We start from the raw sequence: 57671 nt of genomic DNA on the forward strand, positions 1-57671 counted from the left end.
GACCGAACCGGTGTCCACTGGAGAACTTTTCTGTTCTCACAGAGGACTTTGGGTCCCCCGTCCTCGTCCCTGGAATGCTCTGTCGGAAGTCCGGTACCCGCGGGACAAGGCTTGGCGCGGCGGGCCGGAGGTGGCCGAGTTTCCCGGCCGAAAACGACGGTAACGGCTCGAGTCTCTCGTGTCACCATTTGATAACGCGGCGTGGCGAAAGACGTACAACGCGTCACACAAAGCGCAGGAGACTCTTCCCAGGTAGGTGGGGGTGCCTGAGTGAATGTCCGGTTGTGTCCGTTCCGTTATCCATCCGTAATGTGAGCAAGGTCACACGTTATGTGGAAATAGGAATCCGGGCGATTGAGAGGTGTGTCGATCCAGGCCGGTGGTGTGGCCTGTGTCTCAACATCCGAATAGAAACTTAGGTTAGGTTTGCCTGACTTGTCCTGAATGGGCAGGGTTCGCAGAGTCTTCCAAAGAAGTAGGGCACCCCTCATGAAACTGCAATACCGTCGGCGCGCGGTCACCGCGTCACTCGCCGTCGCCGCTGCTGCTGTCGGCCTGGCCGTCACTGCTCCCGCTGCACACGCCTCACCCGAGGATCCGACACACGGCGTTGTCGGAAGCTATTCCGCAACCCAGCCCGGCGACATCGTCGTCGACTCGGCAACCCACCGCGGATACATCACGCAGTACGGCGGACCGACCAGTTCGTTGTCCGTCGTCGACACGAACACGGGCAAGTCCGTCGGCAGCATCGACGGTGTCGTCGGTTACCCGTCGGCACTTGCCGTGGACTCGGACCTCGGACGCGCATACGTGTCCTCCTCCTACGGCGGCGCGATCTCGATTGTCGACACCAAGACCGGCAAGGTCGAAAAGACGGTCACGCTGAGCGAGAAGAACCCCGACGGCTCGCGGCCGCAGATCAACGATGTCGTCGTCGACCCCACAACACACCGCGCGTACTTCTCGGACTACAAGTCCGGCAACATCCGAGTCGTCGACCCCAACGCCGCCGACGCCGTGTCGAGCATTCTGGTCGACAAGTCGGCAACGCCGACCAAGCTCGCCTTCGACAGTGTCCGCGGTTTCCTCTACATCGCGGACACCAACTTCTTCGACGAGAATTACGGCCGCACGCTGTGGCAGGCGGACGTACGCAAGGGCGGAGCACTCAAGTCGATCGTGCGTGCCGACAACCTCTACCCCGTCGACGTCGATGTCGACACGAACACCGGCAACATCTACATGACCGACACCCGGGCATCCAACCTGTGGGCGATCACCCCGGGCGGCGCGGTTCTGTCGAAGACCACGCTGTCTCCGACCGCGATTCCCAACGGCGTGATCGTCGACTCTGCGGCAGGCATTGCATATGTCGCGGACGTCATGAACGGACACTTGTGGTCGGTCGATATGACGACGCGCGCCACCACCGCTCTGGCCGATACCAAGGTTCCGGCACTGGAGAAGGTCAAAAACCTTGCGCTCGACACCTCGACCGGCGCCATCGCGTCGACGACCAACGGGGGCAAGGTGACCGTAGTTGCTGCGTACCCGCTGCCCGCGACCGTCGAATTGCCTGCCGCTCAGGTAGGTAAGGCGTATTCGCAGAAGCTCACTGCCGCCGATGCGCGCGCAACCTTTGCACTCACCAACGGCACTCTGCCCGGTGGACTGTCCCTCGCACCGGACGGCACCATCTCGGGAACCCCCACGGCTGTCGGCAGCGTCACCGTCGAGATCACTGCGAAGAGCGTGCTTTCGCGTGCTTCGAGCGTGACCGTCGTTGTCTCCGAGGGCCCGGTCGGCCCCGTTGATCCGGGCACGGGCACGGGTACCGGTTCGCTCGGTAACCTCCCCGGACTCGGTAGCCTCGGCCGCTGATCCGACCTGATAGAAGAACCCGACCACAGCACCTGCCGTGGTCGGGTTCTTCGGTTTGAGAGGCCGATTACGAGCAATTGACGCGATCGACGGCTATGCGTAATTGACGCGGTCCACGTCGACGATCTCCTTGCCCAGTGGCATCAGCGAGATCGGAATCATCTTCAAGTTCGCGACGGCGAGTGGAATTCCGATGATCGTGATTGCCATCGCGACGGCGGTGACGATGTGTCCGATCGCCAACCAGATGCCGGCGATGATCACCCAGATGACGTTGCCGATCATCGAACCGACACCGGCGGTCGGCTTGTCGACGACGGTCTTACCGAACGGCCACAGCGCGTAGATGCCGATGCGGAACGCTGCGATTCCGAAGGGAATCGTGATGATGAGGATGCAGCAGATGATGCCTGCGGCGAAGTAACCCAATGCCAGCCAGAAGCCGCCGAACACCAGCCAGATCACGTTCAGGAGGATTCTCATGGTCAGTGACCTTTCGGTTGGAGGCGGGAGAGATCAGCGCACGCGTCGACCGGATCTCAGCGTGTAGACGATGGCGAGAAGGAAGCCGATCGGGCACGCGAGTGCGACGAGATACAAGGCCAGGCCGGGCGGAGTGTCGCTGAAGATGTGGACCGCGAAGATGGCCACGATCGCCAGGAATCCGACGATGAACAGTGCCATCGCCGTACGGAACAGACCGTTTCCGGTGCCGGAAGTGCGCGGGTTCGGTTGAGGGTCCACACCTATGAGGATAGTGCCTGTAAACCTGGGTGCCGAGCCGGGTTCGTCACAGGTAGACTGTTAACAGACTGCGCGCCCCGCTGAAGCAAGTGTGGGGCGCGTTCTTTTGCATTCTTCCACCGGAAGCGATGCGAGCAAGGCCATGAGGCTCTTCCGAGAGCCTCCCGAGCACATTGGGGCAGATGCCCCAGTCGAGTGATGAGCAGGTGAACGCGGTGCCGACCGGCAAGGTGAAGTGGTACGACGTCGAAAAGGGTTTCGGCTTTCTGTCGCAGGAAGAGGGCGAGGACGTCTACGTCCGAGCTTCCGCTCTCCCCGAGGGCGTCGAGGGCTTGAAGGCCGGCCAGCGCGTCGAGTTCGGCATGGCCGCAGGTCGACGCGGTCCGCAGGCGCTGAGCCTGAAGGTGCTCGAGCCGGCACCGTCGTTGCGCGGCGCTACGGCGACGCGTCGTGAGCCCGTCGAGCGTAAGCACACCCCTGACCAGCTGCACGGCATGGTCGAGGACATGATCACGTTGCTCGAGGCGAAGGTCCAGCCGGATCTGCGCAACGGCAAGTACCCGGACCGCAAGACCGCTCAGCGGATCTCCGAGGTCGTCCGGGCCGTCGCTCGCGAGCTCGACACCTGATCGCTTCGATACGAGCTGCCATATACAGCTGCTGACAAAATGCCCTGCACACCAATCGGTGTGCAGGGCATTTTCATGGTCCGGGGATCAGGCGGTCTTGATCGACCAGATCAGCAGTCCCTGTTCGCTTCCCTCACCGACGGCGAGGTGGATTTCGACGCCGACCAGTTGCTTGACGGGATCGCTCGAAGATTCGACCGTCACGGCCAATGCCTCACCAGGCTCGAAGACTCGGGGCTCGCCGGTCTGGTTGCCGTCGGCATCCTCGTAGACGGCCAGCAGTGCCCACTGCGCATCCGAGACGTCAGTCGACAACGACAGCTGCAGCGGATAGCCCGCGGGAACGTCGAGGGCGTAGATGTCGCCCACCTGGGCGCACTGGGACAGATCGATGGTGCAGAACCCAGCAGGGTTGGTCTCGATCGTCTTGCCGTGTGCGTATGCAGTGATGACCGGCAGCTTCTCGGGGTCGTCGTTGATGTTCTTGATGATCACGAAAAGAACGGAGACGTAAGCAACCAGTGCCACCACCATCAGGACACTGATCGCTGCCACGATCTTCTTTGTTCTCGAGCGCATCATCACTGCGGAGTACTTCCTTGTCCTCGGTTGGATTTACCGGTGTAAATCACTTCGGTCACTTCTTGTTCGGCCAGATCGGGTCGCTTCCCACCGAGGCCGGGCAGGAGGCTGCTTCCTCGGTAGCTCAGGAAGGTCTGTAGGAGACCGATCGTCAGGAACACCGATACAACAGTGAACCCGATCCAGTATTCGGTCGGAAGCAGAACCCCCAATGCGCCGCCGAGTACCCAGCTCAACTGCAGAACCGTCTCCGATCTGCCGAATCCGGACGCGATCGATTCCTCGGGCAGGTCGTGCTGGAGTGACGCGTCGAGCGAGACCTTGGCGAGTGCGCTGGCGGCCGAGGCGATGAGCGTTGCCAGGGCGGCGGTCATCAGGTTGTCCGTCAGAGCGGCGATCACGGCGATGATCCATACCGAGGCCGTGCACCGAAGCACGATCAACGCGGGCCGGCCGAGCTTGAGGCGAGCGCCCGCGGCATTGCCGGCGAAGTTACCCAGACCGGCGGCTGCGCCGACCAAGCCGAGCATCATGGCTTGCTGGAGTGGCTCGTGATCGGTACGCGACTTGGCGACGAACGCGATGTAGAGCGTCAGAAAGCCGGTGAGCACTCGGATGGTTCCGTTGCCCCAGAGTCCGATGATCACGGCCCGTCCGAGAGGCTGACGGACCTTGGCCGGTTTCGCGTTCGGCTGTGGTGGGGCGCTGCCGGCGTGATGTGCCTCGTCCGGGTGGTAAGTGATGGTCGCGGGAACCTCACCTTCGGTGACCTCGACCCACGACGGGATTCGCATGCTCAGATATGCGCCGAAGACGGTGACGGCAACCGCGAACCACAATGCTCCGGTGGAACCGAAAGCGAGCGCGAGCGCACCTGCGACAGCGCCGGCCCCGATCGTTCCACCGATCAACCCGAAGACCGTCAGACGCGAATTGACGCGCACCAGGTCTATTTCCGGTGGTAGCACGCGTGGAGTCACCGCGCTCTTGAGTACCGAGAACGATTTACTGAGCACCATCATGCCGAGCGCGGCCGGATACAGAATCCAGCTGTCGAAGTTGAAGACCAGGATCACCGCGAGGAGCGTCCGGACTCCGAACGACGACGCGAGCGCGATTCGGCGGCCACGCTGCAAGCGGTCGAGCATCGGACCGATGAGGGGCGCGATCACGGCGAACGGCGCGATCGTGATCAGGAGATAGAGCGCGACCTTGGTCTTGTCCTCACCCGTTGCGGCCGAGAAGAACAGCGTGTTCGCGAGGGCGACGGAGATGGCCGCGTCGGTCGCGTTGTTCGTCATCACCGCGTAGGTCAGAGCGGTCAGGCCGGACTTGTCCGCGCCGTCGGCCTTCGCTGCGCGCTGGAAGGTCGCGATGCCCTTGTTCGTCAGTTCACGACTGCGCATCGCTGCGACGCGGGTGACGGTGAGCTTGCGAGGCATCGGGGGAGCCTTGGGAGCGTCCGCACCCGGTGCCTTCGAACCGGACGCGGAATCGGAGTCTCCCCGTGATTCCGGGATCGGATGCAGCGGCGGCAAAGGCGTGCGACGGGCAGCGGGACGGGCCGAAGGCGGGTAGTTGTCCGGGCGGGCCGCGGGTGGGTAATTGTCGTAACCGGGGTGCACCTGTTGCCCCTCCGGCTCGTCGTGGATTCGCCGAGTTTCGGGGTCGTAGGGTTCGCGCGGTCCGGTCACCACTCAATTCTGTCCTAGTGTCGGCGCGGCTACCACGCACACCCCTGCGAGTCCTGTGTCATGTCGGACTCAGTTAACAAAACGGACTTCGAACATCTGCGGCCAATACTTGCCGGTGAGCAGGAATCGATCGGTACCGGGAATCTGCGCGATGCCGTTGAGAACGTCGACGGTGCTGGTCGATCCGTCCGTGACGAGTTCTTCGCGGAGCGGCGACGCGTCGTACACGTTCGTGACACTGCCGCCCGACGGGTCGATTCTGACGACGGTGTCCGTGGTCCAGACATTGGCGTAGACGGAGCCGTCTTCGGCGCATTCCAGTTCGTTCAGTTTGCCCACGGACTCCGAAGACCTGGTGACGTCGATCGTGGAGATCGCCGCGAAGGTTTCGGGATCGCGGAAGGTCAACGTGGCCGAACCGTCGCTCGAGACCAGCCGATCCCCGAGCGAACAGATTCCCCATCCCTCGGTGTCGAGTGGGAACCGCCCTCGTTCGATCAAGGTGTCCTTGTCACGAGCGATGGCAACGCCGTCTTTCCAGGTGAGTTGCCACAGCGTGTCTCCGGCGATCGTGATGCCTTCACCGAACAACGGCGGGTCGAGATCGACACGTGCAACCTCCGGTCCCGAAGCGGGTGCCTGCTCGTCCGAGATCTCACTCGAGCGGACCCAGGACCGGCCGACGCGCCCGGTACTTTCGTAGAGACGATTTCCGTCGATCTCGAGGCCTTGCGTGAACGCGTCGGGGTCGTGCGCGGACACTCGAACGATCTCGACGGAGCCGGTTTCGGTCGTGAGGTTGTCGGGAGGGCTGGGGGAATCGGAGCACCCCGCCAGCGCCGACGCGATCACGGCGACCGCTGCGAAACTGCGCACGGAATTGGCGTGTGACCTACTCATCTGCCCAGCATGGCAGCCCAGTGCGTTGCGGACTTGCGGTGGTGCGGCAAACTGGAGGAGTGAGTGTTGCTACTTCTCCAGAGCGTGCAGTGCCGCGCCCAGTACTGGCCGATGCGGTCGAGCTTGCCCGAACGGCAGTCGTCGACCTGCATGAAGGCGGTGTGGGGGCATACCTCGGCGTGACGTCGGAGGACGAATTTGCCGCCACCCATCGATTTGCAGCAGACATTCCGGGATACCGCGGTTGGCAGTGGGCGGTTGTCGTCGCTGCCGGACCGGAGGACACCCACGCCACGGTCAGTGAGTTGGCGCTGTTGCCAGGTCCCGACGCGTTGGTTGCGCCGGAATGGCTGCCATGGGATCAGCGGATTCGCCCCGGCGATCTCTCCGTCGGTGACCTGTTGGCTCCGCCGGCCGAGGATCCTCGTCTCGTTCCCGGCTACGTCGCCACCGGTGACCCAGAAGTCGACGAGGTAGCTCTCGAAATCGGGCTCGGCCGCAAACAGGTCATGAGCCTCGAGGGCCGACTCGATGCCGCGCAGCGTTGGTTCGACGGTGACTTCGGCCCGGAGTCGGAAATGGCGAAGGCCGCGCCGTCGACGTGTGGGCTGTGTGGGTTCTTCCTGCCGCTCGCCGGTTCGCTGCATGCAGCGTTCGGCGTGTGCGGCAACGAACTCTCCGCAGACGGCCGAGTGGTCAGCGTGTCCTACGGTTGTGGCGCGCACTCGGACACCAGCTTGCCGCTCGGTGCGGGTTCGCCGCAGTTCGACGCATTCGACGACGGGGCAGTCGAGCTGATCGCGGTGCCTGCTCGCCCGTCGAGCGTTGTTGCAGTTGAGGATTCGGTATCCACCGAGTAGAAGATCCGTTCGGCACGGACGCACTCAGGGCGGCGACGCTGCGCGCGTGGTCGGAATCTCCGACGCGATTGCGTGAAGACGCGGCTGCTGAATCCGATCTCGCGAAGGCCGGGTACCGCGACCGTCTGCTCACCGAGTTGGCGCAGAACGCTGCCGATGCGGCTGCACGCGAGGGCATCGCAGGCTCTTTGTGGGTGGACCTGGACGATCAGACGCTGACCGTGGCGAACACGGGCCGTCCGCTGGACGAATCCGGCGTGCACGCGCTCACGGCGCTGCGAGCGTCGAACAAGGTCGACGCCGACGAAGGCGTCACAGGTCGGTTCGGCGTCGGATTCTCGGCAGTTCTCTCGGTCAGTGACGAGGTGGAACTGCGCTCGTCGACGGGATCGGTTCGGTTCTCTGCCTCGCAAACCCTGCGCGAGATCGAGTCTCACGAACTTCCGGTGCCGGAAACCGGAGTTCCCGTACTCCGTTTGGTGTGGCCCGCGGTCGAATTGCCCGGCGTCGGTGCCGATTCGGAAGTGGTGCTGACACTGCGGCCGGATGTCGATGCCGCTGCGTTGCTCGCGCAGATGACGCGCGAGGCCGTCGACTTGCTGCTCGAACTTCCGGCCCTCGGATCTATTCGTCTGGGCGAGAAGACTTTTCAGCGTTCGGAACGAGTGCTGGAATCCGGTCTCGTGGAGATAGCGATCGGAGATCGCACGTGGTGGCAGTACTCGGCGACGAACGCACGATGGTTGGTGCCGGTCCGCGACGGGGTCGTCGAGCCGGTGTCCGACGACGTCCTGCGGGCGCCGACGCGATCCGACGAGGAACTGTCGATCCCCGCGATCATCATTGCCGACATAGCGATGCAGCCCGATCGGCGACGCATCATGCCCGCTGCACCGATCGCTCCGCTCGCCGAGGGATACGCGAAGTTCCTTGCCGCACTGCCGCCCCGGCAGCGCACGGCGCTCGTTCCGATTCCCGCCTTCGCTCGAAGTGAAACGGATTCGCTTCTGCGCGAAGCGCTTCTGAAGGAGTTGCAGGAGAACGAGTGGCTTCCGGTGGTCGGTGAACCCGACCGGGCGCCGCAGCGAGCGTCCGTGGTTCCCGGGCTCACTGACGAACTCGCCGAGTTGCTCACCGACATCATCGGCGGACTGGTTGTCCCCGAACTCTCCGGCCCCAAGAACGAGCGAGCACTTGCGGCGGTGTCGACGCACCGCATCGGACTCGCGCGCATCGCGGAACTGCTCAGCGGCCTCGAACGTGAACCGAGTTGGTGGAATAGGCTCTATTCGGCTCTCGAGCCCTTGGTGATCGACACCCTTGCGGTGGAAGAGCTTGGAACGCTGCCCGTTCCGCTCTCCGACGGACGGATCGTGACCGGTCCGCGGACCGTCGTCGTCGGTGTCGAACTGGGCGAAGACGCACCGTCGGTGCAGTGGACGAGGTTGGTTCATCCCGTTGCGGCTCACCCGTTGCTGTCTCGATTGGGAGCGCAGACCGCGAGTGCCACCGACCTGCTGTCCGACCCGGCGCTACGAGCATTGATCGAAGATGCTGCGGATCAGGATGATTCGGTAGTGACGGACTTGGCGCAGGTGGTGCTCGGCTTGGCTGCCCACGTGGCGCCAGGGGCACTACCGTCGTGGATCGGTGAAGTGCTGCTTCCTGATTCGGAGGGCGAATTGCGTTCCGCCGACCAGCTTCTGCTTCCGGGGGCTCCCCTCGCGGGTGTCCTGGTCGAGGATTCTCCCTTCGGCATCGTCGACGCTGATTTCGTGCAGCAGGTGGGGGAGCAGGCACTTCGGGTAGTCGGTGTCGGGTGGGGCTTCACGGTGGTCCGTGAGGAATTGCCGTCCGGCCCGGACCACGATCTCGACGCCGAAGACGCATGGTGGGACACCCTCGACGAGGATCCCGAATACATCGAAGCCGTGCGCGACCTCGATCTCGTGGACGAAGACCGCTGGGCTCAAGCGTTGTCGTTGCTGGTCGAATCGCCGGCAACGCGGGCGCTGCTCGTCGATCGCCGCGGATACACGGCGTGGTGGTTGCGATCGAATGCCGAACTGGGCGGGGAGGTTCTGGGACTGCTGCGCGCTCCGGGCGATCGCACTTTCGAGGGATTGCTCGATGCTGCCGAACACCCCGACGCCGGATTCTTTTCCGGACTGCTGGCATCGGATACCGTCGACGATCCGGAACTGGCTCAGCTGCTGCTCGATCGGCTTGCCGACCCACTACGGATGCCGGCCTCCGCCGTCGTCGCGCGGGCGCACAGACTACTGGGTGAGGCAGCGCAGCGACGGGTTCTCGACCTCGAGGAACTGCGCCTGCCACCGTTCGTGCGCGGCCTTTCCGGCGATCTGGTCGATCCCGGCGACGCTCTTGTTCTCGACCGGCCGTGGCTCGGAGCAGCACTACCTGCGCAACGAGTGGTGCTCGGCAGCTTCGAGACGGCCGACGCACTGGCGGATCTCCTCGACATCGCGGCGGCTTCTGCATCCGTTCACGGACGAGTGAGCAGCACCGGCTTCGTCACGACTTGGGCGAACGAACCACAGGCAGTTCTCGGCTTCGCAGCCCTCGGCCGTGAGGTTCCCGTCGGCGAGGTAGTGATCCATCACGAACTGTCGGTGGAACTGACAGGAGCAGTGGAGGCGACAGTGACCGTGCCGTGGTGGGTGGACTCGGACGGCGTTCATCACGTGATGCGCACGTGGACTCTGCCGCAAGGAATGTGAGGCCAGATGTCTTTTGATCAGTGGGTGCTCGACAGCGCGGTGAGTCAGCGGACGGCGTGGCTCGTGGACGTGGTCGACGTCATCACCGACAGCGGCGGAACACTCGCGTCGTGGCTGATCGCGACGCTGCTGACGATCGTGCTTCTGGTCCGAGGACTGCGCACCGAAGCTCTGTTGATCGCCGGGTCGATGTTGACCGGCCTGCTCGTGATGAGCGGATTGAAGCGCATCTTCACCCGGACCCGCCCACCCGTTCCGGAGCGTTTGATCGAAATCGACTCGTATTCGTTCCCGTCGGGCCACGCGATGATGAGCGCGATCCTCGCGACTTCGGTTGCCGCCGTGATTCTTCGGCTTGCCTTGCCGAGGCTCGCGAAGTTGGCAATGCTCGCGAGCCTCGGCCTGTACACGATCGCCGTCGGATTCTCCCGCGTCTACCTGGCTGCCCACTGGATGACCGACGTTCTGGCAGGTTGGGCGTTCGGGATGATGTGGGCCGGAGTGTGGATCTGGGGAACTGCGCAGATCAAGGCGCGCCGGACGCCGGTTACTTCGTAAGCTCGGCGAGTAGTTCGCTTGTAGCCCAAGGCAAGCTCAGCGCTGAGCTTGCGGTCAGGGCAGCGCCGACCTGCGGGGCCTGATCGTCGTTGACGTAGACGACGCGGTTGTTCTTGACCACGTCGAGTTGTTGGAAGCCGAGATTGCTCCGGACCGCCTGGGCGGCATCGGGATTGCCGATGACCACGAGACGGTCCACATCGAGGAGATCGAGTCGTTCGGTGGAGATCGGAGCGTAGAACTCGCCGTTCATCAACGCCTCGACCGCGGGAGCAGGTTTGAATCCGAGGCTGCCGAGAACTCGTCCGCGGGCATCCTCGGAGGAGAAGGCGTAGAACTCCGGAGTCGTGTCGACGCTGATGATCACCGCGGTCTGATCCGCGAATTCGGGGTGAGCGCTTCTCGCGTCGGCGAACTGCTTGTCGATGTCGGCGACCAACTTCTCGCCGTCGGCTTCGCGGCCCACTGCCTTTGCCGCGGTCTTCGTCGTGATCTGCCACGGGGTTGCGTAGTCGCCGTAGGCCGGATCCTTCGCGACGGTGGGGGCGATCGCGGAAAGTGTGCTGTACAGGTCTTTGTCGATGCTCGAGTAGAGCCCGAGGATCAGGTCCGGCTCGAGCGCGGCGATCTTTTCGACGCTGATCGTGGTCTCGGGATTGCTGCCGACGACGGTCGGTTCGGTTCCGCCCCAAGGTCCGGTCACCCACGGCCACGTGCGGTTGACGTCCGGCTCACCCGGGTACTGATTGACCATGCCGACGGGCTTGATGCCCAAGGCCAACAGGGCTTGCTCGTCGTTGTAGCCGACGGTGACGATCCGCTGTGGTTCGGAATCGATCGTGGTGCTGCCGAAGGCGTGATCGATCGTGACGGGGAAGGCGCCGCCTCCGGAAGTCGACGAACTATTTGTCGTGTCGTCGTCGCCCGATCCGCAGGAGACGAGTGCTGTGCCGACCAGTGCGACCAGGGCAACGGACGTCAGTCTCGTCCGATGTCCTCGACTTTTCCTGAGGTCGCGGCTTTTCCAACGATTTCGGATGGAGATCTTCACGGTGACGTGTTTCCTTTCAGCGGCGGCAAGCCGGGATCCGCACTACAGTGCAGGGTAGGCTTACCATACTGAATGGTTAATTCGACCCGCTCAGTCGACCAGACCGGCGCCCTGTTGCGCGCCCTTGTCGCCGCGCACAGCTGCGCGCCGTTGAATCGAGAACAGAGCGAAGCCGAGGAAGCCGACTCCGATACCCGCGTAACAAATCGGGAGTGCATCCGACCAACGGTCGCCGCTCACCGCGACCACGATCGTGGCGATCACCCACAACGCGGTGCCGATGATCAGTGCCGGCGCGGGTGCGGACAATTTGCCGATCAGGCCAGTTGTGTTGCGAGTCTCCGTCACAAAATTAACGCTACCCGTACCCCGGTGGCCTACTCTCCCTAGTGCGACCGGCTTCATGTGCGCCGGCACACGGCGACCTACAGCGATGGGGAAAGAACAAACATGGCGGCACCCGGCAAGATCCTCGACACCTATTTCAAGATCAGCGAACGAGGGTCGACGATCTCGACCGAGATTCGCGGCGGTGTCGTCACCTTCGTGGCGATGGCCTACATCGTGGTCCTCAACCCCCTCATCCTCGGCAGTTTCTCGGCCGAAGACGCTGCGGCGAAGACCGACGTTCTCGGCAATATCCTTCCGGTCAACCAGGTGGCTGCAGTCACCGCTCTGGTGGCCGGCCTGATGAGCATCGTCTTCGGTGTCGTCGCCAACTATCCGTTTGCCATCGCCGCGGGTCTCGGCATCAACAGCCTCCTCGCAGTCACCATCGCACCTCAGGTCACCTGGCCCGAGGCGATGGGTCTGGTGGTCATCGACGGTGTGATCATCGTTCTGTTGGCGCTCACCGGCTTCCGAACGGCGGTGTTCAACGCGATCCCCGCAGCGCTGAAGTCCGCGATCGCAGCCGGTATCGGCATGTTCATCGCCTTCATCGGACTCGTCGACGCCGGATTCGTCCGCCGCATCCCCGACGCCGCCGGTACGACGGTCCCCGTCGGACTCGGAATCAACGGCTCCATCGCTTCGTGGCCGACCGTGGTGTTCATCTTCGGTGTGCTGCTCATGGGTGTTCTGGTCGTGCGCAAGGTTCGTGGTGGACTGCTGATCGGCATCGTCGTCACGACGATCCTCGCCGCCGTCATCGAAGCCGTTGCCGACGTCGGACCCTCACTCGGCACCAACCCCAAGGGCTGGAACCTCAGCATCCCCGCCATCCCGGACATGCTCGGCGGTATGCCCGACCTGAGCTTGGTCGGCGACGTCAGCATCTTCGGAGCGTTCACCCGTATCGGTGTTCTGGCCGCCAGCCTGCTGGTCTTCACCCTCGTGCTCGCGAATTTCTTCGACGCCATGGGCACGATGACAGGTCTCGGTAAGGAAGCCGGCCTGACCGACAAGGACGGAAACCTCCCCAACGTCGGTCGCGCGTTGGTCGTCGAAGGTGCGGGTGCGATCGTCGGCGGTGGCGCTTCGGCGTCGTCGAACACCGTGTTCGTGGAATCCGCGTCGGGTATCGCCGAAGGCGCCCGCACGGGCCTGGCAAACGTGGTCACTGGTCTGCTCTTCCTGGTCGCGATGTTCCTGACGCCGCTGTACTCCGTCGTGCCGATCGAGGCAGCTGCGCCTGCCCTCGTCGTCGTCGGTGCATTGATGATCGGACAGGTCCGAGACATCGATTTCACGAAGTTCTCGGTGGCACTCCCGGCGTTCCTGACCATGATCGTCATGCCGTTCACCTACTCGATCGCCAATGGCATCGGCGTCGGCTTCATTTCGTGGGTGGTCCTGCACGCTGCCAGCGGTGGTATCAAGAAAATCCACCCGTTGCTGTGGATCGTGGCGGCACTTTTTGTGGCCTACTTCACTGTCGGACCCATTACCGACGCCCTTACGTGAAATCGGGGTTGACCGGTATTCGATTACGTGAGCTACCGGCCAGCTCTTGACGTATTGTCTGACGCGTGACCACCGAAACTCGTGCGCTGGCCAGCGATCTTTCCCTGGCTGTAGTGCGTCTCACCAGGCATCTGCGCGGCCGCAGAGTCGACGCTCAGGTATCGCTGACGCAACTGTCCGCTTTGGCGAGCCTGGATCAGTACGGCCCGATGACTCCTGGCGTACTCGCAGCACGTGAGAAAGTGCAGCCGCCGTCGATGACGCGGGTTGTTGCTTCTCTCGCCGAGCTCGGTTTGGTCGAGCGTTCGCCGCATCCCACGGACGGTCGTCAGATCATCGTCAACCTCTCCGACGCCGGGCAGGCGTTGCTCGCGGACGAGACCCACGCGCGTGAAGCGTGGATGAACGAGCAGTTGGCGGGGTTGGGTGGCGAAGAACTCGCGACGCTGCGCGGGGCTGTCGAGATCATCACGGAGATGGTCAACAAGACGGAGTAGCTCCGCCATGCCATAGGTCGTTGCCCAAACGAATTACTCGAGGGGCAAGATGGTGTGGTGCCCCGAGACCCCGATTCCGGCATGTTTGCCGCGCTCCACAACCGTAACTACCGCCTTTGGGCTTCCGGACAGATCGTTTCTCTGGTCGGCACGTGGATGCAACGTATCGCCCAGGACTGGCTGGTACTGACGCTCTCGGACGGCAACGCGTTGGCGGTGGGCATCGTCATGGCCTTGCAGTTCGGCCCGACGCTGTTCCTCTCGGTATGGGGCGGTGTGCTGGCCGATCGGTACGACAAGCGTCGGATCCTGATCTTCACGCAGTGGGCGAGTGCGGCCTGTGCGCTGGTACTGGGTGTGTTGGACGTCGGCGGACTGGTCGCGTTATGGCACGTCTTCCTGATTGCCTTTGCGCTCGGTTGTGTCTCGGCGCTCGACGCACCGGTGCGTCAGTCGTTCACTATCGAAATGGTGGGCAAGGAGCACCTGTCCAACGCCATCGCGCTCAACTCCATGACGTTCAACACGGCCCGCATCGTCGGCCCGGCCATCTCGGGTGTTCTGATCAACCTGATCGGTACCGGGTGGGTGTTCCTGCTCAACGTCGCGACGTTCGGAGGGGTGCTCATCGCGCTCTACCTCATGAACAAGAAGGAGTTGATCCCGTCCGAACCCGCTCCGCGTACCAAGGGCCAGGTGCGCGACGGGTTCCGATATGTGTGGGGCCGCAAGGACCTTCGGGTGATCATGGTGTCCGTCTTCATGGTCTCGACGTTCGGTCTGAACTTCGCGATCAGCCTTGCGGTGATGGCGCGTAACACGTTCGGTCTCGAGGCCGACGGCTACGGACTCCTGTCCACGACGCTCGCCGTGGGAACCCTTGCGGGCGCTGCGTATGCCGCGAGACGGAAGGAAGCACCGCGACTGCGTACGTTCCTCGGTGCCGCCGTGGCTTTCGGTGTGTTCGAGGTCGCGGTCGGGTTGATGCCCACCTACGCGTTGGTGGCACTGATGCTGATTCCCACGGGCGCACTGACATTGACGTTCACGACGTCTGCAATGAACATCCTGCAGATGTCGGTACCCTCCGAGATGCGCGGGCGGGTAATGGGCATCTACATGCTCAGTTTCCTCGGTGGCACACCGCTGGGAAGCCCGTTGCTGGGCTGGCTCGCCGACTCCGTGGATCCTCGCGCGCCCCTGATCGTGGGCGGAGTGATCTCGCTGGTCTCGGGCACTGTGGCCGGGGTGTACCTGCTGCGTAGCGAAGGGCTGAAGCTTCGGCTCGCGAGGCCGGAAGACGGTGGCAGGCTGCCGGTTTTCGTCCTGCGTCCGGTGATCGTGTGCGATGCGACCGAACAGGCAGTCGAGGCTAGCCGCGCGCCATGACCTTCTCTCGCTTGGGAAATACCGTGTAGCTCAACGCGATTGCTCCCCAGATTCCCAGCACCACAGTGAGCTTGCTGATCCATCCGTCGAGGGCTCCCGTACGGGCGGGGTCGTCGACGAGGTAGATGGCGGCGGCGAGAAGCCCGCACGCGATGGCCCAGGCGATCGCGGCTTTGCCGAACTCGCGCCATTCGCGCAGGGCCCGCGCGCTCCCGTACTTGGGCGGTGCCACGGGCGCTGGGCCGCCGGCGAATCGGTAGGCGAACCTGGTGTCGGCCCAGGAGATGAGGCTGTGTCCGAACGCGACGGAAAAGCCGATGTAGGCCGCGGCAAGGCCGTGGGTGAAGTTCGCCTCGCCACCGCCGCGAAGATCGAGGGCCGTGGCGACGAGCAGGACCACGTCGACCAGGGGAGCGCAGATGAGCAGCGCGGCGCCCAGCGTCTCGCGGCGCAGGAGATAGCGGGCGGCGAGACCGGCGGCGATGAACACCCAGAACATGATTTCGCACGCGATGATCAGGTGGACGATCATGACATCAGCTCATTTCTAGTACGACTGTATTAGTGGAGGAAAACTAGCACAGTTGTGTTAGTTTTGTGAAGTGGTGAAACGAATCAGTCCCGACGAGCGACGAGAAGAGATCGCCGAGGCTGTCTGGCGTGTGATTCGACGCGACGGTGTCGCGAGCGCCAGCGTCCGAGCCGTCGCGGACGAGGCGAAGATGTCGACGGGCTCGCTGCGTCACTTCTTCACCACGCAGTCCGAACTCTTGCTGTTCGCGATGACGCTCGTGACCGTTCGGGTGGAGAAGAGGATTGCCGGCATCGACTTCGATCCCGACATCCGCCGCGCGATCCGCCAGTTCACCGATCAGTTCGTGCCCCTCGACGAAGATCGGCGTGAAGAAATGCAGGTTTGGGAGGCCTTTGCTGCTGCCGCCCAGACCGATCCGGCGTTGACGGCGGTGCGTGACGAGACAGACCGGACCTTGTTCGAGCACTTTCGTTCGTTCGTGGAAGCGGCGCATCGAGCGGGTTTTCTACGGCCGGGTGCCTCGGTCGACATCGAGGCGATGAGATTGCATGCGCTCGCCGACGGGCTCGCGTCGCACGGCGTCGACAATCCCGAGCGAACCAATCCGGAGGTGATCAGCCAGGTGCTCGACGCGCATTTTGTCACGCTGTTGCGCTAGGTCGGGAGTAGTGGTGGGGGCTCGCGGTGCGTACGGCACGATAGACCCGTGGTTCACGTCATCGACATCTCAGATCCCGCCGACTCTCGGCTGGATGACTTTCGCGATCTCAACTCCTCGGATCGACGCCCCGACCTGCCGGAGGGCAAGGGGTTGGTTATCGCCGAGGGAGTGTTCGTCACTCAGCGGCTGCTGACCTCGCGGTTCGAGCCGATCAGTCTCCTCGGCGTCGAACGACGGCTCGTGGAGTTGGCTGACGATCTCGACGGTGTGGACGTGCCGTTCTACCGTACGAGCGCCGAAGTGATGGCCGAGGTCGTCGGATTCCACCTGAACCGTGGCGTCCTCGCTGCAGCATCACGTCCGGCACCGCTCGCGGTCTCGGACGTGTTGAGGGATGCGAAGACGGTAGCGATCCTCGAAGGCGTCAACGATCACGAGAACCTCGGCTCGATGTTCCGTAACGCTGCGGGGCTCGGCGTCGACGCCGTTCTGTTCGGGAAGGGTTGTGCCGACCCGTTGTACCGGCGCTCGGTCCGCGTGTCGATGGGACACGTGCTGCGAGTGCCCTTCGCGCACGTGGCGAAATGGCCGTACGACCTCGAGGAGCTGCGTGGCAACGGTTTTCAGCTCATTTCCTTGACTCCGAATCCGGAAGCGGTCACTTTGGCCGAAGCGATGACCGGGGAGAAGGTGGCGCTACTGCTGGGCGCCGAGGGGCCAGGACTGACCGAACATGCGATGCGCGCCACCGACATTCGCGCCAAGATACCGATGGCACCAGGCACCGATTCGCTCAACGTCGCGACCGCAGCGGCGATGGCCTTCTACGAACGTGTCAGGACCGGCCGGTGACTCAGGACCGCACACCCTGGTTCACCGGAATCGCGGTGTCGGTATTCGCCGCGATGCTCTCGACCAGTGCCGTCGCGGCGTTCTGCGTCGCACTGGGCAACGTGAACGTGCTCCTGGCGATTGTCGTCAATCTCATTGCGGTAGGCGGACTTGCGCCGACCGTGTGGCGCTGGCGAGCGATTCCTGTCTGGCGATGGGTGGTCTTCGGCGCAGTTGTCGGCGTTCCGCTCGGGTGGATCGCAGCGATAGCCGCATGAACCTGTGAAGGCGTACCGCGCTACTTGAATCCGAAGTACCGGGCGAGGCGGCTGCGCGGCTTGGCTGCCGGCGCTTCGCGGATCGGCGGCATGTTCTCGTGCACGGGCACCTCGGTTGGCGCCGGCTCGTGTACCGGCACGGGAGCTGGTGGCGCAGGTTTAGGCGCCTCGCCGGGACGGTGAATCTTGAAGCCCCACAGGAGAATCTGCGTCGTATCGAGTTCGTGTTCTCGCGGAGCGCCGGTGTATCGGAATCCCAGCCACTCGAGATTGGCGGACTCCGCGAACTGTTGCGGGTGGAACGGCAATGACTGCGGATCGGGCAGGATCCCGGGCGGATAGCGCAGAGGATGATCGCCGGCCCAGAATTCCCGTTCCCAGGTCTGCGGGATCCCCACATTTTCGACGATGTCTATCGGGATGGCACTGAACGAGCGTCGTAGCTCGCCGTCCTCCCACAGTGCAAACGAGCCCTGCGCGGTTTCGGGGACGGAGCTGATCAGCAGCGTCGACCCACCCTCGGCCGAAAGGTGCCAGGACTCAGGCAGTTTCGAGGGGACGAAGGTGCTGAGTTCGGCGCTGCATACGACGCTCACCCGGTTGTACGCGCCGATGAAGACGTAGCCGGGGCTCACCGTCGCGGCCATCGACAGCGGCTGGGGCCCGAGGGATTCGAACTCCTTGTCCGGATACAACGACATGGCGATTTTCAGCGCCTCTGTCTGATCCGGCTGCGGGTACTTGCTCAATTCGGTGCGAGCGTCTGCGCCGCCCAGAAACCAGATTGTCGATACCCGTGCAGCCACCGGCAGCCCTCTCTCCTCAGCCTCGCTCGAAAGAAGAATACTTTCCTTCGGGTCAGCGACCGCTGCTGCGGACCCCGAGAAGAACGTCATCCCACGAGGGCAGAGCAGGCCTTCCGCGCTTGTCCTTTGTCTGCGTCTGTTGCGGCGCGGTTTTCGGCGTCACATCCGGCGCAGGTTCGGGAACCTCTTCGGCGACGACGGTTTCCGGTTCGGCAATCGGCTCGGGCGCCACGATCCGTTCGGGAACCACAGTCCGTTCGGCAACCACAGTCCGTTCGGGAACCACCGTCGGCTCGATTTCCGCCACCGGTTCGACGTCGAATCGGGACAGTTCGAGCTGTTCCGGCTCGTTCGAGGCCACCGGTACCAGCCCGCGGAGAGGGCGACCGAAGTCAGGATCGATCAAGTCGAATGCTGCGTCGTCGAGCGCAACGATCGTTCCGCCGTGTGCATCGGGCTGGTAACGCCAGTGCGCGGCGTTGGTGGTGCGGCCGGCCTGCCACTGCAACTGCGCAACCCACTGATTGTCCTCGTCGCGCCAGGCATCCCAGGTGGCCTCGTCGATGCTGTGGCCACGAGCACGGAATGCGTGAGTCACGATTTCGGAGAGTGTGGGAACCGTCGGACCGTTGTCGCGAACCGGGTGACCGCCCTGCGCCATTTCTGCGGCGCGAGAGCGCTCGAGCAGAACGGGATACGCAAAGCGCTCGACCTTGCTGATGGGAATCTTCGCTTCTTCGGCGACCTGTTCTACGGAAGCACCGGAACGGATGCGGGCCTGGATTTCGCGGGGACGGAGTTGGCTTTCCATTTCGATCTCAATCTGGCCGAGTCGAGCCACGTCTCCGCGGGAAGCTGCACGAAGTTTGTCATCGGCGGGAAGCCGGAATTTCTGGCCGGTTTCAGCATCTGCGCACACCACATGCGATCCATCGGGTTCAAGTCCGATCACTCGAAGCTCTCGCACATTGACCTCCTTATCGCGCCGGCTCGCGACTTTGCGCCGCGCTCAACTGTAATTCATTCGTGACCATGGGCTCGGCAGGACACGCAGGGCGAGATGGCCTCTGATTCACCTACCGGTGTGGTAGCTCACAGGGTCTTGCGCAAACGACGCTCGGCCCCCGACACGATGTCAAGGGCCGAGCGGTGAAGCAGTGTGAAAATCAGCCGAGCTGAGAAACGACCCAGTCGATGCTCTTGGTGAGAGCGGTGACGTCATCGGGGTCGATGGCCGGGAACATGCCGACACGCAACTGGTTGCGTCCGAGCTTGCGGTACGGCTCGGTGTCGACAATTCCGTTGGCGCGCAGGATCTTTGCAACTTCTGCTGCGTCGACGTCGTCGTTGAAGTCGATGGTGCCGACAACCTGCGAGCGGTGTGCCGGATCAGCGACGAACGGCGTTGCGAACTCGCTGGCCTCGGCCCAGTTGTACAGGCGCGAGGACGAATCCGCGGTGCGAGCGGTGGTCCAGTCGAGGCCGCCGTTGCTGTTCATCCACTCGATCTGGTTGGCGAAGAGCAACAGGGTGGCCAGGGCCGGGGTGTTGTACGTCTGATCCTTGGAGCTGTTGTCCACGGCGATGGGCAGCGAGAGGAAGTCGGGCGTCCAGCGTCCCGAATCCTTGATCTCCGCGACGCGCTCGAGGGCGGCCGGGCTCATCAGCGCGATCCACAGTCCGCCGTCTGCAGCGAAGCACTTCTGCGGAGCGAAGTAGTAGACGTCGGAATCGGCGACGTTGACCGGGAGTCCACCGGCGCCCGAGGTGGCGTCGATGGCGATCAGGGCGTTCTCCGAACCCGCGGGACGCGAGACGGGGATCGACACGCCGGTGGAGGTCTCGTTGTGCGCCCAGCCGATGAGATCGACGGACGGGTCCGAGACCGGCACCGGTGCGCTGCCCGGATCGGCGGAGACGACGATCGGGTCACCGATGAACGGGTTGGCCTTGGCGACCGAAGCGAACTTGGAGCTGAATTCGCCGTTGGTCAGGTGCAGCGACTTCTCGCGGATGAGGCCGAATGCAGCCGCATCCCAGAACGCAGTGGTTCCGCCGTTACCGAGGACGACCTCGTAGCCCTCGGGCAGTGAGAACAGATCGGCGAGGCCGGAACGAATGCTGGCGACAACGTTCTTGACCGGCTTCTGGCGATGGCTGGTGCCGAACACCGAAGCGCCCACCTCGACCAGGGACTGCAGCTGCTCGGGGCGAACCTTGGAAGGACCGCAGCCGAAGCGTCCGTCGGCGGGCTTGAGGTCGGCGGGGATGATCGGTGTGGAGGTCATCGCTTCTTTCTGTTCCTTCACTTGTGTTCTGTACTACCATGATTGGCGAATTCGAGCGGGTGTCACGCGTGGCTGATCTGGTCCCAGCCCTCGACGGACTCAGGCGTGCGGGGCTCCGGGCCGGTGTAGATGGCGGCCGGGCGTACCAGTTTACCGAGACGCTTCTGCTCGAGGATGTGTGCACACCAGCCGGCGGTGCGACCACAGGTGAACATGGCGGGCATCATGTGCGCGGGAACCTCGGCGAAGTCGAGGATGACTGCAGCCCAGAACTCGACGTTGGTCTCGATCGCGCGATCGGGACGACGCTCACGCAGTTCCGTCAGTGCTGCCTGCTCGAGAGCTGCGGCAGCCTCGTAGCGGGGAGCGTTGAGACGCTTCGCCGTAGCGCGGAGCACGCGTGCACGGGGATCTTCGGCGCGGTAGACGCGGTGTCCGAAGCCCATGAGCTTTTCCTTGCGGTCGAGGATTCCCTTGACCAGTGCGCGGGCGTCGCCGGTCTTCTCGGTCTCTTCGATCATCGGAAGAACGCGGGCCGGAGCGCCGCCGTGCAGCGGGCCGGACATCGCGCCGATGGCGCCGGAGAGCGAGGCCGCGACGTCGGCGCCGGTGGAGGCGATGACGCGGGCCGTGAAGGTGGAGGCGTTCATGCCGTGCTCGGCTGCCGAGACCCAGTACGCGTCGATTGCCTCGACGTGTGCCGGATCGGGCTCGCCCTTCCAGCGCACCATGAAGCGCTCGGTGACCGTCTTGGCCTCGTCGATGCGGCTCTGCGGGACTGCGGGCTGGTAGATGCCGCGAGCGGACTGCGCGACGTAGGACAGTGCCATGACGGACGCGCGGGCGAGCTGGTCGCGGGCGGTCTCGTCATCGATGTCGAGGAGCGGCTGGTAGCCCCAGATGGGAGCCAGCATCGCCAGTCCGGCCTGGACGTCGACACGGACGTCGCCGGTGTGAATGGGGAGGGGGAACGGCTCGGCCGGCGGGAGGCCGGGGCCGAAGCGGCCGTCGACGAGAAGGGCCCATACGTTGCCGAAGGTGACCCTCTGGCCGACCAGGTCTTCGATGTCGACTCCGCGGTAGCGCAGTGCGCCGCCGTCTTTGTCGGGTTCTGCGATATCGCTGGTGAAGGCGACGACGCCTTCGAGTCCGCTCACAAAATCGTCCGGTATTGCTGCGCTCGCTGCCATTCTCGTGGACTCTCCTCGTTCGAGTGCGCCAGGTCTACAGTCGCACTGCCTCAGCTTCAGTGACTGCGCCTCGGTGCTCGCAGGGATGAGCACGCACCGTGTTTAGTACTGCGCAATCTTCTCGTCCCGATTCGGTTGCTGTCGCTGGTGCGGCTCGCGGTCCGGGTCGGGTCTAGCCACGGCAAACTTTAGCGCGTGCCGCGTAGCCGTTGGCCAGTGAGTACCCGGGAGTAGCGTTCTCGGCTGTGTCGAATGAACGTCAGGACCCGCAGGCGGTGGACAACGAACTCGCGGCCATGCGCGTGGGCTATCCGCAAGCAGGCAGCGAATCGGAGTCCGTCGAGGACCGCATGAGTGCGGAATTGGATACCTCGGTCGTCGAGACCGGTTGGCTGCCCCTCATGCGTCAATGGCTCGTGGACGCCGTCGAAGCGGACGCGCCGGAACCGAATGCCATGACTCTGTCGACGGTCGACGACCGTGGACACCCGGCCTCGCGCACCGTGCTCTGCAAGGGCCTCAGTGAAGACGGCGTGCTCTTCTTCACCAACTACGGATCCGACAAGGCTCGTCAACTCGACGCCCATCCGTACGCGTCGGCCAACTTCACGTGGCTGACTCTTGCCCGGCAGGTGATCGTTCGCGGCGCCACCGAGCGGGTGAGTGATGAACTGACGCAGGAGTATTGGCGAACCAGGCCTCGTGGATCGCAGCTCGGTGCGTGGGCGTCGTCGCAGTCTCGTGCGATCGGCTCGCGTGCCGATCTCGACGAGCAACTGCGTGAGGTCGCGGCCCGATTCGGCGTGGACGGAGAGATTCCGGTGCCACCGAACTGGGGCGGGATTCTGATTCGGCCGGAGTCTGTCGAGTTCTGGCAAGGGCGCGCGAACCGCATGCACAATCGAGTTCGCACGAGCCTGGTCGACGGTCAGTGGTCCGCCGTCCGACTCCAGCCGTGAGCCGGTTACTTGCGGATACGACTCCGCTCGAGAATCGCGACTACCGACGACTGTGGACGGCCGGCATCGTCACCGTTATCGGCGCTCAGCTCAGTGTGGTCGCCGTACCGCAGCAGGTGTATCAGATCACCTTGAGCTCGGCCTATGTCGGTCTGACGGGAATCTTCGGCCTGGTACCGCTGATCGTTTTCGGTCTGTGGGGCGGCGCCCTCGCCGATGTCATGGATCGACGACGACTGTTGATGATCACCTCGATCGGACTCGGCGTCACGTCGGTTCTGTTCTGGATCCAAGCCGCGCTGAACGTGAACAACGTGTGGTTGGTGCTCGGCTTGTTCTCGGTTCAACAGGCGTTCTTTGCCGTCAACCAGCCGACTCGAGCGGCGATCATCCCTCGGCTGATTCCGGGCCGACAGTTGCCTGCCGCGAACTCGCTGAACATGACCGTCGTGCAGTTCGGTGCAATAGCCGGCCCGCTGCTGGCCGGCGTTCTCATTCCGAAGGCAGGTCTGCAGCTGCTCTACCTGGTCGACTCGATCTTTCTGCTCGCCACGTTGTGGGCAGTGTGGAAGCTCTCCCGGCGATTCCGCCGACCGGGACCTCTCGGCGGGCCGGATTGAGCGAGGTGCTTGGCGGCTTCACGTATCTGGCGACGCAGAAGGTTCTGCTCGCGTCGTTCGTGGTGGACATCATCGCGATGGTGTTCGGGATGTCGCGTGCACTGTTCCCGGAGATCGCACACGAATCCTTCGGTGACCCTGCCAGCGGTGGTTCTGCGCTCGGACTGCTGTTCGCGGCGATGTCGGTGGGAGCCGTTCTGGGCGGAGTCTTCTCGGGTTGGTTGCCGCGGGTGCAGTACCAGGGGCGCGCCGTGATGGTCTGCATCGTGCTGTGGGGGTTGTCCATGGTCGGCTTCGGCGTTGCCGTGTACTTCGCGAGTCCCGGTTCCAGCGTGATTCTGCTCTGGGTCGCGGTGGCGTTCCTGGCGTTCGGCGGCGCCGTCGACATGGTCTCGGCCGCATTCCGCAGCACGATGCTCCAGCAAGTGGCAACCGACGACATGCGCGGAAGATTGCAGGGCGTTTTCATCGTGGTCGTGGCAGGTGGTCCGCGTATCGGTGACGTACTGCACGGCGGCGCGGCCTTCCTGTTCGGAACCGGTGTTGCGGCAGCGGGAGGCGGCTTCCTGGTGATTGTCGGTGTTGTCCTTTCTGCCCTCGCATTCCCGGCGTTCGTTCGCTACAAGGTGGGACGCGCCGTCTGACGTCCTGGTTAACCGGTCGCTCGTGGTGGAAACTGGTACGTATGACTGCGCCGCACAGCACGGGTAGGGGAGGGTTCGAGATCCGTGGTGGCGGCTATCGGGCCGAGATCGCGGCGGCCGGTGCCGGACTGCGGCTTCTCGATCACGAGGGGCCCAACGGTCAGCGCGCGCTGACCGAAACCTGGGCCCTCGGATCGAAGCCGCCGCTCTCTGCCGGATTGGTTCTCGCGCCGTGGCCCAACCGGATTCGGGACGGGCACTTCATGTTCGACGGAATCGAGCATCAACTCGAGATCACCGAACCGGCGCTGGGGAACGCAAGCCACGGGTTTGTCAGGCGTCGGAATTGGAGCCTCGTCGACCACACCTACGAGCGCGTCGAACTGTCGGTCGACGTGGGACTGCACAAGGGTTGGCCGTATCCGTTGCAGCTGACGGTCGCCTACGAGGTCGGTGTTGACGGATTGACCGTCACTCACACGGCCACGAACAAGGGTGCGACCTCGTCGCCGTTCGGGCTCGGAATGCACACCTTCATCCGCGCCGGCGACTTTCCGCTCGACGAATGTGCTCTGCATCTGGCGGCAGGCACGCGACTGCCGATCGATCCGGCGAGGATGCTGCCGAACGCGTATTCGCAGGCAGTCGCCGGTACGGACTACGACTTCCGGACGCCGAGACTGCTCGCCGGGGTTCAGTTGGACACCCCGTACAGCGCGTTGGACGTCGTCGACGGCAGTGGTCGCACTCAGCACGAGCTGCTGGCTCCGGATGGAACGGGCACAGCGCTGTGGACCAACCGCGAGTTCCCGTGGATTCAGGCATTCATCGCAGATCCCGCCAACGACAAGGGATATCCCGACCGTGGACGAGCATTGGCTTTGGAGCCGATGACCTGCCCACCCGATGCATTCAACTCGGGCATCGATCTCCTGGTGCTTCGACCGGGTCAGACGTGGACTGGTAGCTGGGGCATCAAGGCTCTGTGATCCGGCTCTCATACCGTGGGATCGTGTAACGCAGTCTGGGTATCGGCCGATAACAATCGATTTTCGGTACTCCGTGTCAGTGGTTCAGAAGGTCGATCGTTCGTCCACGTCTCGTGCTGCTGTCGAGACTTGCAGATCAATGCGGGTAAGCGCGCGATTCCGTAGACAGGAGTACCGGTCACGCGGGTGGGAAAATCCCGCCTGGAACGTGTTTCAGTTTCGGTGGGTATGTCGGGTTCGTGAGTACCCGAAAAATAGCCGTGGGGCGACCCTCCTTCGGCACGATCTCTCCCGTGCGACTAGTTTCTAGTTGATCGCATGTAGTTACTCGTTGGTTCGAGCTTGAGAGGGATCCTTCGTGCCCGCTGACAATGACACAAAGCCCACGCTTACTTACCCCGGTGGTGAGTACACGATGTCCATTGCCAGGGCAACCGAGGGCAATGACGGCATCGAGCTGGGAAAGCTGCTGGCCACAACGGGGTACACCACCCTTGACCCCGGTTTTGTGAACACTGCATCCACCAGTTCTGCAATCACCTATATCGACGGCGAGAAGGGAATCCTGCGTTACCGCGGATATCCCATCGAGCAGTTGGCAGGTAAGTCGACGTTCATCGAGGTCAGCTACCTGCTGATCTACGGCGAACTGCCGACCGACGCCCAGCTCGAGTCCTTCACGGACCGCATTCGTCGACACACCCTGCTCCACGAGGACCTCAAGCGGTTCTTCGACGGTTTCCCGCGCAACGCTCACCCGATGCCGGTTCTCTCGTCCGCAGTGAACGCACTGTCGGCGTACTACCAGGATTCGCTCGATCCCGAGGATCCGGAGCAGGTGGAACTGTCCACCATCCGTCTTCTCGCGAAGCTGCCGACCATCGCTGCGTACGCGTACAAGAAGTCCGTCGGACAGCCGTTCCTCTACCCGGACAACTCGTTGAACCTGGTCGAGAACTTCATGCGCATGACGTTCGGCTTCCCGGCCGAGCCCTACCAGGGTGATCCCGAGGTCGCCAAGGCACTCGACATGCTGCTGATCCTGCACGCCGACCACGAGCAGAACTGCTCCACGTCGACCGTGCGTATGGTCGGCTCGTCGGACGCCAACCTGTTCACCTCCGTCTCGGCCGGCATCAACGCACTGTGGGGCCCGCTGCACGGTGGCGCGAACCAGGCAGTGCTCGAGATGCTCGACGAGATCAAGGCCAGCGGCAGCACCGCAGCCGAGTTCGTCCGCAAGGTCAAGAACAAGGAAGACGGCGTGAAGCTCATGGGCTTCGGGCACCGCGTCTACCGCAACTACGATCCGCGCGCTGCGCTGGTCCGCGAAACTGCGCACACCATCCTCGCCAAGCTCGGCGGCGACGACGAACTGCTCAACATCGCAATGCAACTCGAAGAAGCCGCCCTCACGGACGACTACTTCATCGAGCGCAAGCTTTACCCGAACGTCGACTTCTACACCGGCCTCATCTACCGCGCGATGGGCTTCCCGCCGCGTATGTTCACGGTGCTGTTCGCCATGGGCCGTCTGCCCGGTTGGATTGCGCACTGGCGTGAAATGCACGAGGATCCGGCTACGAAGATCGGCCGCCCGCGCCAGATCTACACCGGCTACACCGAGCGTGACTACAGAGACATCACGTCCCGCTGACGCGTGACCTAGCGATATCACCACCCGCTAGTCTTCTGTACCCAATATTTCGCCTCAACGAGGAGGACCCATGAGTAGCAAGCCCGTAATCGAGTTCCAGGAAGGCCCCGCGCCGACCGATCTGGTCATCAAGGACCTGGTTGTCGGAGAAGGCGCCGAAGCCGTTCCCGGTGGCACCGTCGACGTTCACTACGTCGGTGTCGAGTTCGAATCCGGCGAAGAGTTCGACTCTTCCTGGAGCCGTGGCGAGTCCATTCAGTTCCCGCTTCGTGGCCTGATCAAGGGCTGGCAGGACGGCATCCCGGGCATGAAGGTCGGCGGACGCCGTCAGCTCACCATTCCGCCGGAGCTGGCATACGGCCCCGCCGGTGCAGGGCACCAGCTTTCCGGCAAGACCTTGGTCTTCGTGATCGATCTGCTGGACGCCAAGTAATTTACTGTGCGCCTTTATTAACCCCCCGCGGTTAATAAAGGCGCACAGCACGAGGGCCCCGCACCGTCAGGTGCGGGGCTTTCCTGTGTGGTCAGCGTGTTGTCTTTCGCCGGTAGAGCCAGTTCGACCACACGAATCCCACGGCGGCGATGCCCAGGCACCAGGCGAGCGCGATGACGGCGCTGTTTCCGATCGGGGTGCCCATCAAGAGTCCACGCACCGTCTCGATGATGGGAGTCACCGGTTGGTGCCGGGCAAACCCCTGCAGCCAGGACGGCATGGTCTCAGCCGGTACGAAAGCAGTGCTGACGTAGGGCAGGAACATGATGGCGAAGGTGAAACCACTTGCCGCCTCGGGGTTCCGGGCCAGGAGCCCCAGTGCCGTCGACAGGTACGACATCGCGAACACGAAGGCGACGATCACCGCGGCGACGCCGAGCCACCGCAGCGGATCACTGGTCGGACGAAAACCCATGATCAGCGCGACGAGAACCACGATCGCCGTCGTCAGAACATTGCGGACGACGCTGGCGAGCACATGCCCGGTCAGGACCGATGACGGTGAGATCGCGAGCGTCCGGAAACGGTCGATGATCCCGTCCTTCATGTCGCTCGAGACGCTGACGGCGGTGGTGGAGGCGCCGAAACCGGCGCACAGAAGGATGATTCCGGGCACGACGTAGTCGATGTACTCGGCACCGGTGTTGATTGCGCCGCCGAAGACGTACACGAACAGCAGCATGAGCATGATCGGAAGCGCTATCGCGGTGATCATCGAATCAGGGCTACGCAGAACGTGTTTGAGATTCCGGCGAAGCATCACCGCGGAATCGACTGCAATGGTGGACGTCATCGAACTCTCGCAATCTCGGGTTGGCCGGATCCGGTGAGCGCGAAGAACACGTCGTCCAGATCCGGGGTGTGAACGGAGAACTTCTCGACGGTGATCGACGGGTCGTCGATAGAGTCGAGGATGGCTTTGATCGACGGAACGGCTCCGTCGGAAGGGATGTGCAGGGTCAATGTCTCGGTATTCGAGTGTGCCTGCGGCAGTGACGCCGCGGCGAGATCGAGTTGGGCCAGGTTCTCGAATTGCAGTGCGACGTGGCCGCCAGGAACAAGACGCTTGAGTTCGTCCGGTGTTCCCTCGGCGACCAGACGGCCGCCACTGAGCACGCCGACGGTATCGGCCAATTCGTCTGCCTCGTCGAGGTATTGGGTGGTGAGGAAGATCGTGACACCCGACGCTGTGAGGCCACGAACTATCGACCACATTTCGTGGCGGCTTCTCGGGTCCAAGCCGGTGGTGGGTTCGTCGAGGAAGACGACGTCCGGCTTCGCGATCAGGCTCATCGCGATGTCGAGTCGCCTGAGCATGCCGCCCGAGTAGTCGCCCGCTCGTTTGTCGCCGAAGTCCGTCAGGTCGAACTGGTCGAGCAGTTCGTCGGCACGTTTTCGAGAGTTCCTCCGGCCCCGGTGATTCAGCTCGCCCAGGAGAGTCAGGTTCTCGGAACCGGTCAACAGAGTGTCGACGGCAGCATATTGCCCGGTGACGCTGATGCGTCGGCGAACGTTCTGGGGATCGTCGGGGAGTGAGTGGCCCGCCACGGTGACTTCGCCGGCGTCGAAAGGAATGAGGGTGGTGAGAATTCTTACCGCTGTGGTCTTTCCGGCGCCGTTCGCTCCGAGGAGGGCGTACACCGATCCGGCGGGTACCGACAGATCGAGTCCGTCCAGAACCTGTTGATCGCCGTAGCGCTTGCGGAGTCCGCGGACCGAGATTGCGGGGATCGTTCCTGGCATCGAAACCTCCGAGGTAACTGTGTATGGCATAAACTCGTGTTTATAGCGTACACAGTTCTAGGATGATGGCAAGAGCGAAGAGTGGGAGCTGTATGGATGGCGGCGCGCTACCGAGGACGGTCGAACTGGCCTGGGGACTGGATCAGCCCGGAACGCGGGGTCCCAAGAAGGGGCTCAGTCTCGAGCACATCCTCGACACCGCGATCGAGTTGGCCGACGCCGAAGGTGTCACGGCACTGTCGATGGGCCGGGTGGCCAAAGCGCTCGGGTTCACGACGATGTCGCTCTATCGCTACGTGGCAAGCAAAGACGAACTGATCGAACTGATTTCGGATCGAGTGATCGGGCCGCCGCCGATAATTCCCGACGACGTGACCTGGCGCGTCAAGCTCGAGGCGTGGGCGAACCAGGAGTACGCCACGATGCTGAGTCGGCCCTGGTGGCTCAAGCTGCCCATCACCGCTCCGCCGACCGGACCGAACAACATGGCGTGGCTCGACGCGGGGCTGAGCGCACTCGACGGCGTCGCTCTGAGTGCCGCATCGAAGTTCCAGGTGGTGACCAACGTGTCGTTGTTCGTGATCGGCCGTGCCCGCTTCTCGGCTGACCTGGCTTCGCGGTCGGCGCAGTCGGCTGGCGACGACGTGGCTTACGGCGCCCTCATCGCGCGAGTCATCAACCGCGAGGACTTTCCCTACCTCAGTGCTGCAATCGAGGAGGGAGGCTTCGAGGACGGCAGTCCGGAGGGCGAGGCAGCCGGCGATGATGCTTTCGATTTCAGTTTCTCGCTTGGCCTTCTGCTCGACGGAATCGAGAAGTTGGTGCAGCGGTCAGGACACCAGCGCGGTGGCACTGACGTCGTCGATGATCAGGTCGGTGATCAACCCGCCCCGTAGTGCTCCCTCCAGGGCGGGCAGTTTTGCTGTTCCGGCGACGATGCACACGCGTCTGGCGACCTTCTCGAAAAGGTCGAGCCGCGGTCCACTCGCGCGCTCGTTGAGTTCTATGCCGCGATAGCTCCCGTCGGACCGGAAGAACACGGTTGCGATGTCCCCGACCACTCCGTCGCGTCGAAGTGCTTCTGCTTCATCGGGTTCGAGGTATCCGGCGGTGTAGACGTGACTGGGCACGTTGCCACCCGGGACGCCGATGCTGAAGACTGCCAGGTCCATTCGTTTCTGCATGTCCAGCACTCGCTTGATGCTGCGTTCGCGCCACAACTGTTCCCGGGTTTCCGGGTAGTCGAAGAATGCAGGTACCGGAAATCCTTGTGGCAGAGCACCGTAGGCGTCGGCGATGGTTCTGATGATGTCGCTGGCGTAGGAGATTCCCGTGGTGCGGGTATTGGCAGCACCGTTGAGTTGCACGACGTAAGAGTTGTACGTGCGCTTGGGGGCGAGGTGCTTGCTGACTTCGCTGAGAGTGGTTCCCCAGGCGATTCCCATCACCATGTCGCTGTCGAAGAACGAGGCCAACAGGCGTCCCGCGAAAGTGGCGACCTTCTCGAGTCGCTCGAGATCCCCCACCAGTTCCGGCACGGTCACTACGTGTGCGCGTACTCCGTACCGTTCCGAGAACTCGCGTTCGATGCGAGGCGCCTGGCCGTGCGGCGTGCTGATCTTGATCTCGACGAGTCCCGAAGTGCGTGCGTAGGTGATCAGCCTGGAGACGGTGGATCTGGAGACTCCCATGTCGCGCCCGATGGCAGCCATCGTCTGATCTTGGAAGTAGTAGAGGCGAGCGGCCTGAACAGCGTCGGCGATACGCGGGTCCGCCGGGTCGGAGGTTGGAGAGTCGGAAGTGGGAGTTTCCATGGTTTCGTCCTGTCTGCACGTACGTGCAAGAGCACTGAACCGAATCTTATCCGAGTCGGACCAGGCTGAAGCGTTCGATCACGCAAAGTCCCTGAAGTGTGTCTGTTACCCGCGTTACGGTGCGTAAATGGGCAACTTGCACATATGTGCCAGAGCTATGCGTGAATGTGCAAAGGGCCTTACGCTACGAGTGCAGCAGACCAAACTATGACATGCATCACAACGAAGTGAGGGTGGGGATGGAGAAAGCCAAGCGATTGGGGCTTCCAGGCGAGTTGGCAGCCGAGTTTGCAGGAACGATGATCTTGATCTTGTTCGGCGTCGGGGTGGTGGCGCAGGTGGTGTCCGGCGGGAGCGCAGGGGGTCTCGGTGGACACGACAGCATTGCGTGGGCCTGGGGACTCGGCGTGATGTTCGGAATCTATGTCGCAGGCCGGGCGACGGGTGCTCATCTGAACCCCGCGGTCACGTTCGCCTTCGCGATCTTCCGGGACTTCTCCTGGCGCAAGGTGCTGCCGTACACGCTGGCGCAGACTGCGGGAGCTTTTGTCGCGGCGTTGATCGTTCGATGGAATTACAACGACATGCTCAACGCCATCGATCCCGGACACACAACGGCCACGCAGACGATCTTCTCGACGATGCCTGGAAACGGAACGCTTCCGGTCAGTCTCGGCTCGGCGCTGATCGATCAGATCATCGGTACGGCCATCCTGCTGTTCCTCATCGTTGCCGTGACGGATTCCCGCGGCACTCCGCCGCTTGCGAATCTCGCGCCCTTCGTCGTCGGATTGATCGTGGTGGGAATCGGATTCGCCTGGGCTACCAACGCGGGTTACGCCATCAATCCGGCCCGTGACTTCGGCCCGCGTCTGGCGTCGTACCTCACCGGTTACGGCAGTGCCTGGCGGGATCAGTACGGAAGTTTGTACTTCTGGGTGCCCATCGTCGGACCGCTGATCGGCGCTCCGATCGGTGTGTTCCTCTACGACAAGTTGGTTGGACGATTCCTGCCTGACGAGTCGGTGGAGAAGGCGGCCGAGGAGCCGGCCACGATACCGGCCTGATGGCGAATCATCATCTCTGACAGTAAATCTTTCGCACTTTCTTCGACACCAAAGGGGTAGCACGATGGCGCAGTTCGTAGCCGCGATAGACCAGGGAACCACCTCCACTCGTTGCATGATCTTCGATCACAGTGGACACGTGGTTGCCGTCGAGCAGCATGAGCACTCGCAGATCTTCCCGCAGGCGGGTTGGGTCGAGCACGATCCGATCGAGATCTGGGACAACGTCCGCAACGTCACGGCGGGCGCCCTCGCCAATGCAGACTTGACCGCAGCCGACATCGCATCCGTCGGAATCACCAATCAGCGTGAGACGGCAGTGGTCTGGGAACGAGCAACCGGAAAGCCCGTCTACAACGCGATCGTCTGGCAGGACACACGCACTGATCGGATCTGCACGGCGCTCGCGGGCGAAGACGGCCCCAAGAAGTACACCGAGGTCACCGGACTGCCGTTGGCAACGTACTTCTCGGGCCCCAAGGTCAAGTGGATTCTCGACAACGTCGAGGGCGCTCGCGACAAGGCCGAAGCCGGCGAGTTGTGCTTCGGCACGATGGACACCTGGGTGTTGTGGAACATGACCGGCGGCGTCCAAGGCGGAGTGCACGCCACCGATCCGACCAACGCCTCGCGCACCCTGCTGATGGATCTCGACACTCTCGCTTGGGATTCGGCGATCTGTGCCGACATGGGAATTCCGGAGTCCATGCTTCCCGAGATCCGCAGCTCGTCCGAGGTCTTCGGATTCGTCCGTGAACGTGGCACCCTGTCCGGCGTGCCGATCGCCGGAATCCTCGGTGATCAGCAGGCTGCGACCTTCGGCCAGGCCTGCCTCTCGCCCGGAGAAGCGAAGAACACCTACGGAACCGGCAATTTCGTGCTCCTCAACACCGGCACCGAAAAGGTGATGAGCAAGAACGGATTGCTGACGACGGTCTGTTACAAGATCGGCGAGCAGCCCACTGTCTATGCGCTGGAAGGATCGATCGCCGTGACGGGTTCGCTGGTGCAGTGGCTTCGGGACAACCTCGGCATGATCGACAATGCGGCCGACATCGAGGTGAACGCTCGCTCTGTGGAGGACAACGGCGGCGCGTACTTCGTGCCCGCGTTCTCGGGTCTGTTTGCACCGCATTGGCGCGCGGATGCACGCGGCGCGATCGTCGGTCTGACCCGGTTCGTGAACAAGGGGCACCTTGCCCGGGCGGTGCTCGAAGCGACTGCGTACCAGAGCCGTGAGGTGATCGAGGCGATGAACCTCGACTCGGGTGTCGACTTGAAGGTGCTCAAGGTCGACGGCGGAATGGTCGCGAACGAACTCCTCATGCAATTCCAGGCCGATCTGCTCGACGTCGAGGTGATCCGCCCGGTCGTGGCAGAGACCACGGCTTTGGGCGCTGCATACGCCGCTGGTCTCGCGGTCGGGTACTGGGAGAGCGAGGACGACATTCGCAGCAACTGGGCGAAGGACAAGAGTTGGACGCCGTCGATGGATTCGGCGGAGCGGGACCGGCTGTACGCAGGCTGGCAGAAGGCCGTCACTCGGACACTCGACTGGGTCGACGCAGACTGATCGCGGCGCCCGCATTTCTACCTATTTTCAAGTGAAGGAACAGTTTTCATGAGCACAGCACAAGCATTGAGTTCGTCCTCGCGGGCGGAGTCGCTGAAGAAGTTGGAAGAAACCGAACTCGACGTCCTGGTCATCGGCGGTGGCGTGGTCGGTGCGGGTAGCGCGCTGGACGCCGCGACTCGTGGTCTGAAGGTGGGCTTGGTGGAGGCACGCGACTTCGCGTCCGGAACCTCGAGTCGGTCCAGCAAGTTGTTCCACGGCGGACTGCGTTACCTCGAGCAGTTCAATTTTGCGCTCGTGTTCGAGGCGCTGCGTGAGCGGTCGCTGGTTCTGAACTCGCTGTGCCCGCATCTCGCGAAGCCGGTGCCGTTCATCTACCCGCTCGAGAAGCTGATCGACCGGCCGTACGTCGGTCTGGGCATCGGCGTCTACGACGTGATGGGCGCAGGCCGCGGGGTTCCTTCACACCACAAGCATGTGGGCAAGAAGAAGACTCTCGAATCGTTCCCTTCCGGAAAGCGTTCTGCTATCCGGGGTTCGGTCAAGTTCTACGAGGGTCAGGTAGATGATGCCCGCCACACGATGATGCTGGCGCGCACGGCAGCCGAGTACGGCGCTCTGTGCGTCAACAGCACTCGCGTCGTCGGTTTTCTCCGTGAGGAGGACCGTGTGGTCGGTGTGAAGGCGGTGGATCTGGAAACGGGTCGCGCCTTCGAGATCCGTGCTCGCCAGGTCATCAACGCGGCCGGCGTGTGGACTGACGAGATTCAGGAAATGGTCGGTGGGCGAGGACAATTCCAGGTTCGTGCCTCCAAGGGCGTGCATCTGGTTGTCCCGCGCAACCGGATCAACTCCTCGACCGGGATCATCACGCGAACCGAGAAGAGCCTGCTGTTCGTGATCCCGTGGGGAAGCCACTGGATCATCGGTACGACGGACACCGATTGGAACCTCGACCTCGCGCATCCGGCAGCCAGCCGAAGCGATATCGACTACATCCTCGGACATGTCAACAAGCTCCTTCAGGACGAGTTGACGCACGAGGACGTCGTCGGTGTGTACGCGGGGTTGCGTCCGTTGCTGTTCGGCGAATCGGATTCGACCAGCACTCTCTCGCGTGAGCATGCAGTGTCGAGTCCGGTCCGAGGTTTGACGGTGGTCGCCGGTGGCAAGTACACCACTTACCGCGTGATGGCCAAGGACGCTGTCGATTCCGCGGTGCACGGATTGGAACAGAAGGTGCCGAAGTCCTGCACCGAGCGTATCCAACTGGTGGGTGCCGACGGCTACTTCGCCGCGCACAATAATCGGCATCTCACCGCTGAGCGCACGGGACTGCACGTTTCGACCATCGAGCACCTACTGGGTCGGTACGGCACTCTGGCCGACGAGTTGTTCGAACTCGTCGAGGCGCGACCGGAACTGGGGCAACCGTTGGACTCCGCTCCCGAGTACCTGAAGGCAGAGATCCATTACGCTGCGAGCCACGAGGGTGCGCAGCATCTCGACGACATCCTGACCCGTCGTACTCGCATCTCCATCGAGGTTACCGATCGCGGCGATGCGGCAGCTGCCGAAGTGGCGGAACTGGTTGCACCGGTGCTCGGTTGGACTCCCGAGCACATTGCCGAGGAGATCGAGCACTACCGGTTGCGCGTTGCAGCCGAGCGGGAATCTCAGGAGCAGCCCGATGACCTGACGGCTGATGCGGCGCGCCTCGGTGCACCGGACGTTCGCACCGGAGTTACTGTCGGACAGGTTTGAGCCTGAAGCACCAATGATCGGCCGGGGCACTGTGTCCCGGCCGATCGACCGAACTGCACCGGTGTCAATCGAACTCGTCCGACGAGCATTCGGGGAGGTCGACCGTCACCACCGCGCCCCCGTTCGGATGGTTCGCGAAGTCGATACGAGCGCCGATGACCGCCGCTTGCCCCACTACGATCGTCAAGCCGAGGCCCAGGCCCGAGTTCGGGCCGCGTTCGACGCAATCGGTCTGAAATCTCTTCGGCCCCTGGCGAAGCCACTCTTCAGTGAAACCGCTGCCTCGATCCCGCACGGTGATGCGGGAGTGGTCGACGTCGACAATGATCGGCGACTTTCCGTGATTGCGAGCATTCAAGATCAGGTTGGCGATGATCCGTTCGAGTCTGCGTGCGTCGGTGTACGACGCGGGGGCGCCGTGAGCACTCACTACACACTCGACCCCGGTGGTGGAAATCGCGTGACGCACCACCGGTGCCAGTTCCACCGATTGGATGTCTGCCTGCTCGGAGGTGGTGTCGAGGCGGGCCACTTCGATGACGTCCTCGGCGAGTCTCCTGAGTTTATGGACGCCGTCGCGCACCAATTCGGTTGGCCTGCCGGGCGGTAGAAGCTCTGCGGCGCCGACCAGTCCGGAGATGGGCGTCCGGAGATCGTGCGCGATGTTGGCTGTCACACGCTTTTCGGCGTCGAGCTGACCCCGTAGCGCATCGGACATCGCGTCGACTGCATCCGCCAGTTCGGTGATCTCGTCGTCGAAGAGTGACCAGGTGACCGAGCGGACGCGGATGTCCGCTCCGGTAGACACTTTGCGTGCCGCACGGGCGGCCGAGCGCAAACGATACGACATCGCGAGCCCAAGCAGCACACCCAGGACGGCACCCGCTGCGATCACAGCGACGGTGGCATTGCGCAGTGTCCGATCGACGCTGGCGATCGATTCCCGCTGCGCGGTGTACGGGACGCGAATCGCCACCACCTGAGTGTTCACGTCGGCAGCTGCCCAGACGAATGGTTGGTCGCCACTGTCGACGAGGTAGGTGGCGCGTTTGCCGCCGGCGACGGCCTCGCGTAACTCTTCCGGAACGTCCAGGCCATCCGTGGTGGCGCGGAACAATGCACGCATGCTGCCTGTTTCGTCCTGCAGCACCAGTTGGAGATTGCGGTCAGCTGCAGCCCGCGCTGCATCCTCCTGGTTGTGTGAAAAGGTTTGATGCATCACGGTACTGAGCGTGATCGAGGCGACGGCAATCACGAACGTGATGGCCGCCGCGATCTTCCACTGAAACGACAACCGCCTCCCGGTGGACGGGAGCTTGGCGGCGAGATCCCGCGATCTCACCGATGGTTGTCCATCGTGTAGCCGAACCCCCGGACGGTTCGGATCTGTTCGGAGCCGATCTTCGTGCGCAATCGCTGAACGTGAACGTCGACGATGCGCGTATCGCCGCCCCAGTCGTAATCCCAGACGTCCGAGAGCAGTTCGGAGCGAGACCAGACTTTCCGCGGCACACTCACCATGACCAGGAGCAGCTTCATTTCAGTGGGGGTGAGTGCCACTTCGGCGCCCGAACGCGTGACGGTCACCAACTCGCGATCGATCTCCAGATCGCCGAGATTCACGATGTCTTTCTCCGTACCGGAATGGGATTCGACCCGCCTGAGCACACTTCGGATACGGGCCACCAGGACACCGCTGTCGAAGGGCTTGGTGACGTAGTCGTCGGCACCGGCTTCCAATCCGAGAACTATGTCGACCGGGTCGTCGCGCGCGGACAGCATGATGACCGGCACCGACAGTTCCTCACGAATGCGTCGGCACAGGCTGATTCCGTTCAGGTCGGGAAGCATCACGTCGAGGACGGCGATATCCGGCTTGGCGTCGACCGCCAAATCCATTCCGGTCAACCCACCCGATGCGGTGATCACCCGAAACCCGTTGCGTTCGAGATTCAATTGCGTTGCTTCGCGGATGACAGCGTCGTCTTCGACCAGCAAAATCAACGGATCGGTCATCGGCCTTCGCTTTCATGGGAACGGAACACTCTCAAACCCTTCACCGGTCCACTTGTATGCAGTCGACGATTGACAGAACTCCGGAATGCCGGGGTCTTTGCACAGGTCGACCATGACCGACAATCCTCCGGTTGAGCCGACGACGTAGCGTCCTGGGTCTTGCACTCCGAAGACTTTGTGAGCGCCCGATTCGTCGATCTGGTAGACGAATCCGGCGACCATGAAGCTGACCGGTGGGGCCGGTCGTCCCCAGATGCCGACAGACTCGCAGGTGAAGACATTGACGACGGCATCTTGCCAAACGGCGTCCGTCACGTGGGAGTACCGGATTTCGAAGGGGAAGTTCGCATCACCGCACAACCGGAGACTGTCCTTGACCGCATCGGACACTTCCGGGTCTGCTCTGACGAGGGCAACAGGATCGATGCTCAAGCCCTGTGAGAGATCCGAGGGGTCGAGTGATGCTGCGATATTCGGAGTGGGTTCTGTTTCAGGCTCGGTGGAACAGGAGGCGAGAGCAAACGCGACCGGCAGGCAGAGCTCGGCGAGCAGCGCGCGACGACGGCGATCAATCACGGATGAACTCCGTTCCATCCCAGTGGAACTCGGTCCGAAGCGGTGGACGGGGGCAACATTCGAACTCCGGTGGCCGCGGATCCGTTTCCAGGACAGACAAACTCGCGGCGCGTTGACCGCTGACGATGAACTTTCCGCGCTCTTCGACGGAGAACAGGCGCTCACCTAGTTCGGGATTGTCTTCACTCGAACCGGCCTTGCCGCTGCGGTAGACGTAGCCGGCGAGGTTGACCGAAATCGATACTCCGGTCCCGGGTTGGTGGGCCGGTTGGCACGGATACACATTCATGACGATCAGTTCGGTCTCCGGCACGATACGAGGTGCGCCTGGATCGAGAAGGATGGATCCGACAGAGATCGGATACCAGTCCGGGCACGATCGGAGTTCTGTCTTCACACCCTCCGACACCCCGGGGTCGTCGAGAAGCGCACGGCCCAACCTCGAATTCTCGGCAACCCGTCTGGCCAGGTCGGCGGGCTGTGTGACGGACAATCCGGTGGAAGCGACATCGCCTTCGATCACAACACCCTGGGTGGACCCGCATCCGGTGATCACGGACGCTCCGAGGGCCGCTGTCGCGAGTGCCGTACCGAACAGCCTGCGAGTGCGGCCTGTTCGGCCCTCGCAGATCTCATTCCGATACAACACTTTCCCCTCCCCGGCCGGTGCGAACTGTCTCATCGGCATGCGCACTTTTCATAGGATCACACGTGATCTCGATATCGGCGTTTCACCACCTACCGTTACGTAATCGTATGAATGTCGGGACCGTCGAGAGTTGGTACGCGACCGCCGGAATTCTGTTACGAAACCGATGGAATCGGGCTTCTAGAGTGAGTCACGTCGGTGTTCACCGCTTGGGCGGAACGAGCTGATCCGCGTATCGAGGAGTGCGAGAGCAAATGCCTGAAGTATTGCTGACCAACAAGACTCGGCGTCCGCGAGTGCTGCTTGCCGTACTGACGATCGGAGTGGTGTGCGCGATGGCCGGGTGTTCGAGTGACGACACCAGCGCGCCAGGACCCGAATCGACGACTACGTCGGTGGTCGCGGCGTCGACGACCGCACCGCCGCCGACCCCAGCGACCACGTCGGAGACAGTCGAAAGCTCGAACTCGGTGGGCGGCGGTGCGGACACATCCACTCCCGGAGCCCCGGCGGGCGGAGCAGCGCCGGCCTGGACCCCGGTCTCGACCAGCGCGGTTGCCCCTGTGGCCCCTGGTCCGCCTACCGAGTCGACCAGGTGCACCGATCAGATCAACTATGCGGGTGACCCTCGTTCGAATGCGGAGATCAACAGCATCGGAGAGCGGATGGGTTCGTGTCCTGCGCCGCTCCCACCCGATGCCGTCGAGCCCTCAGAGAAGTGCACCGACCAGATCAACTACGGCGCCGACCCTCGTTCCAACGCCGAGATCAACATCATCGGGGAACAAACCGGGATCTGCCCCGAGCCGATACGCCCCTGACGAGTTCAAAACCTGAGCAGTAGTCGGGAATTCGACCAAGGGCCGAACCAGGGGGAGATCGCAATGACAAGCAGGGCAGGTGGACGTTCGATCGACAGTGTTGCCGACGATGCGTCCCGAGGGGATCGGGACGCGATTGCAGAACTCCTCAAACGCATCGTGCCTCTGGTGACGCGGCGCTGTCGTGCCGAACTGCGACCGCTCGACGCTGATCGTATTGCCGTCGGTATCTGCCGATCCGTCCTGTCCGACATCCGGCGACGAAGACGCGCCGGAGAAGCGTTCCTCGCGCATCTGTACGACGCGATCAGTCGCGAAATCGATTCGCTACCAGCATCGAGTCGACTCACTCTGCCTTTCGGCGATCTGTCGGCCGTCGAACGCAACGTTTTGGTAGCTCGCATCGTTGTCGGTTTCGACGTGCGCGAGACGGCGCTGTCACTGAGAACAACAACGAGCGCCGTCGAACTCGTCCAACACCGCGCGCTGTCCAAGATCAGACGCGGCAGCCTGAGCGGCGCCTAATCAACGCTCGAAAGTCAACAGCTGCAACCCTTCGCAACTCCCGGCAACCGTGCGCAACTCTTTCTCTTCGCCCGTGACCTACACGACACTGCATGGCGACGAGTGATCGAGAACGAGGAGTGTGACGGTGGTTCAACGGACGGCGCCGAAGCCGACAACGCCAGGATCGAAAAAGACCGGGGCCAAGCCTCATTCAGGGCTGGGCCGGGAAGCATTGCTGAAGGCGTACGAGAAGATGTCACGTATCCGTGCCTTCGAGGATCGCTTGCACGAAGAGAATGCAACCGGTGACATCCCCGGCTTCATTCACCTCTACTCGGGCCAGGAAGCCATCGCCGTCGGAGTGTGCGAGAACCTGAGCGACGCCGACTACATCGGATCCACTCACCGCGGTCACGGGCACTGCATTGCCAAGGGCTGTGACCTCAACGGCATGATGGCCGAGATCTTCGGTAAGGACGACGGCCTGTGTCGCGGCAAGGGTGGTTCGATGCACATCGCCGACCTGTCCGTGGGAATGCTCGGCGCCAACGCGATTGTCGGCGGCGCACCGTCGTTGGCGATCGGTGCGGCACTGAGTGGTAAGACGCTCGGAAACGGTGTCATCGCAGCCTCGTTCACGGGTGACGGTGGATCCAACCAGGGAACCGTCTTCGAGGCGATGAACATGGCTGTGGTGCTGGATCTTCCGATCGTCTTCGTGATCGAGAACAACGGATTCGGGGAGGCCACCGGAACCGACTACGCCGTCGGTGCACCCGACATCGCCGCGCGCGCCGCATCCTTCGGCATGCCTGCCGTCAAGGTGGACGGCACCGACTTCTTCGCGGTCTACGACGCAATGGCGGAAGCATCCGAGCGTGCCCGGACCGGCGGTGGCCCCACCACGATCGAGGCGGCGGCATTCCGTTGGCACGGCCACTTCGAGGGCGACGCGCAGCTGTACCGCACGGCGGAACAGGTTGCGCAACTGCGGGAAACCAAAGATCCGCTCAAGAACTTCCGTAGCAGTGTCGACGCGAAGAAGGTCAGCTTCGCTGATCTGGACGCCGTGGACGAGCAGTCGCGAGTGTTGGTGGACGAGGCGGTAGCGAAGGCGCGCGCCGCGGCGTATCCACCCGTCGAGAATCTGCTGACCGATGTCTACGTGTCGTACTGAGGAGCCCGAGATGACAAGCGTGGAAACCAAGAACGTGTCGAAGAAGACTTACCGCGAGGCCGTCAAAGAGGCCATCGCCCAAGAGATGCAACGAGATCCGAGCGTAGTCCTCATCGGTGAGGACGTACGCGGCGGGCATGCCGGTACCAATCCCGATCTGGAGACGAAGAAGATCGAGGCGTTCGGCGGTGTCCTCGGGGTCACCAAGGGCCTGTGGACGGAGTTCGGATCGGAGCGTGTCATCGACACCCCGATCACCGAATCCGCGATCATCGGAATGGCTGCCGGAGCCGCACTGACCGGACTTCGGCCGGTCGCCGAGTCGATGTTCATGGACTTCTTCGGAGTTTCCTACGACGCGCTCTACAACCAGGCTGCCAAGTTCCGCTACATGTTCGGTGGCAAGGCCAGAACTCCGCTGGTGGTGCGAGGCATGATCGGCGCAGGATTCTCCGCCGCTGCCCAGCATTCTCAGTCCCCGTACAACGTGTTCGCGGCGGTGCCTGGTCTGAAGGTGGTCGCTCCGTCCAATGCCTACGACGCAAAAGGCCTTCTCATCCAAGCTATCCGGGACGACGATCCCGTCGTCTTCTGTGAGCACAAGGTTCTCTACGACCTCAAGGACGAAGTGCCGGACGAGCCCTACGCGATTCCGTTCGGCGTCGCCAACTACACCAGGCAGGGCGACGACGTCACGATCATCGCTTTGTCCGCGATGGTGAACCGCGCCAACGACGTAGCGGACAAGCTGGCAGCAGAGGGTATTTCGGTGGAGGTCGTCGATCCTCGTACCGTCTCCCCATTGGACGAGGATGGCATTCTCGAATCCGTCGCGTCGACCGGAAGGGTTGTGATCGTCGACGAATCCGCCGCCCGCTGCGGCTTCGGGCACGACGTGGCCGCATTGATCGCCACCAAGGGTTTCAACTACCTGAAAGCGCCGATCGGACTGATCACGCCGCCGCACACGCCGGTTCCGTTCTCACCGACCCTCGAAACTGCCTGGCTGCCTGACGCGGCGCGCATCGAAGAGTCGGTTCGCAAGCTGGTGAGAGCCTGATCATGGCGGATATCAAAGCTATCGACATCCCCAAGTGGGGGCTCTCCATGGAGGAGGGGTTGGTCAACGCCTGGCTCATCGGGGAAGGCGAGTCGTTCACCAAGGGCCAATTGATCTGTGAGATCGAGACCAGCAAGATCACCAACGAGCTGGAGGCGCCGTTCGACGGTGTTCTCCGCAAGATCGTCGGCACACCTGGGCAGACTCTGCCCGTCGGTGCCGTGATCGGTGTGTCCGCCGACGCGTCCACGACGGATGAGGAGATCGAGCAGTTCCTCGCCGCCCGCGGCGCAACCGCGCCGCCGGAAGAGTCGGCACCGTCACCAGCTGCCGCGCCGGCGGCTCCCGCGACACCCCTGCCGACGCCGGCTGCGAAGGTGGTTGTTGCGCCGAAACCTGCACCAACCGGCTCCACCGTCGTACCGAGCGTTCTGCAGGGCACGACTCAGAGTGACGTGTTTGCCAGTCCTCGCGCACTCCGACGTGCCGAAGCACTCGGAATCGATCTCGCCGCCGTGGTGGGTACGGGCCCACTCGGACGGATCAGTGTCCGAGACATCGACGACGCGATTCGTGACGCCGGTGGCACTGTTGCGCCGGTAGTGCCGGCCACGAGATCCGGACTTCCGCTGCGATCGACTGTCGATGACAGCGCCGTACCGGCCACCCCGGTCGCACGCAGAACTGCGCAATCGCTGGGCGTCAATTTGCACGACTGTCGTCCGACGGGCTCGAGGGGGCGCGTCTGCGTCGCCGACGTGCACGACGCCGCCCGTTCCGCGCAGCTCCTACCTGATGCGGCAGCCGAGACGGGAACCGTTGCCGTCGAACCCGATTACGACACAGTTCCTTTCACACCCATGCGATCGGCAATCGCCGGTAGGTTGCAGGCGTCCAAGCAGCAGGCTCCCCATTTCCGGCTCTCGGCGGATCTCGAGCTCGATGCGCTCCTCGCTCTGCGCAAGGAGATCAATTCGACCGTCCCGGCGGTCAAGTTGTCGGTCAACGACTTCATCGTGAAAGCCTGCGCCGCCGCGCTGATGAAGGTGCCGGACGTGAACGTCCAGTTCGATGCCGCGAACGAATCGGTTCTTCGATTCGCGTCGGCGGATGTCTCGGTGGCAGTTGCACTTCCGACCGGTTTGATCACGCCCATCGTGCGCAGTGCGAACACCAAGTCGTTGGCGGACATCTCCGGTGAGGTGCTCGCGTTGGCCACCAAGGCGAAGACCGGCAAACTCCGTCCCGAAGAATTCCAGGGTGGAACCTTCACGGTGTCCAACCTCGGTATGTTCGGGATCAAGTCCTTCGACGCGATCATCAATCCGCCCCAGGGTGCGATTCTCGCCGTTGGTGCGGGGGAGAAGCGGGCCGTGGTGGTCGGCGACACCGTCTCGATTCGGACGCTGATGACCGTGACCCTCTCGTGCGATCACAGGGTGATCGACGGAGCGTTGGGTGCGATCTTCCTTCGCGAACTCCAGCGCTTTGTTGCTTCTCCCGCGCTGATGTTGGTGTAAGGGGCTGTGGTGGAAAGCAATACGTCTCAGAAGTACGACGTTCTTGTCATCGGCGGCGGCCCGGGTGGGTACGTTGCGGCGATCCGGGCTGCCCAGTTGGGGTTGAGCGTTGCGCTGGTCGAACGTGATCGCCTCGGTGGTATCTGCCTCAACTGGGGCTGTATCCCCACCAAGGCAATGCTTCACGGCGCTGACGTCGCGCATACCTTGAGCGAACTCGACACATACGGATTCAGTTCGGCGTCTGTTGAATTCGACATCTCGAAGTTGGTGGCGTTCAGCCGTGGCGTTTCGGAGCGGTTGTCCGGCGGTGTTGCCTATCTGATGAAGAAGAACGCCGTCGACGTCATCTCCGGAACTGCGAAGTTGGTGGACAAGGGCGTCGTATCCGTGGAAGGTCGGACGTATCGAGCCGACCACGTCATCATTGCAACCGGCGCCCGGCCGCGCTCGATACCCGGTGTCGCTCCGGACGGCGACCGGGTGTGGACCTACTTCGACGCACTCGTCCCGAATGAACTGCCGAAGTCGCTGCTCGTGATCGGGTCCGGCGCGATCGGAGTCGAATTCGCCAGCCTGTACCGCGATCTCGGAACCGAGGTGACCATCGTGGAGATGGCACCGCACATCATGCCGGTCGAGGACGAGGAGATCTCCGGCTTCGTTCGCAAGCAGTTCGAGAAGCGGGGCATCACGATTCACACCGGAGCCTCGGTGTCGGCGGTAACCGTCGGCGCCGACGCCGTCGAGGTGAATGTGCAGACGAGCAACGGTGTCCACGCGTTGACCGTGGACCGGGTTTTGGTGGCGGCCGGAATTACCGGCAACGTCGAGGATCTCGGGTTGGAAGCCGTGGGTGTCGAGATCGAGCGCGGTGCGATCGTCACCGACGAGTGGTGCCGCACCAGTGCTTTCGGGATCTACGCCATCGGCGACGTCGCGGGCGCTCCGTGTCTGGCGCACAAGGCAAGTCACGAAGCCGTCCTGTGCGTCGAAAAGCTTGCCGGCGTGCCCGATGTTCACCCGCTCGATCGTGACTACGTTCCTGGTTGCACGTATGCCCGCCCTCAGGTAGCGAGTCTCGGTCTGACGGAGAAGCAATGCGCCGACTCTGGTCGCACGTTGCGCGTCGGGCACTTCGACCTGCAGGCGAACGGCAAGGCATTGGCGATCGGTGAGGCCGAAGGCTTCGTCAAGACGATCTTCGACGCCGATACCGGGGAACTGCTCGGCGCGCACATGGTCGGTCCGGACGTGACCGAGCAGATTCAGGGGTTCGGAATCGCCAGATCCCTCGAAGCCACCGGCGAGGATCTCGCCGAGGTCGTGTTTGCTCATCCGACGCTCTCGGAGGCAATGCACGAGTCGGTGCTCTCGGCGCTGGGGAGACCCCTCAACGCGGACAACTCTGCAACCGGGTGCAACGCTCGCTTTCGGTGACCCCGTCGCATAGGACTGGAGTGTGATCGGCGCAACGAATCGACTCGAACCGGCCTTGGGTAGTGGTGAAGACCCGGCGCAGTACGCACGTGTTCTCGAATCCGTGTACGAAGCAACGATGTCGGGGCGCAAGCCGCCTGCGCGTCCGCGCTCCGTCATCGCGAATTCGTGGTCGCGTCTGCGTGCGCTCGGAGTTGATCCGGAGCGGTGCTCGATCACCAAGACGGGCCGCGAATCCGAGATCGAAGAGGGCCGACGCGCCGCCGGCATGACGGAGATCTTCGACGAGGCGGTGCACGGTCTGGCGCCACTCGTCGGCCCAGGCGACGCGAATCTGATCGTGGTGGCCGACCGCCACGGACGCATCCTCTGGCGACACGGGCCCAGTCGAATGCTGGATCGGGCCGAACGGCTCGGGATGATCGAGGGTGCGTCGTGGACCGAGGAAGCTGTCGGTACCAACGGGATCGGCACGTCCTTGGCATCAGGTTCGGCAGTGCAGGTGTTCTCGGCCGAGCACTACTCACGCTCGCAGCATCCGTGGACCTGCTCCGGAGCGACGGTTCGGGATCCGCGTAGTCGCCGGGCCATCGCCGTCGTCAACGTCGCCGGCGCAGCAGACACGGTCCACCCTTCGACCCTCGCACTGGTTGACAGTGTGGCCAGGCTGGCGGAATCCGCACTGCGGGAGAAGTATCGAATCGGATTGGATCAGCTCCGGATGATCTCGGCGTCGACACTGGCTCGCGCGAGTCAGCCGACAGTGGTCGTGGACCGTGGTGGCTGGGTCGCGGCCGTGGATTCGATGGCGCCGATCTACCGCATTGCTCTGCCGAAAGTGATGAGCAGCGGCGAGCATTGGCTCCCGTCGCTCGGATTATGTATGTGCGAGCCGCTTCCGGGTGGTTGGCTCATCCGTCCTCAGGTGAACCCGGCGTCCGGAACTGTCTGTGCCGAAGTCGAATTGGACCTACGAGATCCCAATGCGATGGAACTGCGGTACTCCTCGGCCATGGGGAGCTGGAGTATCGACCTCAGCCCGCGCCATTCGCAGATCCTCGTGGCTCTGACCCAGGCGCCCGAGGGTCTCACGGCCTCGCAGCTCGCCTCACAGCTGTTCGGTGATCCGCGCAAGACGGTGACCGTCCGGGCCGAGATATCGAGGTTGCGTAAACGATTGGCCGGAATCCTCTTGGCGCAGCCTTATCGCTACGACCCGGCAGTGCGGGTAAAAACCCTCCCTGCTGTGCGCCTTTATTAACCGCGGGGGGTTAATAAAGGCGCACAGCAGAGCGGCGCGAACGCCTCACCTGCGCGTACTCGTAGCCGTTCTGCCAGGTCACGGTGGCCACCAGCACCCAGATGATCCACGTAGCGCTCATATGCGTGCCGACGATGCCCATGATGATGGGGATTGCAGTGCAGGGGAGTGCCCAGCCGAGCAACCACCGTCGATCCGTTCGCGCAAACAATCCGGCCACGGTGCTGATACCGAAATAGACTGCGATGCTTCCGCACAACAACCACCGCAGGTTCGCGGGCGTGTGTTCCGCGCCGTGTTCGGTGGCCGCCCCGAGGCCCGCGACCAGAACTGCGATCGCCCCAGTGGTGAAACAGTGCAGGGCCATGTCGATGCGGGCGGGAAACTTCTCGGCCTGCAGGTGCGGAACACCGGCGTGGCCGTAGAGAAGCGAGAGCGCCCACATGCCCGAGAGCAGGACAAACGATCCGACGGCGAGGCTGACCACCGTCGAGTCCCAGGTGAGCTTCGAGGCCGCAGAAATCACGAGAATCACGCCCTCGCCGAGCACGATGATGACGTACAGGCCCAAGCGCTCGGCAAGGTGGGCCCGATCGGAGTGCAGGGCTTCGAGTTCCGGCATTCGGTGGTCCTTGAACCCGCGGACCTTGATGATGCGGTCGAGCTTTTCCTGAGCGTCTTCCATGATCGCGCTGCCGGAGACGACGAACATGATCAGTAGGTCGATGGTGACACCGGCAGTCCAGAGCCAGAAGCGGGTGTCTCCCTCGAACCAGAACGAGACGATCCACGGAATCACACCAAGTGACATCTGGGCGATCGGCCAGTCGACGACGATCTGACCGTTGTGCCACACGCGACTAGCCAGCAGACGTACGGCTACGTAGGCGACAGCGAAGGCCAGCGCATGGTTGTCGTGGATGCCGGCCACTGCCGCCATCATGACGGCCAGCCCGAACATGGCGATCAGCATGCTCGGAATTCGCACCCGGTCGCCGGCAACGTTGCCGTACATCGTGAACGTCGCCCACGCGGTCCAGAACGCGAGGTAGAGCAAGGCGTAGAGCCCGACATCCGACCAGGACGGTGAACCGTGGAGCAGGTGAGCGAGCTGACCGATGCCGGCAACCACGACGAGGTCGAAGAACAATTCGATCCATGAGGCGTGCCGCTCCAGAACTGCCTTCTGCTTCTCGTCTGGTTCTTTTCCGAGTTCCGACATAGGGGTCAGTATCCGGTATCGACGTCAACAGTGCAGGTAGGGGCGGAACTTGTCCGTTTCGCGAGCGCAGTGCCTATGCTGTTCGGTGAGTGATCTGGATCATAGTTCCGGTGAGGTGGTAGACGTGCGTGGTGGCGGCGACGTGGCTTTGTCTGCGACGGACTACGACCGTGTTTTCGCGATCCTCGATTACTGCTCGGCGGCGAGAACGCTCGATCAGCTCAAGAACCTCCTCATGGTGGCCTTGCATGATCACTACGGCTGCCCAAACACCACATTCCTCGCCGGTCCTACCTTCACGACAGCGTTCGCCGATCCGAATCCGGTGACGACCGGGCGGATCACGCCGATCCTCGACGAGTACCAAGCGCATTGGTACCTCGACGACGTCTTTGCGACGGCGCAATCACGGGCGACGCTGTTGTCCTCCCCGGCGATCACGCACACCCAGTTGGCCGACGTCCCTTCGCAGTCGGCGACCTACCTGCGGGATTTTCTCTATCGCAAACGACTGCACAGCGCGTCGGTGATGCATCTCCAGCTGGCCCACGGTGGTCACGGTCTGGTGGGGATCTTCGATTCCGAAGGCAAGGATCTTTCAGGGCGCGACATCGCAGGATTGGGCATTGTGGGCAGGCAATTGTCGCTGCTGTGTCAAACACTTCCCGGTCAGCGCGAGCCGGGATGGCGAGAGAAGCTGACGCCCAGGCAGATCGATCTCGCGGAGCTGTTGGCGGACGGTCATACCAACGACGAAATTGCGGTGATCTTGTCGCTCAGTCCGGACACGGTGAAGAAGTACGTCAGTCGCATCCTTGCCGTTTTGCACGTACGTAACCGTGCCGAGTTCGTGAAGTTGGTCTACGAGCAGAAACTCGCCGATCAGCGGGTCTGAGATTGTCCACTTTCGTGCACTGTGACCACGGTCACGTCGCAGATAGCGTTTCCGGTGCACGGCCAGGAGTTGGCCCACAGCACTAGGAGAACTCATGAGCAGGCTTCGTTTCGGGTATTTCATGGCACCGTTCCACGTCCCCGGACGCAATCCCACCGCCGCACTGCAGCGCGATCTCGAACTGGTCGAGCACCTCGACCGGTTGGGCTACGACGAGGCGTGGTTCGGTGAGCATCACTCTGCCGGAAGCGAGATCATCGCGTCGCCGGAAATCATGATCGCTGCAGCCTCGCAGCGCGCACCGCGGATTCGTTTCGGCACGGGTGTCACGTCGCTGTCGTATCACAACCCGCTGTGGGCAGCGGATCGAATCATGCAGTTGGACCACCTGACTCAGGGGCGCACCATCTTCGGAGTCGGTCCCGGTTCGTTGCCCACCGATTCGGCGATGATCGGTTTGAACCCGACGGACACCCGAGAGTTGTTGCAGGAGAACCTCGACATCGTCGTACGCCTTCTTCGTGGCGAGACGGTTTCCGCGAAGACCCGAACTCACGAGTTGTACGACGCCAAGCTGCAACTCGCTCCGTACTCGGAGAACGGCATCGAAATCACCGTGGCCGCAGTGGCTTCCCCGACCGGTCCTCGCCTGGCGGGTACGCACGGTCTGGGGCTGCTCTCCATCGGAGCAACGTTGTCCGCCGACGGTTTCGACGCCTTGGCTCACCACTGGAATGTCATGGAGGAGCGCGCGGAGGTCAACGGGACGACGGTGGATCGTCGTCAGTGGTCTCTTGCCGGGCCTTTCCACATCGCCGAAACCGAGGCGGAAGCACGCAAGCAGGTCGAATACGGCATCGAGGAGTGGTTCGACTATTTCCAGCACGTCGCGGCCTTCCCGCAGATGGCGGTCTCCGGTGCGCGGCTGAGCGAGATGATCGACTTCATCAACGAAGCCGGGATCGGTGTCATCGGCACACCGGAGCAGGCCAGGCGGCAGGTGCAACGGCTGTGGGACCAGTCCGGTGGTTTCGGCTGCATGCTGCAGATGGGTCACGATTGGGCGAACCCGCAGGACACCCGACGTTCGGCAGAGTTGTTCGCGCAGGAGGTCTTTCCGCATTTCCAAGGGCAGGCGCAGGCGACGCTCGATGCGGCAGCTCACGCGCGGGCCGTCCGGGAGGGGCATGCCAAGGCGCAACTCGACGCCGTCGACCACATGACGAAGAAGTACGCACAAGAGTTGGCAGACAAGGGCTGACGTCGTGAACGATCCACAGGGCAACCGGGCGTTGCGTTTTCGAGAAGCAATGGCGCACGTATGCTCACCGGTCGCCGTCATCACGGCAATGGACGGCGACCGGCCGCACGGCACGACGGTCAGTGCATTCATGTCGTTGTCGATGGACCCGCCGATGACCGCGGTGGCTCTGGATCGACAGTCGGAAGTTCTCGGCCTCATCGAAGGAACGCGGAGGTTCGCGATCAATGTCCTCGGGACCGCGCAAAGCTCACTGGCGGTTGCCTTTGCGAGGAAGGGCCGTGCGAAGTTCGACGGTGTCGAGTGGGCGGAGCATCTCGGTGTTCCGAGACTGCCGGACGTATCCATCTGGATCGCGTGCACCGTTGATGCCGTCGTGGACGGTGGTGATCACAAGATCGTGACAGGATCGGTGGACGAGGTCGAGCACCGCGAGTCGAATCCACTGACCTACCACCGGCGTGTATTCGGTACGCACGCACCGACGTCAGTGCTCTAGGAAGGAGAGCCATGTATGTATTGGTGGACGACGGCCGCGTCAGCATCCATGACGGCGAGAATCTGAATGACTTCCACGTCGAGGTGACTACCGACATCTCCGATTCCGAACTGGACGAGCTGTTGCGCGTTCGAGATTACGGATACGTCAGCGGTGGTAGTGCTTTCGTCTCGGTGGCCCGTGTACGCGAGAGCACCACGGACGTCGAAGGTGTTGCCGCGATGGTCGATTACGCGCAGAGCAAAGGCTGGGTCGACGAGGACGGAGAAGCGCTGCAGGCGCACGTCGTTCGTCGGCAGTAAAACCGGCAGTAAAAGGGGAACGGCTCAGACCATGTCGTTCTTCTGCAGCCATCGCAGCGTCGGCCAACCGCAGAACACCGGGAGCCAGCAGGTCAGTACTCGGTAGAGCAGGACCGACGGAACCGCGATGCTTGCCGGCAGTCCGAATGCGGACAGACCGCCGATGAGGGCGGCCTCGACGGCTCCGACGCCACCCGGTGTCGGAGCTGCCGAGGCCAGCGTGCCGCCGATCATCGTCACGATGGTGACGGTGATGAACGTCGTTCCGCCGCCGAATGCTTCGACGCTCGCCCACAGCGCCAGAGCGGCACCCAGAGTGGTTGCGGCGCTGCCGCCGACGATGATGAGGAAACGCGTGGGGTTTCGCGCGAGCTGGCTCAGTTCACCCAACACTTCGGTGATCTGAGGACGCAGATCGTCGCGCAGCCACCCACGGAGCTTCGGGATGAACATGAATGCGCCGAGAACTCCGAGCGCGACTCCGCCCGCCAGATACAGAACCGTGGATCCCGGGATGAAGTGCGAGAGATTCGTATCGCGTCCGGCGACGACCGAGAAGAAGATCAGCAGGCCGACGTGGGTGACCACCTGAACCGTCTGTTGAAGCGCGACAGCGGCCGTAGCGCGGACGGTACCGAGCCCGCCCTTCTGCAGGAACCGCACACTCAGGGCAAGCCCGCCGACGCCGGCGGGAGTTGTCGTCGCCGCAAAGGTGTTGGCCACCTGCATGATCAGGAGGTTGCGGTAGCTGACCATCGACGACGCGCACGCCCACAGGGCCGCTGCTGCGCCGACGTACGTCAGTGCGGAGACGCCGAGGCCGAGCAGCGCCCACCACCAGTTGGCTGTCTTCAGTTCGGTGATGAATGCCGGTACCTGGCTGATGAACGGATAGGCGACGTAGACCAGACCGATGAGCAGCACGAGCTGGATGAGTTGATTGCGACTGAACCGGGTGACCTGTGCGGGAGCGACCTTTTCGATCCCGTTCTTGGCACCGACCTCGTCTCGGATCTCGGTCATCAGTTTCGCGGAATCCGCCACGGTCCGCCGAATGCGGTTAGGCAACGCCGCAGTGGTCAATCGGCCCGACGCCGCGAGGATCGTGTCTGCGCCTTGCGCGCGAATCGCGGCGTCCACTGCTGCGTCGACGCCGAACAGTGATGCGGTGGCGAAAAGAAGCTGGGCGTTGTCGGACTGCATCTGCACTTCGGTCGCGCCGAATTCGGAGTACGCGTATCCACCGAAGAGGATGGTTCCGCCTTCGACGCGAATCTCGGAAGCGCGTAGGTCACCGTGCGCCATCTGGTGCACATGAGCGGTATGCAGTGTTTGCCACAGCGCGTCGATCAGTTTGGTGGATTCTTCCTCGCCCGCCTGGTTCTCGACGGCGACGGCCAGGGGGATACCGCGCGGACTCGGGCGCGCGTACATTTCCCATCCGCGATCGAGGACGGAGATGGCGACGGCTTTGGAGCTGGCCAGTCCGATGTCGGCGAACGCGATACCCATGAGCGCCCGGTGTTCGACGGCACGACGAAGCGATCCGTAGGGCGGCGGAGTTTCCCGGTTCCGGAACGAGATCCAGCGGAAGGTCTGTCGAATTGCTCCGCTACTTCGCTGGTTCTGTCCGTACAACTCGACGATCAATTCGTCGAAGGGTTCGTCGTCCGGTGCTTTGTCGATGGCGGCGGACATGACGAGAGGCCCGATTCCGGACGGGCTTACGACGCGGAAAGTGGTGACCCGGTAACCACGCCGCGCGAGTACGCGCACTGCCGAATCCAGCGGCACTTCGAGGGCTGGTGTGCCGACGACGAGAACGATCACAGCGCCGATCAAATAGCCGACCGCGAGACCCAGCATCGAGCGGGCGGGAACGATCGAGCTGACGATCAGGTGAATGGGAGCAAAAAGCAGAAGCAGCGTCCACCAGGCTCGTCGCCACTTTTTCGGAAGCCACGGGCCCGAGACGGTGAGCACCGCCGCGAGCATCGCGATCCATCGTGGATCGTCGAGGAATTGAGACAGGAACGTGGCGTCGAGTCTGTCCGGGACGTCGAGGTGCCACTTGGGCGCGGCGAGGCCCGTTCCGGTGAAGGAGAGCGCGACACCGGCGCACAGGCCGGCGGCGGCGTATCCGGCCAGCAACTTCCATCGGCGACCGACGATCAGTCCGATCAGAATGGCGAACGGTAGCGCCAGAATCGCGATGCCGTAGAGCAGATACACAGTGTCTGACAGGCTCGGCGACAGAACGCCGACGATGTTGGACACCGACGTTTCGAGGGCGTCCCACTGACTTCGAGTGATCAGAGATCCCGCGATGACGCCGCCGAGCAGCACGGCAGCGATAGCGACCCGCATGATGTCGCTTGTACGGCGGTGCAGTGGTGGCAGGAGACTTCCCGTTACCGGGATCTCCCGTCCGTCTACTCGCATCTCGCCAGAACTCTCTTCTCTCGGGGTTACCGACCGTCTCAGTTACCTCGATCAAGGTACCGCGTGGGGGTTCGGCGACTGGGAAGCCGGACCTGTCGTTACCTCCTCGATGCCAAGCAACATTCGCTTCGGCCCCGCGGCGGCGGGCTTCGGCGCGTAAAATTCACTTTCCGGACGTTCGTTCATTTCGACGACAGGGAGTGCGTATTCATGAGCCCCGACGCCAGCGGTGTGGACGGTCGGGTTCCTGACCTGCCGACCCCGTCGACCAGAATTTCCGTCACCGAGGACTACGCGGCCGAGATCGACGAGATCTCGAGTCTCAAGCACAAGCTCGGCGTGCTGGAGCCTTCGGAGTTCGCGGATGCTTGGAAGCAGGGTTACCCGTACGAGAAGAAGATGTCTCGCCGCGAGTACGAGCGGAAGAAGCGGCGCCTGCAGATCGAGCTGCTCAAACTGCAGCTGTGGGTCAAGGAAACCGGTCAGAAGGTGCTCATCATCTTCGAAGGTCGTGATGCTGCCGGTAAGGGCGGCTCGATCAAGAGGTTCACCGAGCATCTCAATCCCCGTGGTGCCCGCGTCGTCGCGCTCGAGAAGCCCACGGACATCGAGCGAACGCAGTGGTATTTCCAACGCTATGTCGCGCACCTGCCGAGCGGCGGCGAGATCGTGATGATGGACCGGTCCTGGTACAACCGCGCCGGCGTCGAACGAGTGATGGGTTACTGCACGCCGACGCAGTATCTCGAGTTCATGAGAGAGACCCCGGACTTCGAGCGGATGCTCGTCAACTCCGGGATTCATCTGCACAAGCTGTGGTTCTCGGTCAGCCGCGAAGAGCAGTTGGCGCGGTTCGCGGCCCGTCGAACGGACCCGGTGCGTCAGTGGAAGCTCTCACCGACCGACCTGGCTTCGCTCGACAAATGGGACGACTACACGCAGGCCAAGGAAGCGATGTTCTTCTACACCGATACCGGGGATGCGCCCTGGACGGTGATCAAGAGCAACGACAAGAAGCGCGCCCGCCTCGAAGCGATGCGTCACGTGCTCGCCAGCTTCGACTATCCCAACAAGGATCACCGGGCAGTCGGTACTCCGGATCCCTTGATCGTCGGGCCGGCCTCGGCGGTATTCGAAGAGGGCGAGCACGTGAACGTGGAGTTGCCTGCGCTCTAGCTGAAGTTCTCACTCAGATCGAGCTGGCCTCTGCCCACAGATTGATGCCGCTGTCCTTGGCGTGCTGATCGATGGAGGCCAGTTCGGCTGCACTGAATTCGAGATTGTCGAGCGCGCCGACGTTGGCTTCGAGCTGCGCGACGCTGGACGCACCGATCAGTACCGAGGTGACCCGCGAATCGCGAAGTGCCCAGCTCAGTGCAAGCTGGGCCAGCGACTGGCCGCGGGCTGCGGCGATATCGTTGAGTGCGCGAATGTGGGTGAGCGCGTCGTCGGTCAGCCACGACGGATCGAGTGACTTACCTTGGGCGGCACGAGAATCCTCGGGAACACCGTTGAGGTAGCGGTCGGTGAGCATGCCTTGTGCGAGCGGTGAGAACGCGATGACGCCCACTCCGAGATCGTCGACAGCCGAAAGCAGTTCTTGTTCGATCCACCGATTCAGCATCGAATAGCTCGGCTGGTGGATCAACAACGGAACCCCGGCAGCGGCGAGCAGTGCGGCGATTTCACGGGTGCGCTCCGGTGAATACGAACTGATACCGGCGTACAGGGCCTTGCCCTGCTGGACGGCACTGATCAGGGCGCCCGCGGTCTCGTCGATCGGAGTCTCGGCGTCGGGGCGATGGCTGTAGAAGATGTCGACATAGTCGACCCCGAGTCGGCCGAGCGACTGATCGAGAGACGAGAGCACGTACTTGCGGGAACCGCCGAATCCGTAGGGACCGGGCCACATGTCCCAGCCCGCCTTGGACGAGATGACCAATTCCTCGCGGTACGAAGAGAAATCCTCACGCAGAATCCTGCCGAAGTTCGTCTCGGCGCTTCCGTACGGAGGTCCGTAGTTGTTGGCAAGATCGAAGTGGGTGATTCCGAGATCGAACGCCCGTCGCAGAACTGCGCGCTGGTTGTCGATCGGTACGTCGTCGCCGAAGTTGTGCCAGAGGCCGAGCGAGATCGCCGGGAGTTTGAGACCGCTCCGGCCGGTCCGGCGGTAGGGCATGGCTTCGTAGCGGTCCTGCGCGGCGACGTACTGATCGGACATGGTGCCTGCCTTCACATCGTTGTGGTTGCGGTTGAGCGTCTACCCATTATCGCCGATGCCGCTCAGGTGTGCTGGTCGCTGGGAGGTGTCTCAGTCAAAATGCTTGCGGGTTAAAGTAATTCGATCGATCTTCTGGACCGGCGTTCAGGTTCGAGTCACAGTGTCAGGCGGCGGTGACGTCGACCACGTCTGGGTTCGCATCTAAGGGAACGGTAAGGAATCGCGGTTACCATGGTCACAGTCGATCGGCGATACCGATCGCCGATTCGCTTCGAACATGTTGCCCAGCAGCCGGATCCGGGGTCCGGCGAGGAGATCTATGTCGACGCAGTCCGTAGTGCACACACAATCACCGGCAGACGAGAGCGTCGTCGGGGATTCGTCTCCGCCGGGTGGTGGAAGCCGGCGTTATCTCGAGCAACTGATCAGATACGACGTGCCGGCGTCGCTGGTCGTCTTCCTGGTGGCGCTTCCCTTGTCCCTGGGAATTGCGATCGCGTCCGGGGCGCCGATCATGGCAGGTCTGATCGCCGCCATCGTCGGCGGAGTGGTGGCCGGAGCGGTAGGAGGTTCACCGCTGCAGGTAAGTGGTCCCGCGGCAGGCCTGACCGTGGTGGTCGCCGAACTGATCGGCAAGTTCGGGTGGAAAGTCACCTGCTTGATCACCGTCGGTGCCGGTCTTATGCAGATCGTGTTCGGGCTCAGTAGAATTGCCCGTGCGGCACTCGCTATTGCACCGGTGGTGGTGCACGCGATGCTCGCCGGTATCGGCATCACCATTGCGCTACAACAGGTTCACGTGTTGTTGGGCGGAAGCTCTGCCAGTTCGGCGCTGGACAACCTACGGCAGTTGCCCGCGCAGATCGGTGCCTTGCACGTCGAGGACTTGATGATCGGGCTCGTCGTCGTCGCCACTCTTCTCGGGTGGCGTTATCTCCCCGCGGGCGTCCGAAAGGTGCCGGCCGCGTTGGTCGGCATCGTATTGGCAACTCTCGCTTCACTCGTGCTGCCGATCGACGTCGAGCGTATTGCTCTCGACGGGTCCCTGCTGGACTCGATCGGACTTCCTGCCCTGCCGGACGGCCAGTGGCTCGGCGTCGCAACCGGCATCTTGACCATCGCCCTGATTGCCAGCGTCGAGAGTCTGCTCTCGGCTGTGGCCGTGGACAAGATGCACTCGGGCCCGCGTTCGAATTTCGACCGCGAGATGCTCGGTCAAGGTACTGCGAACATGGTGTCAGGGGCGATCGGCGGGCTGCCCGTCACGGGAGTGATCGTGCGCAGTGCCACCAACGTCGAAGCCGGTGCGAAGTCCCGTGCGTCGTCGATCATGCACGGCCTGTGGATCCTGCTGTTCTCGGCCGCGCTGGCCGGGTTGGTTCAGCAGATTCCGAAGTCTGCACTTGCCGGTCTGTTGATCGTCATCGGTATTCAACTGGTCAAGCTGGCGCACATTCGGTTGGCCCGGCGGACCGGTGACCTGTGGGTGTACGGCATCACGGTGGTCGGAGTCGTGTTCCTGAACCTGCTCGAGGGCGTACTCATCGGACTGGCACTGGCGATCGCCCTCCTGGTGTGGCGTGTCATTCGCGCATCGGTCACGGCAGAAGAGTTGGGCGACAAGGATTCCGGGAAGTGGCGGGTGCTGGTCGAGGGGTCGTGCACCTTCCTCGTGCTGCCCAAGCTCACGTCGGTACTCGCCGGCATTCCGCCGCGGTCCGAGGTCACGGTCGAGCTGTCCGTCGACTTTCTCGACCACGCCGTCTTCGACGTCATCGAAGAGTGGGCAAGGCAGTACGAGTTGGCAGGTGGGTCGGTGACTATCGACGAAGTCGGATCGGTGAGCATGGAGAGCGCGACCACCGGACCGCCCAAGCGCGGCGCAGCAGTCACCGACCTACGAGGCTTGCTCGCTCCGTGGGGGAGTTGGCAACCACAGGCTTCGGGAAGGAATCTGAGCAGCCCGCCTGCGCTGCGGCCCATTCTCGACGGGGTGTCCAACTACCATCGCCACCGCGCCGAAGCGATACGGCCACACATGGATCAGCTGCGCGACGGGCAGAATCCGGACTCCCTTTTCCTTACCTGCGCAGACTCGCGAGTGGTGCCGAACATCATCACGAGCAGTGGCCCAGGAGACCTGTTCACTGTGCGCAACGTCGGAAACCTGGTTCCTGCCGGCGGACGCGATACGTCGGTGGAAGCGGCGTTGGCATTCGCGATCGACGAGTTGGGCGTCAGTTCGGTTATCGTGTGCGGACATTCAGGCTGCGGAGCGATGCAAGCACTCCTGACCGACAGTTCGTCGGAATCGGGAGCCATCGGGGAATGGCTGCGTCACGCCGAAACGAGTTTGCAGGCCTACACGAGTGGCCATCCGGTCGCCCGCGCTGCCGCCGAGGCGGGTTTCTCGGAGGTCGATCAGCTCGGAATGGTCAACGTTGCAGTGCAATTGC

At 63.0% G+C, this 57671-nt stretch carries 54 protein-coding genes, 1 pseudogene and 1 riboswitch (2 of these 56 running past the window's edge); of the genes and pseudogenes, 33 read left to right on the forward strand and 22 right to left on the reverse strand.

Annotation, left to right across the window (positions count from 1 at the left end; all coding sequences use genetic code 11):
* Positions 1–106, reverse strand: a riboswitch (cyclic di-AMP (ydaO/yuaA leader); it reaches 115 nt to the left of the window's first position.
* A 383-nt stretch (positions 107–489) separates the two neighbouring features.
* Entirely contained in the window at positions 490–1884 is a 1395-nt protein-coding gene (locus ACFQ6H_RS05955; RefSeq protein WP_378644677.1) for a YncE family protein, read from the forward strand.
* Positions 1885–1977: 93 nt separating this feature from the next.
* Here the strand turns inward: ACFQ6H_RS05955 and ACFQ6H_RS05960 are convergent, their stop codons facing one another.
* Together ACFQ6H_RS05960 and ACFQ6H_RS05965 are read right to left on the reverse strand one after the other, a co-directional pair.
* Positions 1978–2367 (reverse strand): YccF domain-containing protein, encoded by a 390-nt coding sequence (locus ACFQ6H_RS05960; protein WP_003939919.1) that lies wholly within the window; start codon positions 2365–2367, stop codon positions 1978–1980.
* Between the two features lie 33 nt (positions 2368–2400).
* Entirely contained in the window at positions 2401–2628 is a 228-nt protein-coding gene (locus ACFQ6H_RS05965) for a hypothetical protein (protein ID WP_003940194.1), read from the reverse strand.
* A 215-nt stretch (positions 2629–2843) separates the two neighbouring features.
* On the opposite strand from ACFQ6H_RS05965, the gene ACFQ6H_RS05970 reads away from it, so the two are divergent.
* The gene (locus tag ACFQ6H_RS05970) at positions 2844–3257 is read left to right on the forward strand and encodes a cold-shock protein (protein ID WP_007733502.1); all 414 of its coding nucleotides are present in this window, start codon (positions 2844–2846) and stop codon (positions 3255–3257) included.
* A gap of 87 nt (positions 3258–3344) precedes the next feature.
* Here the strand turns inward: ACFQ6H_RS05970 and ACFQ6H_RS05975 are convergent, their stop codons facing one another.
* From ACFQ6H_RS05975 to ACFQ6H_RS05985, 3 genes are all read right to left on the reverse strand, one after another.
* Positions 3345–3812, reverse strand: a complete 468-nt coding sequence (locus ACFQ6H_RS05975) for a DUF2771 domain-containing protein (protein WP_225989529.1) — start codon at positions 3810–3812, stop codon at positions 3345–3347.
* Between the two features lie 26 nt (positions 3813–3838).
* Positions 3839–5533 (reverse strand): MFS transporter, encoded by a 1695-nt coding sequence (locus tag ACFQ6H_RS05980; protein ID WP_378446236.1) that lies wholly within the window; start codon positions 5531–5533, stop codon positions 3839–3841.
* A gap of 69 nt (positions 5534–5602) precedes the next feature.
* Positions 5603–6433, reverse strand: a complete 831-nt coding sequence (locus tag ACFQ6H_RS05985) for a glutaminyl-peptide cyclotransferase (protein WP_378644679.1) — start codon at positions 6431–6433, stop codon at positions 5603–5605.
* 38 nt (positions 6434–6471) lie between these two features.
* Here ACFQ6H_RS05985 and ACFQ6H_RS05990 point away from each other — a divergent pair, with 38 nt between their 5' ends.
* The 3 genes from ACFQ6H_RS05990 to ACFQ6H_RS06000 all read left to right on the forward strand — a co-directional run bounded on the left by ACFQ6H_RS05990 (position 6472) and on the right by ACFQ6H_RS06000 (position 10592).
* Positions 6472–7293, forward strand: coding sequence for a DUF3027 domain-containing protein (locus tag ACFQ6H_RS05990; protein ID WP_230814746.1), 822 nt, complete (start codon positions 6472–6474; stop codon positions 7291–7293).
* A 68-nt stretch (positions 7294–7361) separates the two neighbouring features.
* Entirely contained in the window at positions 7362–10034 is a 2673-nt protein-coding gene (locus ACFQ6H_RS05995) for a sacsin N-terminal ATP-binding-like domain-containing protein (protein ID WP_378644681.1), read from the forward strand.
* Positions 10035–10040: 6 nt separating this feature from the next.
* Positions 10041–10592, forward strand: a complete 552-nt coding sequence (locus ACFQ6H_RS06000) for a phosphatase PAP2 family protein (RefSeq protein ID WP_378631629.1) — start codon at positions 10041–10043, stop codon at positions 10590–10592.
* Here the strand turns inward: ACFQ6H_RS06000 and ACFQ6H_RS06005 are convergent.
* Positions 10582–11643 carry an iron-siderophore ABC transporter substrate-binding protein gene (locus tag ACFQ6H_RS06005; protein WP_378532283.1) on the reverse strand — a complete coding sequence of 354 codons (1062 nt, stop codon included), beginning with the start codon at positions 11641–11643 and terminating at the stop codon, positions 10582–10584. The two genes, ACFQ6H_RS06000 and ACFQ6H_RS06005, sit on opposite strands and share 11 nt — an antisense overlap.
* Positions 11644–11733: 90 nt before the next feature.
* Positions 11734–11991, reverse strand: a complete 258-nt coding sequence (locus tag ACFQ6H_RS06010) for a DUF2530 domain-containing protein (protein ID WP_007733492.1) — start codon at positions 11989–11991, stop codon at positions 11734–11736.
* Positions 11992–12093: 102 nt separating this feature from the next.
* Here ACFQ6H_RS06010 and ACFQ6H_RS06015 point away from each other — a divergent pair, with 102 nt between their 5' ends.
* From ACFQ6H_RS06015 to ACFQ6H_RS06025, 3 genes are all read left to right on the forward strand, one after another.
* Positions 12094–13548 (forward strand): NCS2 family permease, encoded by a 1455-nt coding sequence (locus ACFQ6H_RS06015; RefSeq protein ID WP_378446242.1) that lies wholly within the window; start codon positions 12094–12096, stop codon positions 13546–13548.
* A 65-nt stretch (positions 13549–13613) separates the two neighbouring features.
* Positions 13614–14045: a MarR family winged helix-turn-helix transcriptional regulator gene (locus ACFQ6H_RS06020; RefSeq protein ID WP_003939901.1), complete on the forward strand. Its 432-nt coding sequence runs from the start codon at positions 13614–13616 to the stop codon at positions 14043–14045.
* Positions 14046–14126: 81 nt separating this feature from the next.
* Positions 14127–15434 (forward strand): MFS transporter, encoded by a 1308-nt coding sequence (locus ACFQ6H_RS06025; protein WP_378532768.1) that lies wholly within the window; start codon positions 14127–14129, stop codon positions 15432–15434.
* Here the strand turns inward: ACFQ6H_RS06025 and ACFQ6H_RS06030 are convergent.
* Entirely contained in the window at positions 15418–15966 is a 549-nt protein-coding gene (locus ACFQ6H_RS06030; RefSeq protein WP_378644683.1) for a hypothetical protein, read from the reverse strand. The genes ACFQ6H_RS06025 and ACFQ6H_RS06030 overlap by 17 nt on opposite strands.
* A gap of 70 nt (positions 15967–16036) precedes the next feature.
* On the opposite strand from ACFQ6H_RS06030, the gene ACFQ6H_RS06035 reads away from it, so the two are divergent.
* From ACFQ6H_RS06035 to ACFQ6H_RS06045, 3 genes are read left to right on the forward strand one after another with little or no spacing between them, the layout of a single operon-like run.
* Entirely contained in the window at positions 16037–16627 is a 591-nt protein-coding gene (locus ACFQ6H_RS06035; protein WP_378532287.1) for a TetR/AcrR family transcriptional regulator, read from the forward strand.
* Positions 16628–16675: 48 nt separating this feature from the next.
* Positions 16676–17482: a TrmH family RNA methyltransferase gene (locus ACFQ6H_RS06040; RefSeq protein ID WP_378532289.1), complete on the forward strand. Its 807-nt coding sequence runs from the start codon at positions 16676–16678 to the stop codon at positions 17480–17482.
* Positions 17479–17739, forward strand: coding sequence for a DUF2537 domain-containing protein (locus ACFQ6H_RS06045; RefSeq protein WP_378532292.1), 261 nt, complete (start codon positions 17479–17481; stop codon positions 17737–17739). Before ACFQ6H_RS06040 ends, ACFQ6H_RS06045 begins: the two co-directional genes overlap by 4 nt.
* Positions 17740–17759: 20 nt before the next feature.
* Here the strand turns inward: ACFQ6H_RS06045 and ACFQ6H_RS06050 are convergent, their stop codons facing one another.
* The 4 genes from ACFQ6H_RS06050 to ACFQ6H_RS06065 all read right to left on the reverse strand — a co-directional run bounded on the left by ACFQ6H_RS06050 (position 17760) and on the right by ACFQ6H_RS06065 (position 22023).
* Positions 17760–18545 carry a DUF6928 family protein gene (locus tag ACFQ6H_RS06050; protein WP_378644687.1) on the reverse strand — a complete coding sequence of 262 codons (786 nt, stop codon included), beginning with the start codon at positions 18543–18545 and terminating at the stop codon, positions 17760–17762.
* Between the two features lie 52 nt (positions 18546–18597).
* A complete protein-coding gene (gene sepH / locus ACFQ6H_RS06055; protein WP_378644689.1) occupies positions 18598–19512 on the reverse strand; it encodes a septation protein SepH in 915 nt (304 codons plus the stop codon).
* A gap of 199 nt (positions 19513–19711) precedes the next feature.
* A complete protein-coding gene (gene serC / locus ACFQ6H_RS06060) occupies positions 19712–20833 on the reverse strand; it encodes a phosphoserine transaminase (RefSeq protein ID WP_007733484.1) in 1122 nt (373 codons plus the stop codon).
* 62 nt (positions 20834–20895) lie between these two features.
* Positions 20896–22023: a citrate synthase 2 gene (locus ACFQ6H_RS06065; protein WP_230814514.1), complete on the reverse strand. Its 1128-nt coding sequence runs from the start codon at positions 22021–22023 to the stop codon at positions 20896–20898.
* A 245-nt stretch (positions 22024–22268) separates the two neighbouring features.
* Between ACFQ6H_RS06065 and pdxH the strand changes: the two genes are divergently transcribed.
* From pdxH to ACFQ6H_RS06090, 5 genes and pseudogenes are all read left to right on the forward strand, one after another.
* The gene (gene pdxH, locus ACFQ6H_RS06070) at positions 22269–22982 is read left to right on the forward strand and encodes a pyridoxamine 5'-phosphate oxidase (RefSeq protein ID WP_378644691.1); all 714 of its coding nucleotides are present in this window, start codon (positions 22269–22271) and stop codon (positions 22980–22982) included.
* Positions 22979–24246, forward strand: a pseudogene (locus ACFQ6H_RS06075) (MFS transporter). Before pdxH ends, ACFQ6H_RS06075 begins: the two are co-directional and overlap by 4 nt.
* 41 nt (positions 24247–24287) lie before the next feature.
* Entirely contained in the window at positions 24288–25235 is a 948-nt protein-coding gene (locus ACFQ6H_RS06080; protein ID WP_378644693.1) for an aldose 1-epimerase family protein, read from the forward strand.
* A gap of 358 nt (positions 25236–25593) precedes the next feature.
* Complete coding sequence (locus ACFQ6H_RS06085; RefSeq protein ID WP_003940509.1) at positions 25594–26892, forward strand: citrate synthase; 1299 nt, start codon at positions 25594–25596, stop codon at positions 26890–26892.
* Between the two features lie 70 nt (positions 26893–26962).
* Positions 26963–27325: an FKBP-type peptidyl-prolyl cis-trans isomerase gene (locus ACFQ6H_RS06090; protein WP_003940440.1), complete on the forward strand. Its 363-nt coding sequence runs from the start codon at positions 26963–26965 to the stop codon at positions 27323–27325.
* A 91-nt stretch (positions 27326–27416) separates the two neighbouring features.
* Here ACFQ6H_RS06090 and ACFQ6H_RS06095 read toward each other — a convergent pair whose 3' ends face one another.
* Both ACFQ6H_RS06095 and ACFQ6H_RS06100 read right to left on the reverse strand, forming a co-directional pair.
* Complete coding sequence (locus ACFQ6H_RS06095; protein ID WP_378644695.1) at positions 27417–28178, reverse strand: ABC transporter permease; 762 nt, start codon at positions 28176–28178, stop codon at positions 27417–27419.
* Positions 28175–29128 carry an ATP-binding cassette domain-containing protein gene (locus tag ACFQ6H_RS06100; RefSeq protein ID WP_378644697.1) on the reverse strand — a complete coding sequence of 318 codons (954 nt, stop codon included), beginning with the start codon at positions 29126–29128 and terminating at the stop codon, positions 28175–28177. The genes ACFQ6H_RS06095 and ACFQ6H_RS06100 overlap by 4 nt, the downstream gene beginning before the upstream one ends.
* Before the next feature lie 92 nt (positions 29129–29220).
* Between ACFQ6H_RS06100 and ACFQ6H_RS06105 the strand changes: the two genes are divergently transcribed.
* Positions 29221–30024 (forward strand): TetR/AcrR family transcriptional regulator, encoded by an 804-nt coding sequence (locus ACFQ6H_RS06105; protein WP_378644797.1) that lies wholly within the window; start codon positions 29221–29223, stop codon positions 30022–30024.
* On the opposite strand, the gene ACFQ6H_RS06110 is transcribed toward ACFQ6H_RS06105, so the two are convergent.
* On the reverse strand, positions 29959–30942 hold the full coding sequence (locus ACFQ6H_RS06110; RefSeq protein WP_317828753.1) for a sugar-binding domain-containing protein: 984 nt from the start codon (positions 30940–30942) through the stop codon (positions 29959–29961). The genes ACFQ6H_RS06105 and ACFQ6H_RS06110 overlap by 66 nt on opposite strands.
* Positions 30943–31181: 239 nt before the next feature.
* On the opposite strand from ACFQ6H_RS06110, the gene ACFQ6H_RS06115 reads away from it, so the two are divergent.
* The 3 genes from ACFQ6H_RS06115 to ACFQ6H_RS06125 all read left to right on the forward strand — a co-directional run bounded on the left by ACFQ6H_RS06115 (position 31182) and on the right by ACFQ6H_RS06125 (position 35346).
* Positions 31182–32009 (forward strand): MIP/aquaporin family protein, encoded by an 828-nt coding sequence (locus ACFQ6H_RS06115; protein ID WP_378644800.1) that lies wholly within the window; start codon positions 31182–31184, stop codon positions 32007–32009.
* 64 nt (positions 32010–32073) lie between these two features.
* Entirely contained in the window at positions 32074–33582 is a 1509-nt protein-coding gene (gene glpK / locus ACFQ6H_RS06120) for a glycerol kinase GlpK (RefSeq protein WP_230814506.1), read from the forward strand.
* 48 nt (positions 33583–33630) lie between these two features.
* Positions 33631–35346, forward strand: coding sequence for a glycerol-3-phosphate dehydrogenase/oxidase (locus ACFQ6H_RS06125; RefSeq protein ID WP_378644699.1), 1716 nt, complete (start codon positions 33631–33633; stop codon positions 35344–35346).
* Between the two features lie 64 nt (positions 35347–35410).
* Here ACFQ6H_RS06125 and ACFQ6H_RS06130 read toward each other — a convergent pair whose 3' ends face one another.
* Genes ACFQ6H_RS06130 through ACFQ6H_RS06145 form a run of 4 tightly spaced genes read right to left on the reverse strand, consistent with a single transcriptional unit; the run spans position 35411 to position 38587 of the window.
* Positions 35411–36688, reverse strand: coding sequence for a sensor histidine kinase (locus tag ACFQ6H_RS06130; protein ID WP_378644701.1), 1278 nt, complete (start codon positions 36686–36688; stop codon positions 35411–35413).
* On the reverse strand, positions 36685–37362 hold the full coding sequence (locus ACFQ6H_RS06135; RefSeq protein WP_378644703.1) for a response regulator: 678 nt from the start codon (positions 37360–37362) through the stop codon (positions 36685–36687). The genes ACFQ6H_RS06130 and ACFQ6H_RS06135 overlap by 4 nt, the downstream gene beginning before the upstream one ends.
* A gap of 12 nt (positions 37363–37374) precedes the next feature.
* Positions 37375–37938, reverse strand: a complete 564-nt coding sequence (locus tag ACFQ6H_RS06140; protein ID WP_378644705.1) for a hypothetical protein — start codon at positions 37936–37938, stop codon at positions 37375–37377.
* Positions 37931–38587: a hypothetical protein gene (locus tag ACFQ6H_RS06145; protein WP_378543235.1), complete on the reverse strand. Its 657-nt coding sequence runs from the start codon at positions 38585–38587 to the stop codon at positions 37931–37933. Before ACFQ6H_RS06145 ends, ACFQ6H_RS06140 begins: the two co-directional genes overlap by 8 nt.
* Before the next feature lie 254 nt (positions 38588–38841).
* On the opposite strand from ACFQ6H_RS06145, the gene ACFQ6H_RS06150 reads away from it, so the two are divergent.
* The 7 genes from ACFQ6H_RS06150 (at position 38842) to ACFQ6H_RS06180 (ending at position 46373) form a co-directional block, all read left to right on the forward strand.
* Positions 38842–39408: a hypothetical protein gene (locus tag ACFQ6H_RS06150; RefSeq protein ID WP_378644707.1), complete on the forward strand. Its 567-nt coding sequence runs from the start codon at positions 38842–38844 to the stop codon at positions 39406–39408.
* A gap of 63 nt (positions 39409–39471) precedes the next feature.
* Positions 39472–39933 (forward strand): RNA polymerase subunit sigma, encoded by a 462-nt coding sequence (locus ACFQ6H_RS06155; RefSeq protein ID WP_378644709.1) that lies wholly within the window; start codon positions 39472–39474, stop codon positions 39931–39933.
* Between the two features lie 235 nt (positions 39934–40168).
* Positions 40169–41092, forward strand: coding sequence for a thiamine pyrophosphate-dependent dehydrogenase E1 component subunit alpha (locus ACFQ6H_RS06160; protein ID WP_378446540.1), 924 nt, complete (start codon positions 40169–40171; stop codon positions 41090–41092).
* A 10-nt stretch (positions 41093–41102) separates the two neighbouring features.
* Positions 41103–42152, forward strand: coding sequence for an alpha-ketoacid dehydrogenase subunit beta (locus tag ACFQ6H_RS06165; protein WP_378644711.1), 1050 nt, complete (start codon positions 41103–41105; stop codon positions 42150–42152).
* Between the two features lie 2 nt (positions 42153–42154).
* A complete protein-coding gene (locus ACFQ6H_RS06170; RefSeq protein ID WP_378644713.1) occupies positions 42155–43672 on the forward strand; it encodes a 2-oxo acid dehydrogenase subunit E2 in 1518 nt (505 codons plus the stop codon).
* 6 nt (positions 43673–43678) lie between these two features.
* Entirely contained in the window at positions 43679–45112 is a 1434-nt protein-coding gene (gene lpdA / locus ACFQ6H_RS06175) for a dihydrolipoyl dehydrogenase (protein WP_378644715.1), read from the forward strand.
* 22 nt (positions 45113–45134) lie between these two features.
* On the forward strand, positions 45135–46373 hold the full coding sequence (locus tag ACFQ6H_RS06180; RefSeq protein WP_378644717.1) for a GAF domain-containing protein: 1239 nt from the start codon (positions 45135–45137) through the stop codon (positions 46371–46373).
* Positions 46374–46383: 10 nt separating this feature from the next.
* On the opposite strand, the gene ACFQ6H_RS06185 is transcribed toward ACFQ6H_RS06180, so the two are convergent.
* Positions 46384–47595, reverse strand: a complete 1212-nt coding sequence (locus ACFQ6H_RS06185; RefSeq protein ID WP_378644720.1) for a low temperature requirement protein A — start codon at positions 47593–47595, stop codon at positions 46384–46386.
* 85 nt (positions 47596–47680) lie between these two features.
* Here ACFQ6H_RS06185 and ACFQ6H_RS06190 point away from each other — a divergent pair, with 85 nt between their 5' ends.
* The 4 genes from ACFQ6H_RS06190 to ACFQ6H_RS06205 all read left to right on the forward strand — a co-directional run bounded on the left by ACFQ6H_RS06190 (position 47681) and on the right by ACFQ6H_RS06205 (position 50552).
* Positions 47681–48490, forward strand: coding sequence for a response regulator transcription factor (locus tag ACFQ6H_RS06190; RefSeq protein WP_378446266.1), 810 nt, complete (start codon positions 47681–47683; stop codon positions 48488–48490).
* A gap of 94 nt (positions 48491–48584) precedes the next feature.
* A complete protein-coding gene (locus tag ACFQ6H_RS06195) occupies positions 48585–49751 on the forward strand; it encodes an LLM class flavin-dependent oxidoreductase (protein WP_235170101.1) in 1167 nt (388 codons plus the stop codon).
* Positions 49752–49800: 49 nt separating this feature from the next.
* Positions 49801–50250 (forward strand): flavin reductase family protein, encoded by a 450-nt coding sequence (locus ACFQ6H_RS06200; protein WP_378644803.1) that lies wholly within the window; start codon positions 49801–49803, stop codon positions 50248–50250.
* 11 nt (positions 50251–50261) lie between these two features.
* Positions 50262–50552: a hypothetical protein gene (locus ACFQ6H_RS06205; protein WP_378543251.1), complete on the forward strand. Its 291-nt coding sequence runs from the start codon at positions 50262–50264 to the stop codon at positions 50550–50552.
* 24 nt (positions 50553–50576) lie between these two features.
* Here ACFQ6H_RS06205 and ACFQ6H_RS06210 read toward each other — a convergent pair whose 3' ends face one another.
* The gene (locus ACFQ6H_RS06210; protein WP_378532337.1) at positions 50577–52994 is read right to left on the reverse strand and encodes a YbhN family protein; all 2418 of its coding nucleotides are present in this window, start codon (positions 52992–52994) and stop codon (positions 50577–50579) included.
* 63 nt (positions 52995–53057) lie between these two features.
* Between ACFQ6H_RS06210 and ppk2 the strand changes: the two genes are divergently transcribed.
* Entirely contained in the window at positions 53058–54170 is a 1113-nt protein-coding gene (gene ppk2 / locus ACFQ6H_RS06215; protein WP_378532339.1) for a polyphosphate kinase 2, read from the forward strand.
* A gap of 13 nt (positions 54171–54183) precedes the next feature.
* Here the strand turns inward: ppk2 and mgrA are convergent, their stop codons facing one another.
* Complete coding sequence (gene mgrA / locus ACFQ6H_RS06220) at positions 54184–55215, reverse strand: L-glyceraldehyde 3-phosphate reductase (protein ID WP_378532341.1); 1032 nt, start codon at positions 55213–55215, stop codon at positions 54184–54186.
* Positions 55216–55534: 319 nt separating this feature from the next.
* Between mgrA and ACFQ6H_RS06225 the strand changes: the two genes are divergently transcribed.
* Positions 55535–57671, forward strand: partial view of a SulP family inorganic anion transporter gene (locus tag ACFQ6H_RS06225; RefSeq protein WP_378532343.1) — the 5' portion only. The gene runs 140 nt beyond the window's last position; only the first 2137 of its 2277 coding nucleotides appear in the window; its start codon is at positions 55535–55537; its stop codon lies off the right edge, out of view.

Source organism: Rhodococcus sp. NPDC056506 (genome assembly GCF_042794945.1).
Classification (GTDB): Bacteria; Actinomycetota; Actinomycetes; order Mycobacteriales; family Mycobacteriaceae; genus Rhodococcus_F.

Excerpts from the sequence above, each read along its gene's own strand:
- ACFQ6H_RS05955 (WP_378644677.1), top strand. The coding sequence starts at position 490 with ATGAAACTGCAATACCGTCGGCGCGCGGTCACCGCGTCACTCGCCGTC.
- ACFQ6H_RS05960 (WP_003939919.1), bottom strand. The coding sequence starts at position 2,367 with ATGAGAATCCTCCTGAACGTGATCTGGCTGGTGTTCGGCGGCTTCTGG.
- ACFQ6H_RS05985 (WP_378644679.1), bottom strand. The coding sequence starts at position 6,433 with ATGAGTAGGTCACACGCCAATTCCGTGCGCAGTTTCGCAGCGGTCGCC.
- ACFQ6H_RS06000 (WP_378631629.1), top strand. The coding sequence starts at position 10,041 with ATGTCTTTTGATCAGTGGGTGCTCGACAGCGCGGTGAGTCAGCGGACG.
- ACFQ6H_RS06015 (WP_378446242.1), top strand. The coding sequence starts at position 12,094 with ATGGCGGCACCCGGCAAGATCCTCGACACCTATTTCAAGATCAGCGAA.
- ACFQ6H_RS06025 (WP_378532768.1), top strand. The coding sequence starts at position 14,127 with ATGTTTGCCGCGCTCCACAACCGTAACTACCGCCTTTGGGCTTCCGGA.
- ACFQ6H_RS06030 (WP_378644683.1), bottom strand. The coding sequence starts at position 15,966 with ATGATCGTCCACCTGATCATCGCGTGCGAAATCATGTTCTGGGTGTTC.
- serC (WP_007733484.1), bottom strand. The coding sequence starts at position 20,833 with ATGACCTCCACACCGATCATCCCCGCCGACCTCAAGCCCGCCGACGGA.
- ACFQ6H_RS06065 (WP_230814514.1), bottom strand. The coding sequence starts at position 22,023 with ATGGCAGCGAGCGCAGCAATACCGGACGATTTTGTGAGCGGACTCGAA.
- ACFQ6H_RS06080 (WP_378644693.1), top strand. The coding sequence starts at position 24,288 with ATGACTGCGCCGCACAGCACGGGTAGGGGAGGGTTCGAGATCCGTGGT.
- ACFQ6H_RS06090 (WP_003940440.1), top strand. The coding sequence starts at position 26,963 with ATGAGTAGCAAGCCCGTAATCGAGTTCCAGGAAGGCCCCGCGCCGACC.
- ACFQ6H_RS06095 (WP_378644695.1), bottom strand. The coding sequence starts at position 28,178 with ATGACGTCCACCATTGCAGTCGATTCCGCGGTGATGCTTCGCCGGAAT.
- ACFQ6H_RS06100 (WP_378644697.1), bottom strand. The coding sequence starts at position 29,128 with ATGCCAGGAACGATCCCCGCAATCTCGGTCCGCGGACTCCGCAAGCGC.
- ACFQ6H_RS06105 (WP_378644797.1), top strand. The coding sequence starts at position 29,221 with ATGGATGGCGGCGCGCTACCGAGGACGGTCGAACTGGCCTGGGGACTG.
- ACFQ6H_RS06110 (WP_317828753.1), bottom strand. The coding sequence starts at position 30,942 with ATGGAAACTCCCACTTCCGACTCTCCAACCTCCGACCCGGCGGACCCG.
- ACFQ6H_RS06115 (WP_378644800.1), top strand. The coding sequence starts at position 31,182 with ATGGAGAAAGCCAAGCGATTGGGGCTTCCAGGCGAGTTGGCAGCCGAG.
- glpK (WP_230814506.1), top strand. The coding sequence starts at position 32,074 with ATGGCGCAGTTCGTAGCCGCGATAGACCAGGGAACCACCTCCACTCGT.
- ACFQ6H_RS06125 (WP_378644699.1), top strand. The coding sequence starts at position 33,631 with ATGAGCACAGCACAAGCATTGAGTTCGTCCTCGCGGGCGGAGTCGCTG.
- ACFQ6H_RS06135 (WP_378644703.1), bottom strand. The coding sequence starts at position 37,362 with ATGACCGATCCGTTGATTTTGCTGGTCGAAGACGACGCTGTCATCCGC.
- ACFQ6H_RS06150 (WP_378644707.1), top strand. The coding sequence starts at position 38,842 with ATGCCTGAAGTATTGCTGACCAACAAGACTCGGCGTCCGCGAGTGCTG.
- ACFQ6H_RS06155 (WP_378644709.1), top strand. The coding sequence starts at position 39,472 with ATGACAAGCAGGGCAGGTGGACGTTCGATCGACAGTGTTGCCGACGAT.
- ACFQ6H_RS06160 (WP_378446540.1), top strand. The coding sequence starts at position 40,169 with ATGTCACGTATCCGTGCCTTCGAGGATCGCTTGCACGAAGAGAATGCA.
- ACFQ6H_RS06165 (WP_378644711.1), top strand. The coding sequence starts at position 41,103 with ATGACAAGCGTGGAAACCAAGAACGTGTCGAAGAAGACTTACCGCGAG.
- ACFQ6H_RS06170 (WP_378644713.1), top strand. The coding sequence starts at position 42,155 with ATGGCGGATATCAAAGCTATCGACATCCCCAAGTGGGGGCTCTCCATG.
- ACFQ6H_RS06185 (WP_378644720.1), bottom strand. The coding sequence starts at position 47,595 with ATGTCGGAACTCGGAAAAGAACCAGACGAGAAGCAGAAGGCAGTTCTG.
- ACFQ6H_RS06195 (WP_235170101.1), top strand. The coding sequence starts at position 48,585 with ATGAGCAGGCTTCGTTTCGGGTATTTCATGGCACCGTTCCACGTCCCC.
- ACFQ6H_RS06200 (WP_378644803.1), top strand. The coding sequence starts at position 49,801 with ATGGCGCACGTATGCTCACCGGTCGCCGTCATCACGGCAATGGACGGC.
- ACFQ6H_RS06205 (WP_378543251.1), top strand. The coding sequence starts at position 50,262 with ATGTATGTATTGGTGGACGACGGCCGCGTCAGCATCCATGACGGCGAG.
- ACFQ6H_RS06210 (WP_378532337.1), bottom strand. The coding sequence starts at position 52,994 with ATGCGAGTAGACGGACGGGAGATCCCGGTAACGGGAAGTCTCCTGCCA.
- mgrA (WP_378532341.1), bottom strand. The coding sequence starts at position 55,215 with ATGTCCGATCAGTACGTCGCCGCGCAGGACCGCTACGAAGCCATGCCC.